Here is a 57,671-nt window from a genome sequence, read left to right as displayed (position 1 = left end):
GGTACGGAATGCCGGGTCGTCCTTCAACCCCCGACCAAGCACATATCGGCGGTTGGTGACGGTGACATCATCGCCCTGTGGGAGCGTGGAGAGGTAGAACGAATCCGCGAGCGCGGTGTCCTGGAACAGAAACCCGTGGTCGGCGGTGATGAGGATGTTGGTCGCGTTGGCGTTCGTGAGCCGCTTGACGAGATCGACCAGCTCGCGAAGCGCGTCGTCGGCAGCCTCGAAGACTTGGCGTTCGGTGCGGGCTTTGTCGCCGGTCGCATCGATGCGGTCGTGGTACACGTACAGTACCTGGTGCTGCGCATAGAGCTCACGCAGCTCATCCCGTGAGAGCGCGAGGACATCCTCCGCCTGAATCGCTTTGCCGTCGACAGCGCCGAGCACCTTGTTGCGATTTGCCGTGCCGTCGGAGCGCTGCCCATCAACGAGCACGGGGTCGCCACCCTTCGAATGACCGATCGTCTTGTGCGGCAGGAGAGCGGCCATGCCGAGTTGGGTGTAGCTGGGCAGCACGCCGAGCACGGCGTCGAGAGTCGCGTCGAACCGGTCTTCCTGCCGAATACGCGTGCCGAGTTCTTCAGCAACCTCGTAGCGCAGAGCGTCCGAGATGATGACGACGGCCTTCTTGCGGCCATCGCGGATGATCGGCGCGACATGCTCTGCGTAGAACGCGGTCTGCGGGCGTAGCGCCGACGAACGCCACCGGTCCGTCGCATCGACCTGTTGCTGCCATGCATTGCCCAGCTCGTAGAGGAACTTGTTCGCGTAGAACTTCTCCACCTCGGCACGCAAAGCCTCAAGCGGCCCAGAGTGCTCGGCCGTACGCGCGGAGAACACGAACTGCCGGTAGAGCTGGTCAATGCGAAACCACTCCCGCCGGTAGCGGTCGAGCCCGTCATCGAACGACGAGACGGTGAGCTTCAGCGTCGTCAACTCGCTCAGCAGTTCCGACGCACTCCCGATGGCCGCGTACAGCTTGCGGTAGCCGTCAATCCAAATGCTGCTCTGGCGACTCCGAATGACGTCGCTGACGTCGCGCGCGGTGACCGTGCGCTCGGCGACGGTACGCGCGAGGTCGCTAATGATCTTGCGTTCGACCTCCTCGAAGAGATCGTTGCCCGCGAGGTCACGGAACGTGGCGTCCTCGATGCTGCCCGCGTAGTCGAGATCCGATGCCGCGCGTCTGGCGATTTCTGCGAGTGAGTCCGTGCTGCGTCGGTCGTTGCGCAGGCTCGCGAAGTCAAGCTGGATATTGCGCAGCCCGCCCGGGCGATCCGACTTGAACCCGTCGATCGCCTGCCGGAACATCCACAGTGCGAAGTCGTCGATACTCGGGCTCGGCGACGTGTAACCGTAGATTGCGGCCGCACCCTTCCAGTGGAACTCGTCGAGCCCGTAGTCGACGAGCGCACGGTATTTCGCATCACCGCCGGCTGCGTTCTCGATCAGCAGCGTGCGCGTGAGTTCGAGCAGGCTGTGCTCGCGTTGTCCGAGAAGCACGGCCAACATCTTCGCCCGCAGCTTGTCGACGTCGTCGTCCGGCTCAAGCAGCGCCTTGAGGCTCTGCACGCGCTTCGCCGCCCGGAAGAACTTCTCGTGCACACGGACAACTTCGTCGATGCCGTCTGCGGTCAGGCCGAGTTCCTGCTGCACAAGTGAGGTGCGGTCGGCCGTAAATACTCCGTAGGCCAGTTCGAGGTCGAGCAGCCAGTTCGAGGCCCCAGTCGGGACAGATCCCACGCGATAGACGAGGAACTTGGACTTCGGCGCGGCGTGCAGCAGCCGGTTCTTCACCGCGTACTCATTGTTCTCTACGCGCACCGTCTCGATGCCATCCAGGCCAAGTGCGTCGAGGTCGCCCACATACTCACCGTCTGGGTCATGCCAGAAGACGACGCGTTGCGTATAGAACCGACGCGCCAAGTGCTCCTTCACTGCGGAGGTTTCACTCATCGATCGCATCCAAGCCAGGGATCTTCTTGAGCGCATCGGCGAACTTGGAGTAGTTGGCCTTCACACCGTCGTCAAGGTCGATGGCGAGTTGCTGGGTGGCAAGCGGGTAAAGCACGCCGTGTTCGTACTCGTCGAGTTCGAGCAACACCTTGCGCAGCCGATCCACTTCTTTCTCGGCCGCGGCCTTCTCGCGGGGCGTGCCGTCACCTGCCGCGAGTCTCACGTGGTGCTGGCGGCTGGCCTCCAACTTCGCCTTGAACTCCCGCAGGTACTCGTTCAACACCGTCGAGACGGTAGACGGCGTGTAGCGATGCATGTAGATGAGGGCGTTGAATGAGCCCTTTGGACTGGAGAACAGCCAGTAGATCGGACGCTTCTTGTACCGCTGTACGTGGTCCTTGTAGAAGGATTTGAGGAAGTAGTCGCGGAGGTCTTTCACGTCGAGCGAGTCGGTGACGAAACGCAGGTTCTCCTCGAAGTACTCCTCACCGAACGCGACGCGCAGAAATTGCCGGAACCGCGCCACGATATCGTCCTCGAACCAATCGCCGTCCACGATCGGGATGACGTTGTCCTTGTCTGGCATGAACGAAGGCTTCGGCACTTTGGCCAGGTATTCCTGCAGCGTGTCACCCTGATTTGCGAGGATCAGTCCGGGCTCGTCGAGGCTGTAGCGGCCGAGCATGCAACCGACGGCGTACGACATGAGATCCCTCATCCGCTCCGCCACTGGAATGACGGCAGTTTCAGAGTCATCGTCTAGAGATTCCCTCCCGACCTCTTGCCCTTGGCGCTCTGCCGAGAGTACGGCATCCACTTGGCTCCTCAACTCGCTCAGGGTGGCTGCAATGTCCGCCCGCTGACGCGCAACCTCGGTCACGCAGTCCTCGGCCCTGGCGGACCTCCGGATGATTGGCAAACGATCAAAGTCCGCTGAAGTCTCGGCCTCATCCCAGAGCGCCTTCGAGGCCAGAATGGCCTCTTCGGCGATCTGACTCAGTTCGTCCCGCACGGCCGCGGCCGCTGGGGCTGGCAGGTTCAGCACGTGACCGAGCTTGAAGTCTAGGTTTGGCGCCAGCATCCCAAGGTATCGGTCGGCAGCGCCGCTATTGAGAACCGCCATCGCGGCCAAGAGATTAGTGCGATTCCCCCCAAATCCCATCGGGCCCTTGGCATCGAACATGTGGCCGGCAGGAACGTATCTGGCCGAAAACCTGCTGCTAGAGACGCCCGACCAGGTCAGGCCTTCGAGAAAGCCGAATTCACCGTTGTAATTATGAGATCGCACCCGCCCGGTCTTCGTATCAACGTTGACTTTTACCCGTTCCCCACTGTTTTCCCAGTCGACTACGAAGTCAAGGTTCCCGTACCAGCGCCGGAACTCGCCACCCTTGACGTACATGTACCAGCGGTGCGAAGTGAAACCACTACTCGCGACCTGATCGGGAGGCGCGATACGACAACTGGACACTTCGAACCATCTGCGAAGAAACCGATCATTGTCACCCGTTGTCAGTCCCTCGCGCGTTGTTACGAGATCCGAAACCTTCGGACGGGCAGCCAAAGCCGCGAGATCCTCGGAAGATGCGGCATAGATAACTGGCATGCCCGGAATCTCGGTGAATTCATCCATGCGGACGAGCGAGAACCGCTCGTTACGAACAGGGAACTCTATCGGCACGCCGAAGTCGTCCAGTTCGTAGTGGCGAATGCACTGAAAAGCAGCTCGATCCGATCCTCCGACGGCTCTCCGAAGGACCATCGCGGAGATACCAAAATTGATCCCCATAGCTGTTCGCCCCTTGCCCAAGTAAGGCATATGAACCAGCGACCGAAGGTCCTGTTTGAAGACGACTTCACTCCGAAATTTTGCGTAGGCGGCCCCCGTCATCCAAGCTTCCATCGTCACTAGGGCGGCGACGCCTCGCGGGCAGACAAGGCTGAAGCTGCGCTCGATGAACATTGCGAACAGGTCATATTTGCTGGTCTTGAAGTTGCGACCCGCGAACTGAGCCAAGCGGTCACCCATATTGCCGCTGCCCATGTATGGAGGATTCGCGACGAGCACCGAATATTTTGGAGTGAGGAACTCCGCCTGTCGAATCACGCGCGTAACCTTCGCATGAACATCAGCAGCAAGTATGTCGCCGTCGCTCGCTGGGTGATCTTCGAAGTACCGCTTTAGCGGTACGACGAGTTTCTCGCTCGGCTGAATGAGCGAGCCGAGGGTGTCGGCGTGCTCGAATCTGTTCCAGAAAGTGTCGGCGTCGGCGCGCGCGATATTGACGCTCTTGCTCCGCGACCACAAGTAGTCGAGTTCAGCAGGGTCGAAATGGATCGGCTCCAGCACGCAGACGTTCGGCTGGACGCCCTTCGAGAAGAACGTGCGCTGCCTCGCCCGCGCTTTCATCGCTAGGGCGAACGCGGCCAGCACACCGGCTCGAGGGTCGATTTCGGCGCCAAAGAGATTGTGCTGGAGAATCAGGCCAGAGATATCGGCCGGCGCGTAGCCTTCTTCCTCATAGATCGAGTACAGGAGGTCGAAAGCATAGGTGAGCATGTGGCCCGAGCCGCAGGCAGGGTCGATAACCTTGAGCTCTTCAGGGGTTTCGATCTTGAGGAAGTCGATCTCCTCATCGACCGGCGCGAGATAGTACTCCATCTGCTCGGCCAGGCGCGAGGTCGGCCGGTTGAGGAGCCATAGGCGTCCGAGGGAGTTCTCGACTAGGTAGCGGACAATCCAGTGCGGAGTGAAGAGCTGGGTAGCGGCGGGAATCTCGGGGGCGCCGGCCTTCTTGTTCTTCTTGAACCCGGCGAAGACCTCGTCCTTCCGCTCCGAGATGTAGAACTGGTATAGCCAGCCGATCACCTCGACGTCCTGGCAGACGTCTTCGGTGAGCACCGTGGTAGCGCGGGCGATCACGGAGTCATCAGCGAGCATGTTGGAGGGGATGAGCAACTCGGTGTAGTCGCCTTCGCGCTCGAACATGAACGGCATCGAGCGGTTCCAGTGGCGGCAGTACTCGGCGAGCAGCAGGGCGTATGCCTCGCCCTGCGCGTCGTCGCTGCGGCGCGTGCCGTCGAGCAGTGCGGTGATCGCCTCGATGGTGCGCTTGTTCGTGACGACGGCGGGGTCGATGCTCCCGCGCTTGGCGTCGGCCAGCACTTCCGGCTGCCCGGTGGTCTGCCCGCGCGGAGGCGAGACGATACCGATGCCGGTGTAGCCGTTGGCATCCATGAAACGTAGAGCGATGATGCGGTTGAACCAGGTGTAGGCAACCTTGTCGGCTATAGCATCACGTCCGGTTTCGCCGCCGCCCCCGGCCGCGATATCGCGCTCGAGTGCAGCGACCACGCTGGCACTTTCAACTCGGTCTTTGGAGGCCGGAGCGAGCACCGCGACGATGCGCGCGTTGACTTCGCGGATCAGGGCGATGCGCGCCCAGGTGGCGAACGACTTGAGTGGTGCGGTTTCCATCAGTGTGTCTTTTCCATTACAGGGCGATCCGCTTTCCGTCATTGAGCGCGTCAATTAGCGACGCTCGGAGTGCCGCGACATACCGGTCGACGTCTTCGGGTGTCTCCAGAACGCCATGCACGCCGGTAGCTGTGATCGTCTTGACCGAGATAGTCTGCTTGACCGGAGCGGGTGCTGGATCGTCAGTCCCCTCGGCTGGCCGCGCTGTTGCGGCGAGCTGATCGAGCAGTGCGGGGAAGAGGGTCTCCTCGAAGCTGTTCCCCAGCTCGCGGATGAGTGCAATTTGAGGCTCGTCGCCGATGCGGGTGATCAGCTGGTCGACCGTCCTGACGACGCGCTGTTGTGCGTCTTCGGTCGCGTCGCGGTAGATCGTGCTGCCGAGCAGTGCAGTTCTGCGTGACTCGATCTCCGCAATAGCCGCTGCACGGTTCACCGCAAGGACTTCGTCGATGCGAGCCCGTAGGGCGTCGGCTGCCTGCTTAAGCTGGGCCATGCGGTTGCCGCGAAACGCCTGGGGGTCATCGAGCAGAGCTGTGACCTCCCCGTCGCTGCCTGCCGAGAGGTAGCCGAGGTTGCTGACGTTCGCCCGCAACAGTTCGGCCGCGTCGTCGAAAATCGCCCGCTGCTCGCCGCCGAGGAACGCCTGGATTGGATCGCTCACGCTCTCTTTGGCGTCGAGCAGCTCATCGCCGAGTGCGAACTCCGACAGGTACCACTCGTCGGGCTTACCAACCACCTGCTCAAGAAGCGAGATCGACGCGTCAAGCTGAGACACGAACGGGTACTTCGATCCGGTGACCCGCGCCTTCAGTTCGTCGAGCTTGCTACGCAACTTGTCGCTGCCGTGGCGGGCGAGTTCGAGCGAGTCTTTGGGTGCGGTGGCCTCGTCGAAAAAGTCGGTGCAGAAGGAGCGAAATGCAGCGACTTTGCGCTCGTCGAACGTCTTTTGGGGTGCAACGACGGCGTGCGAGTGCTTCTGCGTGTTACGAAGCACGCCAGCGACCTCGCTGCGCTTGAGAGCGTTGGCATCAACGGTGAGAATGATCTTCGATGCCCCGACGAGCCAAGCGATCACGACCTCGATCGAGGCGAGGTCCCAGCCATACGGCTTGGCCTGGAAAGTATCGACGATCGATTTGACGGTCACCTGCTCGCCGAGCCGGTCACGTCGCAGCACGTGCGAGAGCACCTCGTCACCGGGCGCGGCGAGCTTCGACAGCGACGGATCATCGATCAGCCCCGACTGGTCGGGGTTGGCGAACCCAGCGACCTGCTGCTCGGTGTAACTCGTACCCCCGAGCAAACTGAGCTGGGTGTAGGTGCGGGCGATGAGGTCCTGGAACCCGTCCGTGACCCGCGCGAGCGCATCCTGCGAGCCCGAGGTCACATTGGCAGCGTTGATCACGAGCTCGGCCTTGCCAGCCGCGCGACGGATGCGCTCGATGAGTTCTTTCTCGCGCTCTACGTTCAGCGCGGCCTTCGAGCGCAAGATCTGGTCTTCGACCGCCGACAGCGAGGTGGTCTGCTTGCGCTTGGTGTATTTCTCGGTCTTGATCAGCAACCGAAGATCCGAGAGCACCCGTTCATCGGGCTCAAGGACTACGCGGAGCTCGTCCTTTCCGGTGCTGTGTGCCCGGATCGTCTGGGCGTCGTACGGATACTCAGGGGTGATGAAGTGCATCGACAGCTCGCGCTGTTGCCCGTACACCTGGTCGTCGAGCTTGTATCCAAAGGCAAAATCCTGCCCGTTCTTGGCGTAGCGCAGCTTGCTTGTGCGAACGACATCCTGCGAGAGGATCTTGAACAAACGGCCAGCGACCTCGGAGGCGTCGATGTCGACGTTCTTGATTTCCTCCTCGATCACCTGCTCCTCGTTGGTCAGGTACTCGTAGACGTTGCCGCTGCGCTGCACGTACGTCTGCGTCTCCAGCAGCGTCAGCGCCTCCTGCACCTGCTTCGACAGTGCGGGCAGATCGAGGCCGAACCGGTCGTAGACCAGCACGGTGAGGTTGCGCGTGGTGGCCTGGAAGCTCTCGACGTACTTGATCAGGAACAACGCCTTGAGCAGACGAACAGCCAGCTCGTTGTCGAGGTTGCGCTCAGCAACGTCGATCGAGCGCTGCGCGGCGGACTTCAGGGAGGCGCGGATGCCCGCGAACATGTGGTCGAAGGTGGCGAGGGTGCCTACCTCGACGTCGCCGATGTCTTTGGCGACTTGTTGCACGACGCCAAGCATCGACCGCTCGCCTACTGAGCTGTTGCGCCCCTCAAACACGTTGTGGTCGGAGATGCCCTCGATCGCCGCCTGGAACAGCGGGAACTGGTAGCTCACGAATGGGTAGGTGCCGACGAAGTGTTCCTCGTCGGGGTAGTTGCGGTAGGTTTTCGCACCGTCGACGAAATCGAACAGGGTTTTGAAGTTCGCCGACTCCAACGAGTGGATAGCGCTCAGCGTCGCGGCGCCCTGCGAGTTCTTCTCCAGCAGTCGCTTGCGGATGACCTCCTCGACATCCGCGCTCGTCAGCTTCACCCGGGTGTTGAAGCGGGCTTGGATCTTCGAGAAGTCGTTGCCCTGCTGCTTTGTGCGGTCGCCGACGACCTTGTCCATGTCCTCTTGCGACGTCACGAACACCCACGCCCGCCCCTGGCATTTCGTGTTCAGAGACTCCGCAATCGTCTGCAAGTTCAGCATGAGGTGCGTGTTCGACCCGATGAACTGCCCCACCTCGTCGACGTAGAAGTTCAGCCGATAACCGGGCTCCTGCTTGTCGATCCACGCGCTCACCTCGTCGGCGAAGTCCTCGATCGAGACCGCATAGGTTGCCTGATAGGTCGTGAGGATGTCCGGCGCGCTCGAAGTGTCCACGCCGGTGACCTGCGCATAGGCCTCATTGACCTGCTTGCGGACCGTCGGGAGCCCGAAGCTTGGGCGACGTTCAACCCAGTCTCGGCCCGAGATGGATTTGAAGGCTTCTTTGAACGCCTCCAGCTGTCCTTCCTCGTCCATCTGGCACTCAAATCGAGCAATGTGCCCTTGTTCGCCGTAGTAACCGCGGGACTCGTCGAAAACCTTCACGAACACCTTCAGCAGGGCGTCGGACTGGTCCTTGCTGATTAGGGTCGCCTTTTGGTCGATATTGAACAGCAGGCTCTTCGCCGGGATGCGGTCGGCTTTCCCGAGCAGGGCGGGCAGGAACGCGCCTTGCGCTTTCACACCGAAGCTATGGGAGACGCGCTCGCGCGAGAACTCTTGTCCCTCCACATCACCGAGTAGGTGGGCGAGCATTTTGAGCAGGTGCGACTTGCCCGAGCCAAAGAATCCCGAGACCCACACGCCGTTGGCATTGGTGTAGTTGGTGTACGCCTCGAGGAGAAGTTCCAGGCCCTTGGCGGCCTCATTCGTCAAGACGTACTCGTCGACCTCTGTGCTGAGGTGAGCAGTGTCATCGGCCTTGATGACACCTTCGATCGGGCGCTGGACGTCCTTGGCAAAGATTGCGTTGAGTTTCATCGAGTCAAGCCTCCTGTTCCAAGATGTTCTTGGCTCGGTAGTACTGGTCGTCCATCAATTGTCCGAACAGGACGAGCGACGACCCGAGGGTGTTGGACTGCTCGTACCGCCCTGGAAAAAACATGAGCATCGGCTTGCCGCTGACCACGCTCTGCAAGTTGTTCAGCACGTTGTGCGACCGGATGTACGGAAACACCTCGCCGATGCCCGTGAGGAAGACGATGTCGAAGGCGCCGTCAGCGATCTTGTCTCGGATCGCCGGAGCCAGGTGCTGCTGTGGGTTTAGCATCGATTGCAGCATCTCTGTGAACTCGGACTTGTCGAGCTGCGGCTCGACGTCGAGCACTTCATCCCAGTCTCCGCGCGCCTTGAGGATCTCCACCGACAAGTCGTAGAGGTTTACCTCGCGAACCTCGATGCCTTTGTTGGCCAACCGCCTCTTGATCCGCTTCGTGGAGTCGGCGACCGCGAGCGCATCCTCGGAGTCATAGGGGTAGATGAAGAACGGAACCTCATTGCTGAGGCCCTCCATGCGCAGGAACCTGCTGCCACTGAGCACCGCGAAGAGGTGCTCCTCCTGGCGGGACAGTTCGTTTGGAGTCATCGCGTGCCACTCCGCTTGACCGTCGTCGGTAGGAATCGAACGTCGCTCGGTGTATGTGCGTCGAGGGCGTCGAGGACCCGCTCGGACGGCACCGCCGGGAGGATGTCGCCGCGCCCGGAGAGCAAGCTTGCTTCGGTCAGCATTTGGAATACCGTGGAGCGAATCTTTTGCATGGTGGAATCTTTGAGGTCCGCTAGTTCGGAATGCCACAGGGCTTTGCCTCGAATGAAGCTGTCGAAGTGGTCATAGCTGAGGTTCGGCGTTAATAGAATGAACCGCTCACGGACGACCTCCTCAGCGAAGTCGCCGATCAATGTATAGCGACGGCATGCAGCAACCCACATTAGGTGGGCACGTTCCGTCGCTGTCGCTTCGGTCAGCAGCTCAAGTTCGCTGTCCGTCAGGACGGCAAGACGTTGCGCGACCTCACGCGCAAGGCGAAAGCCCGACGAGGTCGTGCGCGACTGAAGAAGATTGTTCTCTCGTATCAGTTCACGCACACGCGCCCAGTCGCGCTCGCGCAGGTAGAGAGGAGCGGCGATGACGGCTTCCCGGGAAAGTAGAGCGCCGCTGGTGAACGACAGCGCATAGCGCTCGGCAGCAGAATCTTCGTTAACCAACCCGCACCTTCCTCCTGAACATGGCAAGTCGTACAGACTAAGCTCGCCAACCGACATCGATCGATTGGCAACGGGGCTGCTAGGAGTCTCTAGCAACAATGGAAGCCCCGCCCCCACGCACCCACTCGTCAACCTCGCTCGCCTGGAACTTCCAAAGACGCCCGATCTTATGGGCGGGCATCCCCTTATCGGCGATCCAGGCGTACACCGTGTCTTTCGTGACACCGAGATGGGCAGCGACCTGATCCGCCGACAGCCAAGGCTCAGCCATCAGAAAACCTCCACCTGGCGATCGTCGAAACGCGGGTACGCTCACCCTATCGGCCAGTGTGTCGCGTCTGACCGGGTTTGACCGGGTCTAGCCGTATTACGCCTGATGCTATCGCCCCCAGTGCAGGTGGCATTGATGTGGGCGGCGGTCACTCTCGGAGAAGGGCTGCGCGGGCAGCATTCGCCACGAGCCGAATGTCGTCATGACCAGAAGAGGCCACCACTCAGAGATCGAGTGACCTCGCACCTCGGGGTTCTTGGCCCCTGAGCCCGTCACCGTGCCCGAATGTGCGCCAGCGGCCTTTGGCTCGTGATGATGCTCGCCAGCCAGTCGCCGGGAGGACGCCATGTGAAATCTGCATGTGGCGCCCGCCCCAGCGCGAAGGCTCATATTACAAGGGACCCCTCACGGAGGAGGATGCGCAGTATCTTCATGGCTGGCCACATGCTCGGCTCGCGGGCGGCGTAGCGTGCGTGGATGAGGCGAAGGAAGCGATACGTCGTTGAATCGACCTCGTCATGTGAAAAGCGGCCTACTCCAATGAGTTGGGCTCCGACGGCTGCCAGGTAGATTTCAAAATCGCAATACGGCATCTCGATTCCTCGTTCTCGCAATTCGGCCCTCAGCTCTCCCTCATCGTCGAAAAACAGCACACGGAGGAGCTGGGCGTCATCCTCGCTGAGTGCGGCTGACGCAGCCTCCCAGTCGAGGACGAGTGAGCGGAGCTGCGCTGTGGTCAAGCATTCTGCACCGAAATTCGGGGAGTTGAATTCGAATAAGGCCCTGAACTCGCCTGGGTCGTCGGAGGTCGCAAACGCGCGGAAGACCTCGCGCACTTCCGCTGTCACGAACGGGGCCAGTTGAACCATCGCGGTTGCTCCGTTAGCGGGGTTCACCGCCTCGAATAAGGCGGTTCTCGCAAGGTCGCGCCCATAGGTCAAGGGGGGTTGTGTGGGCGAGCCTCCACTGTGGGAGGAGCTGATTTCAGATTTCATCGGTTTCACTTTCCTGCAACTGTCGAAAGCATCCCCGGGTCCGGGGTGCGTCGAAAGCTTCATGCGCGGCACCGCACGAAAAACGCAACTGCTCGACACATTCAGCGGGCGCAAGGATCACAGCCGAGCGTGATGAGTGCCGCAAGAAAAGGAGTCCCCAGCCTGAATCCCCTGCCCCCGCAGCCGCAATTACTTTGAGATTCTTGGGACACGCTCGCTTTCGACGTCTGACCGGACCACAATCGACACACAGGGAGGGACGATGACGACGCGCAATGGAGAACGCCCAGGCGACGGCCAGCCCCCGTCACAGAAACTGCGGATAGCAGCGGCGAAGCTACGAGTCGAGTCAGACGCCCAAACACGCCGGCCTACTCCCCAATGGATCAAGGACCTCGCGAACAGCCCTTCGACGATGGCCGGACGAGACGATTGGAGAGACCATGACACCTCGACCTGACAATGCCTGCCACCTTCCACACTTGCCAGCCTCGACCACGCGGTCCGGTGCATTTTCTTGCGTATCGAGAGGATTGTGAACGCTGCGTCCTCGGCGTCGACCTCGACGGGGAAGCTCAACGATTGAGTCGACCCGACAAGTTCAGCGTCGGCTTCTTGCGGCCAACGATCAGCCCGAGCGCCTTGCCTTGCGACTGCAGGTAGGCGAACGCAACGGCGTCGAGCCCGGCGCTGATCCGGCCGACCGCGGCGATGTCCGCGTTGAAATTGTTGAGCGGGTCGTGGAACGACGATCTCCTCGCCGGTGAGCAAGTAGCCGGTGATAACTCCGGCACCCTCGGAGATGAACTAGACATAGCCGAGCGAGACGAACCGGGTGCGGCAATACAGCTGCTGTGGGCCGTTGAGCTCGTCCGTTTCGGGGCGATCGCGCCAGTCGAGCTCGACGATTAGCGGTTTTCGGCCAGCCGAACGATCCACTAAGCGACGGAAGATGCACGCATTTAATATCGCCGGTGCGCGCGGCCGGCGAGAAGGGGCTGCGGCCCGTTGAACGAACCGGGGCTACGAGCTGCGTCGGTGCGGGCCGATGATGCAGTCATCCAACGCGACCCCGCTCAGCAACTCTTGGCAGGTGAGCCACCGCCAAGTACAGATCGCAGCCAGCGTTCGATCGAGTATCTGACGCCCCCGGGCGGGATCGAGTCGGCAGTGTTCCACGGTGCGTGCATGAGAAAGATCTCGGCGTCGCCGCCCTGACTTAGCACCCTCGGCCAGTCCGTCAGAGTCAGGGTCGTCCGACAACATCACCCGGCGCGACGCCGTCGTCGGGTCAGGCAGCGTCACGACGACCGTCTCGCTGGCCGGGGCGTTCAGGGTGAGTGGTTGCCCTCGGCGGGCTCACCATGGGCCAGCCCCCACCGCATCGGCACGATAGTAGGGTCTTGACGTATGGGATACCTGCCACCAACGACAATCGGTGCCGCGCTCCGGCGCATTCAGAAGGGGGACCTGATCTTGCCCGCGATCCAGCGGGAGTACGTCTGGAAGCCATCGCAGGTGATCGGCCTTTTCGATTCGATCATGCGCGGCTACCCAATCGGTAGCTTCCTGTCCTGGAAGGTCGAGCCTGACACCGTCACCAAGTTTCGCTTCTACGGATTCTTGAAGGACTACAACGAGTTCAACGGGAGACACAACCCGACTCTCGATGTTGCGCCCGGCCAGGCCGTCACCGCGATGCTCGACGGCCAGCAACGGCTCACCTCGCTGAATATCGGACTTCGCGGTACCTACGCCTACAGGCGGAAGCACGGGCGGAGCAACAACGCCGAAAGCTACCCCGTCCGCAAGCTCTACCTCAACGTGCTCGGCGAAGCAGAAGAAAACGAGGCTGGCCTGCGCTACGACTTCCGTTTGCTCACCGAGGGCCAACTCGCCGCGGCACAGCCAGAGGAATCGCGGTACTGGTTTCCTGTGCACCGCGTGTTCGAGGCCGAGCAGGCCTTTGACCTCTTCCCGGCAATCGCGGCCGCCGGCCTCGGGAACACCGAGAGCGCGGTCAGCCTGCTTGGTCAGCTTTGGCAGTCGATTCATGCGGTGTCCGGCGTCCACTTCTACGAGGAAACTGACCAAGACGTCGAGCGGGTTCTCGACATCTTCATCCGCGTGAACTCGGCGGGCACCGTGCTCTCGTACAGCGATCTGCTGTTGTCGATAGCAACCGCACAGTGGAAGGAGCGCGACGCCCGTAGCGCCATTCACGGACTGGTGGATGCGCTGAACTCCACGGGGCAGGGCTTCGCGTTCACGCAGGACGTCGTACTGAAGTCCGGGCTCGTACTTGCAGGGATCGGCGACATCGGCTTCAAGGTCAAGAACTTCACCTCCGAGAACATGGCGACCCTCGACCGTGACTGGGACTCGATCGGCGACTCCCTCAAGGTCGCTGCCGGGCTTCTAAGCGACTTCGGCCTGTCGAACGCGACGCTCACGGCGGGAAGCGTGCTCATCCCGATCGCTTGCTACGTCCATCGCCGCGGGCTAACACAGAAGTACCGTGATTCCGTCGCAGACGCCGCCGACCGGGAGCTAATGCGCTCATGGACCCTTCGGTCCCTGATCATGCCTGGCGTCTGGGGCTCCGGCCTCGACTCCCTGCTGCGCGACCTACGCCAGGCAATAGACGACTACGGCGCAACCGGGTTCCCGAGCGCTGAGATCGAGAAGCGAATGGCGGCGCGCGGGAAATCGCTCGCTGTCACGCCCGAGCAGATTGACGACATCCTGCGTCTTCCCTACGGCGGGGCACGCACGTTCGCCGTATTGGCCGTGCTGTTCCCGCATGTCAACACGCGCAACATTCACCACGTTGATCACGTGCTCCCACAAGCGCTGCTGGCTCGGCCGAAGCTCAAACAGGCCGGATTCGACCGAGATGCAGCCGACGATTTACAGACCAAGCGCGATCAACTTCCCAACCTCCAGTTGCTCGAAGGCAGCGAGAACATCTCGAAGTCCGATACGTCACCAACGGTGTGGGCGTCAGCGGCCTTCCCAACTCCCGACAGTTTCCGAGCGTACCTCGACCGAAACGCCCTCCCCCGACTGCCCGCGGACGTGACCGAGTTCGCCGAGTTCTTCACCGAACGCCGCGCAGCCCTCGCACGACGCATCGCCGCCACACTTGGCGGGATTGCCGAGCCGACGACGGACGTCGAGCGAGGCGACGCGGAGGCCGCGCTTGGAGCGACCATCGACGAGGAATTGGCCGAATCCGCCTACTCGGAGTAGGCAGGTTCTACTCCTAAGGGCGCTTGACCAGCATGGTGGGAGGGTTGCACACTCCGAGCACGAGAGGGTTGAGAGGGCGGCAGGTCGACCGCGGCACGCTGTCGTGCTCGCTTTCGGGAGCGACGTCAGGCTTGTTCTGGATAGCAACGTGTAGCGGACCACCGCCATCCAGGCGTAGCAGTGAGCCTTGCGGCGCGCTCCTCCGGCAGAGTTCCGCGGGATCGCGCGCGGCGCTGCCTCTCCCACCACGCTGCCAGGCGCCGCTCAAGGGGGTCGGGGCTTCGGCGTCGAGGCTCGCGGTGTGCTTCGACAAAGCCGACGTATTCGGCGTATTGCTGGTTCCACCGATCTTCGAGCGGCGTCCAAGTGAATCCCGGGATGCTTTCCAGCCGTCGCCGCTGGTAGTCGCAGTGACGCTCCCGGGTGGCGGCCCTGAGTTGATATTTGCGCCATTCCGCGAGGGTGCGTTCCTCGTCCGAGATGCTCCCGGGTGGCAATCTGTTGTTCTCCCGCGGGAGCCTGTTTTCCCGTGATTCGAAGCGCTCGAACGAACGGAGCAAGACCACCCACGAGACTATCCGTGCACTAGGTTCAAGAACTCTCTCGTCGGCTTCCAGTGCCGCGTTCACTGCGTGGTGACGCCGCGAGCGGGCATGGTCGTCGTCGTGCAGGCGGGGAGGCGTCCTTGCGAGGGCTTCGTACTTCGCGGCGAGTTCGTCGGCGGCGTTTGTGTAGGGCATGTGTGACCTTTCCGAACCGCACGGCTGTGCGGTGTCGGAGGGGGCATGCGCGGCACACCGCGCGGGACACGTACCTAGACCGTCGTCGGTACCAGGCGACGGCGCACCAGCCCGGATAGCGACAGGTTCTCTCGGAGAACGACCCGGGCGGCGAACCGTGACCGCCGCCCGTCCGACCCGCGGTCCAGGGCGGCTGCGACGTCACCGTCATTTCGGCACTGGGCACCACGAGACGGTCTCCCGTTGTGGCGGATGGCCCGCCCCACTTGGACGAACCTCGCACGGGTCAGTGGCCCGGCGCTGGTCAGCGGAGGCCGGCGAATCGTCGACGCGGGCGTGCAGCGCCGTGACGGAGCTCCTCATTCATCGCTGGGCGGGACACCGGGCCGGGATGGTTCTGGTCCAGTGCCGCGGCGCACCGTTTGTGGCTGTCGCGGTCGACTCCCCTACCGACCCGTCACGCGCCGACGATCGCGCAGCGGAGCTGATGCTTGCCGCGACGGCACAGATCATTCCAGAGGCGGCCGGTGCCTCGAACTAACGACGGTCAGGTCACGCCAGGATGCGATCCGGGCGTGACCTTGCGGTGGTCGGTGCGGGGTTTGAGTCCCGATTCGACGGCTAGATGGTTCATCCACTTACTAATCGCGTCCTCGGCCCTTGCCGACCACACGGTGGAGTGCCCACACGTGCAGAGGAGCCGGTGGGCGGTGTGCTCCACGCCATGCTTGCTTGACTTCTGGGCTTCCATTGTGGGCGCCGGGCTGACGTGGTCGGGTGCCGCCCGCTTCAAGCGCTCCCAGTCGGGCAGACGCTCGGTCACCGGCGGCAGCACCCGTCGCATCCGTGGACCGTCGTGTCCCGGCCAGCACGTGCGTGAAACGCTGTGTCGTCGGGGTCGGGATGGCCGATGCCATGCTCGCAGACCCTCTCGGCGGTGCCCTTGTCCTGGCGCCAGTGGACCGGCCAGCCGTTCATGCCGTGAGTCGACGGGGTGTGCACCCAACATGATGTGCCCGCGCAGAGGTCCGGACCGTGTACTCGTGTGAGCAATCCGTTCCCGATCGCGACGATGCCGCCGGCGGCGAGTTCGGCGGCGGCGGCGTCCAGCCCCGCCTGATCTGGGGTGTGATGGTGCAATTCGTCGCTCATGCGCCCGACCATATCCGCGGCCACCGACATTCACTGGCGGTGCGGCTCACCTCCCATTGCCTCGAACCCGCCTGAGCCCAGTCGTCGAGCAGCCCGATCGAAGTGTACTCGTGCACGGGAACATGAAATCTCGATGCTCCCTACGGTGGATCTCCTCGGGACCGCAAGGCATCAAATCCGACAGAGGACCACGCCGACGCGACCCCACCGAACAGAACACGCAGCCTCACGGAACAGGCCAGCCCGGCGCACCATCAGCCCGGTGGCCGACATCGCGTACCCCAGAAAGAAGTTGATTCATGTCCGCAATCCCGCTCACGCCCGACCCGCGCAGGCGCACCTGGCACAATCTCCCATCCCTCGCCGAGACCCATCCTGAAATCGCCGCGCAGTGGCACCAGCCCGGAAACGGCGGCGTCACTCCGTGGCACGTCACCGCAGGCAGCAGCACAGAGACGCGCGCGTGGATCTGCGCCAAAGGGCACATCTGGCGCGCGACCCCCAACAGCCGCACATCCGGGCGTGGAGCGAGGACCGCGAAAGCCGGCTGCGGCATCTGCGCGAACCGCGTCCTGCAGGCCGGGGAAAACGACCTCGCTACACTGAACCCGACCATCGCCCACGAGCTTGACCCTTCTAACGGCATCACGGCATCCATGCTTCTCGGGGGCGGGAGTGCGCGGCTCGTTTCCTGGAAGTGCGAACTTCAGCATCGCTGGCTCGCCAGAGTGAAAGACCGCACGCGGGGAAACGGGTGCCCCTACTGCACCAACAAAGTGGTTATGCGCGGCCACAATGACATCGCTAGCACGGCGAGGCATCTGCTTGCCCAATGGGATCCCGCCCTCAATGGCGGGATGGCTGCCGAGGAAACGCTTGGCGGGCAGAGCCAAGCGCGACACTACTTCAAATGCGCCGTGGGCCACGTGCAGCTCGTGAGGTTCAGTGACAGAGCCCGCACCGGCAATTGTGGTGTGTGTGCAAATCAGGAGCTCCTGGTCGGGTTCAACGACTTGGCGACGAAGAACCCGACCTTCGCCGGTCAACTGCGCGCGGAGAACAACGGTGGGCTGACGCCACAGATGGTCATCGGTGGATGGAGCAACAAGAGCTACAACTGGACGTGCGACCGGCAGCACACGTGGCGGGCTACGGTCTACGACCGCCAGTCCGGGAACGGATGCCGTAAGTGTTCACGCACAGGAACCTCTCGCGTCGAACGGGCGCTCTTTCGGGCACTGAGTCCCCACCTGGGCCAGCCCGCGGCAGGTGCAAGGCTGCCAATTCCCTGGCGAACGAACAAAACGATGGAAGTCGACATCTCGGGAACCTTCGGCTTGAACGGAGTGGTAGTCGAGTACGACAGCCGGTTCTACCACCGACAAGACGCCCAGCTCCTTCGCGACCATGACAAAACCGAGGCCCTTCTTGCGGCAGGCTACCGTGTCGTGCGGGTTAGAGATCTGGACTTGGCGCACGTCAGTATTCGCCATACCAATCTGCTTCAACTGGATCACCCCTACCAGCACAACACTGACGAGCGACTTCAAACGGCTCTCGAGCCCGTCGTCATGGCGATCCTCGCCTGGTTGAATGGCCCGGATGAGAGCACGAGCTGAGGTTGCACGAGGGCCTCTGTCAACAGATCGACACGGCGAACGGGCCGAGCGCGAGCATGGATTCGAACCGAGATGATGTCACCACAACGGTGATCCGGATCCGTCTGATCCCTCGCGCTCGAGCTCCTCGATGCGGGCGAAGGTTTCAAAAATACCTGCTCGGTCGTCGCCTAGGCGACCGTAAAGTCCCATCACTGCTCGAGCGTTCGGCTCTGCCGGTCGGCTACCTTGCAGGCGCTCCCATGGGATTGTGGTGGATCGCCGAATTGCTCGGTGTTCCACCGCAGCCGAGGAGCCCACTAAATCAGTCTCGGGAGAATTCTGTGTCTTGCTGCGGTAGCGACCGTCGCGGTTTCGCGATGGATCGTCGGAATGAATGGTCACGGTAACTACGTGTGCGGCCGGATTCGACACCAACCACCAGCCGGGCTGAAACAAAACGCATCCATCTGGCCGGGTCCGCTAACAGGGACATGCTGTGAGTCGGGCATGCCGAGCCTTCAATCACAGGGGCGCGGCCTCCGAGCAGGGTTACACCGCTGTCCGCACGATTCTGAGGATGCGTCGGCGATGTCTGTGGTTTCCGATGGCATCATCCCAATCCAGAGGAGTCCCCGTGTCCAAGAACCCGCTGTTAGCCCTGTGCCTGATCGCTCTGCTCGCCCTGACCGGATGCTCCGCCGACAGCGACGCGGCGCCGCCAGCTCCCGCCACGTCCGAGGAGGCCGTGGCGGAAATCGAACCGGAAGCCGAGGAAGGCCAGACCGAGATGACGATTGAGGAAGCGGGTGAGTAATCTCGACACGGTGTGCCCGCACAACGCAGCCCTCATTACCTTCGCCACTGCGGTCGACGGGTGGGCAGTGAGCGATGACATGACCGAGGTTAACGCCACCGCAGCCGCAGCCAGAGACAGCGCGCAGGCTACCGCTCAGCGATTCGATGACGCCGACGTGGTGTGGCCAGCAAACGTGGCGGATGACATCCCTGTCATGCGGGATGGGAACTTCGCCGACGCCAGCTCGTTCGGCGCAATCGCTCAGATGAACTCCGGTACGTTCATCGCATTCACCTACCCTGACGACACGGCCAGCAACGAGGCAGCTCAGCGGATCCGCTCGCGCCTCAACCTGTCGGCGGACACCGTCGCGTCTTGCGAAGGCCGCTGACCCGACACCTAAGGGCTGAGGCGTCCTAGGACGGTGCCTCAGCCCTGGTGCTCAGCTACCGGGTCCGACCTCCCCGACCGCCTTCGCCTTGATTTCTGCTTCCAGCTGAGCGAGCTCCTTCTCGATAGAGTCCGAGTGCTGCGTTATCTCGATCACGGCGCTTGCCGCGATCCCCTCCGCCTGGATACCGCCGAGTCGAATCCGCCAGCGAATCGGGTGCGCCGGGTCAGCTCCGGAGCTTTCGCGAGTCAATTGTTGCGCAGCAACGGTCTTCAGCTGCCGGCCTCCGCTGTCGGCTCCGGGTAGCCTGTGACGATGGCTGCATGGCAGGACCAAGTCGAGGTAATCCACGCCGATGCGTGGGATTTCGTGCAAACCCTCACTCCTGGCTCGGTCGATACCGTTTTGAGCGACGCGCCCTACGGGGTCGGAGTCACCAAACACGGTCGGAACACCTCGACGAATTGGGATTCCAGCAGCATCGCTTTTGACGCGGCGTTCTGGATGACAGTGAGAGCGACTCTCAAGAACGGGAGCCTCCTGCTGGCCATGGGACACCCCCGGACTGCGCATCGTCAGACAAGCGCACTTGAAGGCGCGGGGTTCGCCATTCAGGATTCCTTGGTCTTCGCAAAAAGCCACGGCTTTTCGGCGCATGCTCGAAATCTTGACGGAGCGTTGAGAAAGGTCGGGGCGCCGGCGGAGCTCGCCGACTCTTACACAGGCTGGGGCACTCACCTGGCGCCACGTCACGAGTTGATCGCCGTCTGCCAGAACCTCGCCTCAGGCGAGAGTCTGACAAACGCAATCGCGAATGGAGGCTCCGGCGGGCTGAATCTGGATGCTGCGCGGGTTGCCGGCCCACCTGAGGATCGTGCGCGAGTTCCCGGGCGGGTTTCTGACACAGCGAATTGGTCTATCCAGCGACCGGCGACAGCCAACATTCCGCACCCGGCCGGACGATACCCGGGCAACTTGATCCTCGAGCACGCCCAACTCTGCGACGCAAGCATGTGTGAGGAGTCCTGCGTCGTTCGAAGAATGAACGAAGACGACGGCCGCAGGAAGTACCGAGCGGGCCGGCGCGACGACCAACCGTCACGCTTTTTCACGGCGCTGAAGTATGCACCGCGGGCAGCGGCAATGCCGCATCCGACCGCGAAATCCGCTCAGCTCGCCGACTGGCTGTGCGCTCTGACGGTGCGGCCCGGGGCGGTCGTGCTCGATCTCTTCAGCGGCTCGGGAGCTCTCGGTCTGGCCGCGGCTCGCGCGGGGGGCGGGGCGAGTGATTTGCGTCGAACGCGAAGCCGAGTACGTGGACTTGATCAGGGGCCAGCTTCTCCTTCGAGACTGAAATCGACATCATTCAGAATGCGGTCCACGTGGACGGGGACGCCCTTAATTGCTCTCCTGTTGCGGAACAGCTGGACGGTTTTGCGGCCGTCCTCAGGGCCGCGCCAGTGCGGGTGCGTAAGCTCCTCGCTCCATAGCGCGCCGAATGCAGACTTTGACGAGGTGCCTGGCGGTAGCAACTCCGGATAGTACGACTGAGCTTTCTGGAACGCGTTCGTCTGATGCAGGAGCACCGCGTCGACCTCGCCGCCCGCGACGGCCGCGAGGAGCTCGCCGATGCTGTCACCCCTCGGTTCCCAGTGTCCGTCTGGATGCTTTTTCCACCCGAGAGCGTGATTCGCGTCGTCGTCCACCGACAACGGTGGAAGCGAGGGGTCGGTGCCGTTGAGGATGTGCGCGCGGCCGGCGCGAAGAAGCGCTTGGATGGCTTCAAGAATGGACAGGCCCGGCGAGACTTCCCCTTGACTGCGGAAATTTGCCGCAACGACCCTTGCCACGCGCTCGGGCAGGTTTTCCTCGTTCGCCGGGTCGAACAGCGCAAGGAATTCATGATCTCCGACCATCTCGGCCAGAAGTTGGAGCGGGGCGAGGCCGAGCATGAGATCCACGGCCATCTCGGTGTGACGCGTAGCTGCGCGGCGGACTTTCTTGGCCGCCAGTACCGGTTCCGCGATGGCTCGGTACTCGGCGGCCTTCTGAGTCAGGAAGAGTTGGAGGTCCGCCCACGAGGTTGTGGTCGCCAGATGAAGCAGGGCCTGAGTCGCCGATGCGGTGATCCGGCCTGCGGCTCGGTCGGTGTCTCGGAAAAGTGCGGCAGCGTCGACATGGTCGTCGTTGAGGGCGCCTGCCCCGAACCTCACGGCGGTAATCCTGTCGCGGACCGAGTGGATGGTCAGGTCGTTTTCGGCGGTGACAACGAGCAGCGCTTGCGGGGTGAAAGTCTCCCGAGCCCGAAGGGCGGGGCCGGAGCGTCTCTTGGCCGTTCCGTTGTAGATCGACCGGATGATGTCCCCGACTTTCACCGCCTCACCGTTGGCCTTTTCGGAATCTGGTGACGGCGCTAGATCGTCGAGGACCCAGATCGGCGCTTGCGAGACTGCCTGCTCGACTGATGTTGCGGTGTCCTTGACCGAACCCGGGAGGTGCTTGTTTGTCCATGTAGCCCGCGCTTGGTGGAAGGCCAAAATCATCGCAGCTGTGAAGGATTTGCCTGACCCGGACGAGCCCTCCATGTAAATGATGGTGCTGCATCGGACGGGGACGACGGGTCGAATGGCTGCTGCCACTACGACTCCGGCGGTGTCGACGTCGGTCCAGGGGCAGCGTGTGATGTAGTGCTCGTGGACCTTTGAGAGGTCCTGACGGACTTGCTCAACCCACGCCGTGGACATCACCGTGGGCTCGATGGGTGGCAGCGAGAATTTGGATGCGCCAGGAAGGTTCACGTCACTGAGCCCCGCGATTGTTGCGGCTGCATCGCCTGCGCTGGCTGCGATGACCGTGCGACCGCTGATGAAGGCACACACGGTCGAGCCCTCGACCGGAACCCATCCCATCGTCGACCATTCAGTGGGATAGGTCGCGGGAATCTGGTTGTTTGCCTTGATGGCCTGTAGCCACTCGAGGCCGTTCTTCACTGGTGGCCATTCGGAATGAAGCAGGAGATCGGAAGGGATGAACGCTTCCTGCTGCGCCCACCTCTGCGGCGCATACATGAGGATCTCCGCCCGTCCGGTCACTGCCGCCTGGTGGGGCGCCCCATCTGTTCCCGTCCACTGGAGCTCGATGCGGCAATGATTCACCCCCAAATAGTCGTCCGGGTCGATCCCGGCCCCGAACTCCCCCGTTTCGATCTCCCATGCGGTGGGCGCGCGGCGGGTGGTGACGGAAGCAACGCGCCCGCCGATCTTCACCTCGGTCGTCCAAGCCGGCGGACCAGGCTGACCATCCGCTTGATAGGTCGCCCCGTACCGCTGAACGGCGGAGCCGTCCTCGGATACGTGCCACGTCCCGAGCTGCACGTCGTCTCTCCCCCGAGCGGGCATCCCAGGCAGGCTCTCTCGGATCCGTCCCATCAGGTCAGCCCAAGACTGGGTAGCCAGGAAGTCGGAAATCGTCCCCGGGCGCCCGACCGCGCCGTCGTCGTCGGCATTCACGTCGAGCGTGAGGTTCACGTAGGCCGGACGGCCCGCGCGTCGCGTGATACTCGTCCACAGTGCCTGGGCGCGTGACCAGAGGGGCCAGTCTCGGTCCACGTTAGTCGAGAAGGCAAGGAGAAGCTCACGGTCCCGGACAGGTAACTGCTTCCACGCGTCGCTGCTGCCCCAATCGCCGATGTCCGAGTGGGAGACGATCAGCACACGGTCCGACGGCGGGATTCCGTCCATCAGGGCGTGTATCTTCTTGACTGCGTCAGCCTGCGTCATTTCATCGCTGACACCGAGGTCATCGCCGCCGATCCCGAGCGCGAGCAGCATTGCGGTCAACGTGCAGTCGCCGTTGAGCACACCGTCGATCATCAGGATGCGCGGTGCAGAACTGAACCACTCAGCAGGAGCTCCCGGGTGAACGTCGATTGTTGAAACTCCCGTGAAGGCCACGTAACTGGTCGCCACGCTTGCTCCGGGAACGATCTGGGGAACTGAACTACGAAATTCCATCTGAGTGGGCGCGGGGGTGAGGTGGACGTCGTGGGCTGAGGCGACGAAGTCGGCTCGGTACCACGGGAGGATCAGCAGGTCGCCGTCGTTCGCCGCAGAGGCCACCAGGGAATGACGCTTGGAGTTCCGGTAGCCAAGGGCGTTTCGCTCTGCGAAGGCGGGAACGTCGGACCTCTCGACGGTCTCGTAGCCTCGGGCGAGAGCGACGAGGGGCGCGATGTTCAGGGCGGCAAGGGTGTCCGCGCCGGAGAGAGTCACTTGCGGCGCGAAGTCGGTGGCAATCCAGGCGGGCCCGGCGATGGGGAGTGTGGTGTTGCTCATGCCAACTCCATGCGCGGCACATTGGCGAAATCACGCAAGGGTTGTGGAAGACGGTGCAATCCTCTCGGACCTCGCCTCGATGGAGGAGTTGCAACCAGAAAAACCAACATGAACCACTGACTGCGTATTGCCAAAATGCCCGAATTCATTGGGATCGAGCCGCCCCTCTATCTCTTAATACTCAGTTACCAATAAAAATAGAAATATATATATAGAGGGGTCATTAAAGGTTCCTCTACCGACCATATATACCATGCATTCCTACCTATATATGTCTATCTCTCAATAATCTGGTGCATGAGTATTGTTGCAGGTAAATTGCTTTTGATCGGGGGTTATGCTGTTACCAGCGTCGGGTGAATTGTGGTGAGTCTGGTTACACTTTAAAGCGTTCGGGCCGACGCCACTAGCGGCTGACATCTCCCTCCTCACGGTCCGTAAGCGCCGACACCTCGGTAGCGCGGCCAACCGCCGCGTGGCTGCTACCACCGCGCCAGAGTCGTCCGGGGCGTGCCACCGCGGTCCGGGCTGGGCGACCCGGGTCACCCGCTCCGACGTGGGACCGGCCCGAATTGACGCAGCGATCGGGCGCCCGTCGACGATTCGCGGCGCCAGGATACGGTGGGATCGTGGAGGCTGAGGTTTGAGGGATTGTCTCCGCCCACGGTGTCCGAGCTGACGATCCAACCAGGTCCCTCATCGATTCCACCTCCACCCAGCACGATGCGGCGCAGTTTCACAAAATCACGTCAGCGGGACGCCATCACGGCACCGAAAACTTCCCGGAGGATGTCGTCGACGATGAGGTGGTTCGTCTGGGCGACGGTGCTGCGGCGGAGCGGGCGCGGGTGGGTCACCTCTGTTCTACGCACTATCAACACGGAACTGCCTGCTCCCGGAGGGCGCTGTCCGCCCCGCTAACCGGTTACGGGGCCCGCACCCACAATCCGAGGTGCGAGAACTCTTAGGCGATCGTCGGCCGACCTGTGGACAGCTGAGCCGCATTCAGCGTCTGCGGGTGCCTGCGCCGCGCATGTACCCCGCATGTTTCTGATCGCAACCGACGGGTCGGGGGCGGCGCTCCAGCGGCCTTGCCGGCAAGGTCGCCGCCGAAGCCCTCAAACGCACCGTCGTCGTCCACTGGGTCCGCGGTCACGCCGACGACAGCTTGAACCGAGCCGTCGACCGTCTCGCCTCCCACACCGCCCGACGCGCAGCCGGACGGATGAGCGCGAGGTCTAAGACGCGAACGAAAGCGGAAGTCCGCCAGATCATCTAAGACGGGATCGACTCCGGCGGCCGCCCGCCCGTCTGCGAATGCGGGGTTGCCGAGCACATCGCGCGACCGCACGGCAGACTTCCCGTTGTCACACCGAAAGTGTCGCGGTGGGTGTTCCACCGACCGCGACTCGTCGTCCGGTTCGGGCTGTGGCTTGCGGGGAGCCAGTAACGCGTTTAGCCGCTAACGTCGACCGGAGTACTCCGGGTCGCACGGCCCGATGTGGAACCTGCCCGACATCAACTTCGCTAACGGCAGACCGCACGTCTCACATACTCTGCCGGGCCGGCGCACCTGCGGAGCCCGGTCAACGGCCGCCAGCAGGTCGCTCTCCGGCAGGTACCCGCGGCCCGACAGGCGCCGCGCCGGCGCCGCCCGCAACCCTCCCCCGTCCAAGACGATCGGGGTGATCCGAGCGACCCGCCGGTAGAAGAATTTCGTTCCCCCGTACCGCTGTTTCTTCACGACCTTCGTCAGGATCCCTGCCCGCACCAGCGCGGCGAAGAATTCGCTGAGGATATTGAGGACCTCTGCGTTCGCCAGCCCGAACTCCTCCCGCAGCGCATCCCCGGTGCCGACAAAACCGACCCTCTCGCCCGGCTCCGTTTCCTCCACCACATTCACCAGCACCCACGCCTGCCACATCTGCCGCGGGACTGGCAGGTCCGAGCTCGTGACCACGTTCAGATACTCCGGCCACACCGGGAACCTGTCCGACAACGCCTTCCCTTCCGCCGACCCGAACCACGCGCCGAGCATCGCCTCCCGCGTCTCCGCCTCGAGCGCCGCCTTCGCCGCGGCCGCCGCGAGCTTCTCCCGCTCCTTCTCCGCGTCCGCCGCACGCTGCGCCGCAAGCTCCGCCTCCCACCGCCGCTGCTTGAGTGCCCCGGCCAGAAAGTTGCGGGTGGAGCGGTTCGACAGGCCGTGGACCGGGTCGACAGTGAACTGGTCGAGGGGCTGGACGAGAAACGAGCCGGAGCCCTCGTAGGTGGCGTGGTTGAACGGATGCCCGAACGTGTACGCGGTGCCGACGAGCCGGGTCAGCGGGTTGAACCAGAGGACCGCTTTCTCCTGCTCGGCGACGGCCCGCTGTGTCTCTCCGATCCTCACCTCATCGCGGTCGATTCGCATCTGCGCGCCGACGTGGCCGAACAGCCACACGTCATGGATACCCTGCGCCTTGTACGACAGGTGGCGTTCCCGCCACTGGTCGGCGGGCAGCTTCGAATACTGGATCTCGATCGCGATCCGCTCCCCTCCCGCCAGCGTCACCATGACATCGGCGATCCGCTCCCGCTGCGCGTTCGACGGCTGCTCCTCCACCACTGTCGCGTCCGGGTACCGGGCCCGCACCCACGCACCGATCTGCGCTTTCGCCTCCACATGGAAGTACGACTCGGCGGCATGCCCGAAGTTCCCCTGCAGGTGCTTGAAATGATCGCGGTGCTCCCGCCGGCTGGAGGTGGTCAGCGGCGGCTGCGGGCAGTTCGGGACCGGGCAGCAGAGCTCCGCTTTTACGAACGCGCGGACGCCCCGAGCACTGCCGTCCTCGAGCCGGTACAGGCCGACCTCATCGGAGAGGTAGCGGGCGTAGACGAACCGTTGCTCCCCTTCTTGGAACTCCGCCAGTGTTGACCGCTCATGGATCATGGGCGGAGGCTAACGCGACCCACCGACAGTTTCCGTCGGCTCCTCGCCCAAGTGCAGCCCGCCGACACCGTTCGCCGACGCCATCAGATACTCAAGCCATCGACTGTTCATCGCACCTGACGTCGCGCGGCTGAACTGGAACGTGAGCGGGATGCTCGGGTCGAGCAACACCGCGGACCGGCCGCCGCCGACGTCCGCCGCCAACGGCCAAGTCAGGACGAACCGTTCGTCTCGGCGGAGCTTCGCGACGATCACCATCTGCAAGTGAGCGAGCGTCCGGTCGTCGAACGGGAAGCTGTGCCCGCCGCTCCCGTAAGTCAGAGAGCCCATCTTGGTCGCTTCCTACCGAGCATGAGGTTTACTCTAGTCGAGTGCGATTGGTTTTTGGGCAGAAGTCCGCGCATGTTCCGGTTGAAGGCGCATCCGGCGCCACCTGAGAGGACTCCCGAAAATGTCCGACACCTCCGGTAACGTGTTCGCCCGCGACGAGAAAGCGGTCGCCGACCCGAGAACCCCGCCTGCGCTTCTCACGAAGATCGCACGGAAGAAGGTGGTGAGCGGCGGACCGTCTCACCATGAACATCTTCGCCCGCGAGAACGCCGGCGAAAACCCGTCGACTCCGCCGGAGACTCTCGCGTGGCTGGCGACGATCGAGAACGATTTCGGCCTCCTCGGCCGAGTCTTGGCGAACCCGTCGACGCCGTCAGACACCCTCCCGTTGTTCATCGGCTCGACTGACAGTTTCCACAAGCAATGCGGCTCAGTTGGCGGATCGGGCCTCGTCGAACTTCATGATCGGGCCGCCGAGCGGACCGTCAGCCAAGTCCCTCTGGATCGACCGGTCTCGCTCCATAGGTGAAGCGGATTGATCCACAGCAGGAGGTCGGCAACAACTCGCGGGCCGCCGGGGCCGACGGCCCCTTCCGCGACCGCAACCATCAGAGCGCCACTATGACCGGCGGCCGCGACCCGCCAGAACCCTCCTGCCCTATGAACCGATCGTTCACGGCATGCACCACGCCTTGGCCGCGAGCTAGGGATCGGCCTCCGGCCACGCTGCCGGCGCTACACCCACACGCCGTCACCAAGGAATACCGCCGCCTTCTTGACACCAGCCTTTCTGTTCCCGAGGTCTGCGACCATGCCGTCCTTGACCGCGATGAATCCGCTCGTCGTGTACCGAGATGATGCAGCCCATCCGCGGTACTCGTAGATGCCATCACCGTCGATGTGCCATCGGATGCTCCCCGAACGGCCACTGCCCGAAAGACTGGCGTCCGTCTCGAGGAACTGCCGCTCGATGCCCCACTTCGGGTCCGGGCCGACGACCTTCGCCATCCACGCGTTAGCTCCAATGCCGCCACCGCGTACACGCATCTGCGCGGATACAGCGTTGATTGCGGCTGAGTCCTGGGAACCCAGGACGAGCTCGTGGATGAAGTCGCTGTCCGTGAGACCGAGGAGTGAGTACATCTCTTTGATCCTCTCGCTCGCGCTCGCGCTCGTGCTCGCGTTCGATTCTTGGATGGTGACAGACGCGACGCCCTCTTCTGAGCCGAAGACGCCGGCCGGATGTGGGTCGGCGGTCTCAGCTGACCCTGGGCTTGGCGCGCTGACGGCCGCGCCCGCGGGCGTGAAGCCCATCGGATGGGTCCCTGTCCCTGTAGTCCCTTCTTTGCTCATGTCGCGCTTGTCTGCGGTCATGCCGGTGTTCTCGATAGACATTGCGGTGGTGCCTTTCTCAGAGGTTCTGCTGAATCTGCGGCACGCTGCGGTGCCGTTTGGATAAGGACTCGGGAAATTCGTTGTCCTCCCCATCTCCTTGCGCGGCAAGGAAATTCGGCTGGATACTCCGTGTTCGCGGGACCGAGACAGAGCGGGCGGGCGCAGCGCGGGCGCCAACAACCGATAGCCACGAGAGGGGGCGCCGGGCTCGTGCGGCGTCCGAGCTGCAGTGAGCCCTACGATGTGCCGCCCGTGGACGGCTGCACGGCGGCAGTCGAATGCAAGAGGGCGGCGCCCTGGTCACGCGAACGCCGCCCTGCTGCCGGTTACCTCCGGGCGGCCTTGCGGATTGCAGCTTCCTCGTCGTGCTCACTGAGTCGTTTCAGCATCTCCGAGTCGTCAGTGGTGCGTGCGACATACATCCGGTACTCGCGCGATCCGTAGGCTACCTCGTCAGCCCACCCGCCCTTCATCGACTGTCCCTTGCGATCGGCCTCCTCGTGAGCCAGATACGCGGCCCAGTCCAGCGACCGCTGGGCAGCAGCCTGGATCTTGCCGCTGCGGTGGTTCAGCAGGGTTTTTGCCAGATCCGGACGGAGGTGCAGGAGCCCGGCAGAAAAGATCCGGCGCTTCAGCGGTAGATCGTCGAACGCCCGGCGGAAGTCCTCGTGCGAGACCTCGGGGTGGATCGTGATCCACACCCTCTTGCTGTTCTTCCCGTCCTCGCTTGGCTCCTTGGCCAGCTCCTCGAACTGGTCCTCGACGGTGGTCATCGGCTTACCGCCCCGAAACGTCCACCATGGTGTCGCGTCCTCGCTGAACTTCGATTCGTACAAGGCGGCGAACTCCTGGTTGCGGGCCCGCTGCCGGTCGACGACAGCAGCCATTTCGTCGCCGGCCACGTCGATCTCGGCATCGGAGAGAGCCTTGGCGGTCACCTCGCGCCGCTCGATGATCGTCGACCAGAAAGATGGCATCCACCCGTCTACGTTCAGCTCTTCGATGTACTCCGTGTGGAACGCGTCGGCCTTTTCCTGTGCTCGGAAAAGGGTGGCGAGCTCGCGGGCCTTCTTGTGGACCTGGATGCGGTACTCCTCGGTGTCCGGCTGCGCTGACGGCAGCGGGGTCTCCGGCGCCGACGCCTCCGTCTCACTGGTTTTGCCGCGGGTCCGCGGGTCGATGTGCATCATTCTGAATCCATTCTTCTTCGGTAGGGTTGGTCGCCCGTCACCTTTCGAACTGGCCGGCTTCCTGTTGCAAAGCCGCCCGGTTGACTGAGGCAGGCGGGCGCGCAGTGCTTGGACTGGCGCCGTACAGAGTCCATGCGCGGCACCTTCGCGATTTTGGCCAAAGACGCAAAGTTGCTTCGAATTCGAGTTCCTTTCGAACGCGGTTCAACCCCGCGACAGGCGTCTTCCGGGCGCTCTGTCGTGCCCTGAACGGTCGACTAACCGACCCCACACGGTGCCGGAACCAGTCGGCTTTCAAGTGAGAGGCGCCTCCAATTGCCGCGCGAATTCATCCGCAAATCTCGGAACACTCCCCGCTTCTTGGGGCTCTGCTCACGCCCGAGGAAAATCGCCCGGAACGTCGAGATTCCGTCGGTGCGCGTCTCCCTCTTGTCTCCCTACTACGTGCCGGCCTGCCGTTCAGTCGCCCTCGGTAGGTCCGTTCCACAGCACGTCGGACTTCCCCGTTCCAGTGAGCGACTTGTGTGTCTTCCCCGCGGCATCGAAGCGCAAATCGCCGGCGAACCCGTCCCTATGTCGGGCCCGAGGTGGGCGCCATCCTGCATCCGCTTTACCGCTCGATTCCCCTGCCCGGGGGCACCTCGCCGCAGCACTCGTGCACGCATAATCGGAACACGAAACTGACCGGTTCGTCACCCTCCCCGCCGTCCGCCCCGTCACCCGTGAAGCTGCCGGCAGGCGCACGACGGCGCCCGGTTTTCTGATGCCGGCAGGGTGATGCCTCTGCACCGTTGCGGGTAGCGGCACGGTGGACGGCTCGTCATTCGTACCGGACGCCTGAATATGACCTGACACACGCCTCCGACGCCACCACGATGTCGCCTCCGGCAGGGTCGAGGCGCAGCGAAGCTGTCACCCGAACCGATGAGACGCGCCAGCGAAATTAGCCGTGATCGTGCGGCAGAGCGCAGCGACCGGGCGTAGCTGCTCGGGCCAAGGACCTCAGCAGCCGACGACGGACAAAACCGTCCTCGGGGACGAACAGCCAGCCGTGCCGGACATCGAACGAAGCGTCCGAACTGGCTTACGCACGCACGCCGGACAAACCGTCAGGCGCCGGGTGTCCGTATCGGCGTGCGGGCAGGCAGGTGGGCTGAAAGTGGGAGTCACGGCAGGGACCTGTCGAGGTCGCGAAGCGATCGAACAGGGGTCGAGGTCGCGAAGCGACCAGAGGGTGTGCGGTCGGGAGCACGCCAGCGGCCGTGGAAGCGGGAGCGGGAGCGTACTGGCACGGCCAGTTGCGGACAGTTGGGTTCAGAGCAGAAAGAGGCTGGGTGGGGTGCGCACCGCGCGCCAGAAGGTCGTTGGGAGAGGTGGCGTTCTGAGCCCCGCCGCGCACCTCCGATGAGGTGGCCCGGTTCAGAGCGGTGAGTCGAGGGTGGAAATTCAGAGGTGTCCGTGAAGTTGGTTACGAAAAGGACCGTAGGAGGGTGCGCCCGCGCCCGACCTTCTCCTCCTCGCTCAGTCGGCGTCCGGCCTCTCCATTCATTTCGGAGCTCTCTTCGGCTTTCCTTTCCACGGCTCCTCGGTTCCGGCCGGCCTCCTTCGACCCGGTTCGGCGATCGCCGGTCTCGCACTTGGGGTGCTCGCCGACTTCGCGTTCTACGGGTTTACCCGGGCCGGGTGACGCTCAAACCTCGAACAGAAGGAGAAGGGATACCACCGCAATGAATTTCGGTCCGCGAAGAATCCAGGATCGCGGCGTGCCGCGGTCTTACGGGTTGGATTTGACGCCCCGCTGCCCCGGCGAGCAGCTCAGCAACCGCTCTCTCGCCATTCGTAGGCCACAACCCTCCCCACGACGGGATGAGCCTCCATCACCGGCCGGAACGTGATGGACGCCGAATGGCGAGCAGGGTCAGCAGCGAGGATGCGAGCAGTGCAACCCAGACGCCGCGCGGCTCAGTCACAGCGAGGCGTGGTCCACCTGCGCTCGTCAAGTTTTTGAGACAGTTTGATTGGTTTTCTTATGCGGCCACGGGTTCGCGGTCGCGGGTGTGATGTGCTGCTCGCGCAGCGGCGGGGCTGATGCCGCCGTTGTGGCGGTGAGGCCGGCGGCGGTTGTACCAAGTCTCGATGTATTCCATGACCGCGGTCCGGGCCGAGAGGTGGTTCGAGAAGCTCTGCTGGTGGAACATCTCGGTCTTCAGGTGGGAGAAGAACGACTCGGCCACGGCGTTGTCCCAGCACACGCCAACGGCGCCCATCGACTGGGTGATGCCGTTCGAGGCGCACCAGTCCTGGAACCGGGTCGAGGTGTATTGGCTACCTCGGTCGGAGTGGAAGATCACCCCGGACCCAGCGAGCCGGCCGTGGTCGCGGGCCATGACGATCGCCTCGACGATCAACTCGGTGCGCATATGCGAGGCCATCGCCCAGCCGATCACCTCGCGGGTGCACAAGTCGATTACTGTCGCCAAATACAGCCACCCCGAACCCGTCCGGAGGTAGGTGATGTCGCCGACGAGGCGGGTGCCCGGGGTGGCGGAAGAGAAATCGCGGACGCCGTGCACGTCGAGCATGTGATTGCGGATATGAGCCGTCCGGGCGTCACAGTCCTGGTCGGTGGTCTTCTTCCACGCCCTCATCCGCACCGCGCGCAGGCCCAGCTCCCGCATGATCGACCCGACGGTCCCGACCGCGATCTGGACGCCCTCGTTGCGCAGCAGAAAAGCGATCTGGTCACGCCCGGCCTTGCCCTTCTCCCGGTCGTAGACCCGCTTCACCTGCTCGGTCAGCATCACGTGGCGTTGCTGGGTCGGCGTCGGCTCCTCGGGGAGCAACCATCGGTAGAACGAGGCACGGGCAACACCAAGTTTGTGACACATCCAGGTCACCGGGAAATGAGCCTTCTCTGAGCGAATGAACGCGAACACGTCGCTCACTGTTGCTTCGCGGCAAAGAAGGCGCTGACTTTTCCCAGGAACTCGTTCTCCCTCTTCAGCTCGGCGAGCTCGAGCTGCAGGGCCTTGTACTTGGCCCACTCCACCGGACCCGGCTCATCCCTGCCCGCCTCGGGATGTTCCTCTTTCCACGCCCGCACCCAGTTCCCCAGAGTGCCCTCCACGACGCCGATCTCCGGCGCCACCTGAGCTATCGGCCGACCCGAGCTGAGCACCAGCGCCACCGCGTCAGCCTTGAACTGCGGCGTGAACTTCCTACGATCCGACATACCGGATCCTCCTTACCCCTGTCTCAACTCACCATACGGGCGCAACCGATGATGAACGTCGCGAGCATCACGCCGAACGGCTCCGGCGCGCAGTCGGCGCTGCATCCGGCGCATTAGCGGTAACTGGTCGGGTCACGTCCCGCTGAGTGGACGCTCCTAGGAGCTTCCGGTTCCTCGAAAAAGCACACGAAATGAATTCGTTCTTAGGATGCGGCGGTGGGGAGAGGGCAGGGTCGGACCCGTCAATACATCCTCATTACCCCGACGCCCTGCCGAAAGTTGAGACTGACCCGTGGCGATGGGTGCGGCGTCGCATCAGGTCCATCACCGCCGGGAGGTGAATTGGCGGCGACGTCGAAACTGATCAATGGCGACGGCCGAGACCAGAATGACACCCACGAATATATTCTGCGCCAGGGAGTTCACGTTGATCACGACAAGTCCGTTGTTTATGACCGCAAACAAGAGAGCACCGAGCGCACTGCCACCGATACTGCCGATACCACCGAATAAGCTAGTCCCGCCGATGATGACCGCCGTCACGACCTGGAACGTGAGGGCTGTCCCGCCAGCTGCAGGGTTGGCGGAGCTCAGCCGCGCAGCGCCCATGATCCCCGCGAGCGCTGCGATTCCGCCCATCATGGAGTAGATGATCAGGTCATGGCGGTTCACTCGAATCCCGTTGGCCGACGCCGCTGCGCGATTGCCGCCGACCGCCCGCGCATCGTAGCCGAGGCTTGTCTTCTCGAGGAGGATCCAGAACACGACCCCGATGATGACGGCATAAAGAACAAGGAAGGGCACCCCGAGGAGAAAGCCCTGTCCGAGGTCGGTGAAGGCTTTGGGAAATCCGTACACACTGCTTCCGCTGGTGATCAGAGTGATTGTTCCGCTTGCAACGAAGAACATGCCCAGCGTCGCAATGAGCGGGGGGACGCGGAGGTGCACCGAAAGCCACGCGTTTATTGCACCCAGTGCGCAACCGACGCCAACCCCAAGGATTACCGCTAGAGGCCAGGGGACCCCGGCGACCATCATCAGGCCTGCTGAGACACCGCCAGTCGCGAATAAGGCGCCAGCGGAGAAGTCAAGCCCTCCGCTCACCAGCACCAGCGTCATCGGGCATGCAACGATGAAGTAAAGGGTTGAGGCGCGCAGGATTTCAAGGATGTTGCCGGTGCTGAGAAATACCGGATTGCCGATTTGAAAGACAGCGAGCAACCCAATAAGGACTGCGACAAGACCCGCGAGCTGTGCTCGGTCCCGGAGGAACCGCGTCAGCCACGCGAGAGCACCCGGTCGTGGGGTCTGACCAAGAGATGCGCTTCGTGGGCCGGATGCCGTTGTCGTCGTTGCTCCGTTGGCGGTCATGCTGCTTCCTGTTTCGTTCCAGTAATCAAGGCGATGATCTCGTCGCGTGTCGTCTCGGCCACAGTGCGAATTCCCGCGACCTTGCCTAGTCGCATGACGACGATCCGGTCAGCGATCTTGAACACAAACTCGATGTCGTGACTTACGCAGATCACGGCGTTGTTTGCTTCTCTCAGCGTCGCGATGATGTTCCCTGCATGCATCGTTTCGCGAACGCCGAGCGCAGCCGTTGGTTCGTCGAGGAGGATAGTCGTTGCGCCGGCGCGGACTGCGCGCGCGATCGAGATGATCTGACGCTGGCCACCCGAAAGCATTCCGATCTGAGTGTGAACATCCGCGACAGTCACCTTCAGTTCATCGAGGAACCGCCTCGATTCCAGGTCCATTTTTTTGCGATCGACGAACCAACCACGGCGTGGAAACTGCCCGAGGAACATATTCGTCGAGACATCAAGACACTCAACGAGGGCGAGATCTTGAAACACAGTTGCGATGCCAGCCGAACGAGCATCCGCGGGGCTGGCGAGCGTCACCGGCTCACCTTCAACCAGAATTTCGCCCTCGTCGGGGCGGTGTACCCCGCTAATGGCCTTGATGAGAGTGGACTTACCCGCCCCATTGTCACCAACGATGGCGAGGATTTCCCCCCTGCTCACGGTGAGACTCACCTCTTCCAACGCAGTGACGCGGCCGAACCGTTTGGTCACCCCGCGAAGCTCGAGCGCGGGTTGGGTGCCCTTGGGTGCTGTCATCTACTCGCTCTCCTCGTCAACGTTGTCTTTGGTAACGAATGTGATCCCGGAGTCGATCGCCTTATCAACGCTCTCCCCATTCGCGAGGGCAACGAGGTTGTCTACGGCGAGAACTGCCATCTTGCAGAAGTTCTGCTTCGACGTGCCGAAGAGCACGCCTTCCTTGATGCCGTCGATGGTCTCGGGGGTCACATCGTTGGTGACGCCGACGATCGTTCCCACAGCGCCCTTTTCCTTGATCGCGGCGATGATTCCCGTCGATGAGACACCCTGCCAAGACAGAACGACGTTGATTTCAGGGTGTGCGGTCAGCATTTGGTTCACGACATCGACAGTCTTGCTCGGGTCACCCTCGTCGAACCCTTCGACGATGAATGAAACGTTCGAGAGATCCTGGGAGACGATTCCGTCTTTCACTCCCTCGACGAAGATGTTGTGGGTTCCCGTGGGCGCACCGCCGATGATTCCGATATTTTGCTGGCCATCCCGCTCGGAAATTGCCGCAGCAATGGCAGCACCCTGGGTTCCATAGTCAGTTCCCACCGTGAAGTCCTGGACATCTGTTGTGTCGCTCGTATTCATGGTGGCAAGGAGTATCCCCGCTGCCTTCGCCTGTTCCATCACCGGAGTGAACTGTGCCTTGTCGATCGGCTGCATGATGATCGCGTCGTAGCCGGTAGCGATCGCCTGGGAGACGAGGTCGATGCTCTTCTGGTTGTCCGTTGCGCCACTCGTCGGACCAGCTGTGGACGCTTCAATGCCCAACTTTTTCGCCTGCTCGAGGAAGCACTTATCAGCCTCAGCGAGCGGCGGGTACGAAGGAAGAATGTTTGAGAAGAAAATCTTCTTGACTCCGGTCGAGGCTTCGTCGCCGCCCGCGGCCGCGGTATCGCTGGGAACACTGCAGGCGGAGACGGCGAGGAGCAGCGCGGCGGTTGCTGCCATGGCTGCGATAGGGCGATGTTTCACTTGACTCTCCTTTGAGTGGACACCGGTAGCGTCCCGGCGGTGAGATCAGCCTCCCAGCGTCCCTCGCCCGGTGCATCCGCTCGCGGATGCAAGTACTTCCGACAGATGGCGGATGATGAACCCAACCATAGGTCTGTTGGACACTCCCAGCATTTCCCGCCACAGGTACAGCCCGATCTCCGATCGACAGCTATGCTTCATTTCCGCGACTGATCTTCGGTCAGTTCCCAACGGAGGGCACAGATGGAAGGGTTACTTCGGCGCCTATCCTCGGAAGGATCCGAGGCGGAGAACGCCCTGCGCGTGATCGCGTTCTTTGACCGTCTGGTCGAGACCAGGGGCGGTTTGGATGAACTGGTACGTTCTTCGGCCCGGCTAATCGGCGCGCCGGCAGGGTTCGCAAGTGAAGCCGGCGTGGGGGGCTGCGCCTTCGACGACCGCGGTCGCCGTGTTTCGACCGATCCGCCACAAGACGTGATCAGTTTGGCGGTGACAACCAGCTCGCGACGGTTCGGGAGAGTGTGGATCGCTAATTCCTCGGACAACGTATCGCTGGGCGAGCTAGTGATAGAACGGATGGCGCTCTCCGCGGCGACGATTCTCGAGCGATCTCCAAGCTCGTCCCGCGCTGACGAGACGAACGACCTAACCGTGGTGCTTTCCCGAGATGCACCCGCTGAACTAAGAACGGATGCCATTCGCGGATTGGGATTCCGTGCTGAGTGGGATGTGCGGGTGCTGGTCATCGCGCCGACGATGTCCGCGGCAGAAGCTGACACTTCAGTTCGCGAGTGGGCCCATTTTCATCACCTCCAGGCAAGCCAGATTCACCGCGATGACCAGTTTCTTGTCGCATTGGTCCGCGACGTCGCTCAAGGCACACCCCTCCCACCGCCACCGTGGTCAGCTCTCACGTCGATTGGCTGTCGCGCCGGAATCATTGACGCGCACGTCTCGCTCGCAACGGCTCGCCGGGCGATCCACTTGACATCTGCAGTCCTCGGCCCGACCTTTGTCGACTGCGAAACACTCGGTGCCCTCAGCCACCTCGCCGACATCCACCCGGCTGCCGCGGGGTCCACACACCTCGTAACCCGACTGACATTCTTGGCCCAGTCTGAATCGGGCCGCGCGGAGCTCATCGCGCTCGACGCTTTCTGTCGCCACCGAAGCCTTCGCTCAGCATCAATGGAACTGAACCTCCACCACAGCTCCCTTGCCCACCGCCTGAAAAACGCGGAACGGAAGCTGAATTTGGACCTCGCCGCGTCGGACGCGCTCTTCCAGCTGGCGCTCTCCCTACAGCTCTACCGAATCGCAGGGTGGTCCTGACGCTTCGCCAACTGTCGGACTATCTTCCACCGACGTGCGGAGGTGGCCGGATGACCTTGCTGAAAGACTGACATAACTCTGAGGCACGAAGTAGTGCCCCGATCAACTAACTCTGTGGGAACGGAATGATGGCCAATGATGGACCCCGAACTGGCTGCGGCGAGCGTGTTGATGGAACGACCAAACATCGAAGATCAACACTCCGCGCGAGCACTCGCCCTGTCGCTGCGGGAGACGTCCTCCTCTGCCGAGGAGGAGACCCTCGGCCGAGTCGAATTCGAAGACCGGGACATCCCCTGTTCGGACGGCAACGAGTCCATTGTGGTCAGGATCTACCGGCCGACAGACACCACTCAACTTCGCCCTGCAGTGGTGTTCTTTCACGGCGGCGCGTTCGTACTCGGAGACCTCGAGTCCGAGCATCCCCGCTGCCTCAGATACGCCGCCGAGGCGGGCTGCGTCGTCATATCGATCAACTACCGACTCGCTCCCGAGCACCCATTCCCGTCCGGGGTGGAGGACTGCTACTCAGGACTCTTGTGGGTAGTCGAGCACGCGAACGAACTCAACATCGATACTTCGCGTGTCGCCTTGGCCGGGTCGAGTGCTGGTGGAGCCCTCGCCGCCGCGACAGCGCTGATTGCACGCGACCGAAACGGACCGGTAGTCGCGCTCCAAATGCTGCTCTATCCGGTGCTCGACGACCGGATGCAATCGACCTCCATGTCGACCTTCGCTGACACGCCTGTCTGGGACAGTCGAAACAACCGGGCAATGTGGCGCCAATATCTTTCCGGGACCGCTAACGTGACCAGTTACGCAGCGCCCGCCAGAGAACTCACGCTCGAAGGCCTGCCAAGCACCTACATCATGACCGCCGAACTCGACCCGCTGAGGGACGAGGCCATCAGCTACGCTCTCCGCCTCCTTCAGGCAGGAGTTTCCGTGGAGTTACATCAAATAGCCGGCGCCTATCACGGCTTCGATCAACTCGTCGCCGATGCGGCAATCTCCCGCCGCGCCCTCGACGACCAGGTGCATCATCTCAAGCGGTTTCTGCGAACCTAGAAACTCTCGCGGACACGCAAAAATCATCACATCGGGATAAGCGGGCGCGCACCCGGATGAGCACCGCTGCCCGTCGTGCGAAAAATGCCCCGAATCATCCAGTCGATCGACGCATTCCGTCGCCCCTTAGACATCAGCCACGCGCACAGCAACGGAGTGTCGTTCCGTCAGGGCAACTTCGGCGTCAGTACAAACAACGTGCCGGAGTTGATCGGCGGGTTTTGTCTGCCTGGACGATTACTTTCATGCAATTCCAGTGCCACCGCGATACGGCTTTTAACCTCGAAGGAGCTTTTCACGATGAAAACCAGCTCGAGATGGCGGAAAGCATCCGCCCGCCGGGGAATCGGGTTCGCAATGATCTATATCTCGAATTCGCGTCGGCGCGCTCAACTACAGCCGTCCATCTCCGATTGTTTAAATTGCTTTTTGCGGGCCCGTCTTTTCTCTGTGACCTCCGCTGCGTCGACAATTGCGGTGACCTTCCCGCCTGCATGCGAGCGGTGCGCTGCAGTTCCGTGAGGACTTTGCATCTGGGGAACCCGCGAGACGCCGAGTTCGACGTAATGGGCAACATCGCATCCGCCCTGTAGCGCGGGCGACCAAGCGGGCTACCTTTGCGCATTCACCAGGCGTGCGTATCTCCCGTCGAGGGCCACCAGCTGCTCGTGCGTGCCGATCTCCACGATGCGCCCGCCGTCAAGCACGACGATTCGGTCTGCGGACCGAATCGTCGACAGCCGGTGCGCGACGACGAGTGTGGTCCTGCCCCCCATGAGCCGCCCGAGGGCCTGCTGGACGAGGCGCTCCGACTCGCCGTCGAGGGCGGATGTCGCCTCGTCGAGCAGGAGAACTCGCGGGTCGCGAACGAGGGCACGTGCGATCGCGAGTCGCTGGCGCTGCCCGCCCGACAGGCGCGACCCGCGCTCCCCGACGATGGTGTTCCACCCCAGCGGCATCCGCTCGACAATGTCGGTCGCGTTGGCATCGACGATCGCCCGGCGCACTTGCTCGTCGGACACCCCGTCGAGGCCGTACGCGATGTTGTCGCGCACCGAGCCCTCGAAGAGCACGGATTCCTGAGGCACCACCGAGACCGACGAGCGGAAGCTGCGCATGTCGAGAGTGGCCATGTCGGCGCCGTCGAGCAGGATCCGGCCCGATGTCGGCCGGAGGAATCCAAGCACGAGGTTGAGCAGGGTCGACTTGCCGGAGCCGGAGGGACCGACAAAGGCGACCGTCTCGCCCGGCCTGATGTGCAACGACATCCCGGCGAGCGCCGGGCGTTCCCCGGCACCATCCGGGTGAATGAATCCGACGTCGTCGAGCCGGATGTCGCCTCGCACCTCTCGGACGAGGGATCGGCCGTGATTGCGTTCGACATCCGGCTCCTGCAGCACCTCGCAGATGGACTTGATCGACTCGCGGCCCTTCGCGATGACGGGAGCGAGCGACAGCAGCCCGATGATGCTGCTCGTCAGGATGGTGAAGTAGGTGCTGAGAAGCACGACCTCTCCCGCGCTGATCGGCACAATCCCCGTGAGCGCGGCAGCGGCCGCGCCGACGAGGCAGAGCACCCCGAGCGCCTGGTAGGAGATCCAGCTCAACGACCCAAACGACCCGTTGAGGCGGTCCAGCGCCAGCCCGGCGCTCCGGACCCGGTCCGCGCTCGCGCCGACCCGGCCCGCGGCGGTCGACTCCAGCCCGTGCGCGCGCGTGATCGGCATGAGCGCCGCCATCTCGCCGACCCGTGCCGAGAGGTGCTCGACGCTGTGCCGGAAGACCTCGTTGCGGGCATTCGACCGGCTCCGGAGCCCGCGCACGAGAAGCACGGCAAGCGGAACGGCAAGCACGAACACCGGGACGAACGCGGGCGCCCTGACCGAGGTGACGACGATCGCACCGGACAACACGAACAGCGCCGATAATCCGGTCTGCGCGCTCTGCTGCAGCATCAGCTCGATGTTCTCCACATCTCGTACGAGCTTGCTCTGGATGATCGACGAGCTCATCCGCGAGTGGTACCCGATCGACAGCTCCTGCAGCCGGTGCGTGAGCCCATTGCGGACGTCGGCCGCGAGGTGCCGCACGCTGCCCATGTACAGGCGCACGAACAGCATATTGGTGGGAAAGTTCTGCACGAGGATCACGAGGGCGGCGATCAGCAGCCACAGCAGGTGCGTCACCTCCCCGCGGTCGACGACGACATCGATCACCGCCGCGGTGATGACTGGAAGCACCCACTGCGGGCAGTCCTTGATGCCGAACAGCAGTGCAGCGAGAAGGATGCGCCACCGATGCGGCTTGAGCCACCCGCCGAGAGCGCGAAACGGCTTCGTCGCGTCGACATCTGCCAGGGGGTGGCGGGAGGAGGTCACGTCATGGGCCGGATCGCCCAGCCAGACGCTCGGCGTAGTGGTCACGCACGACATCGGCGGCCGACTTGCCATAGACGCAGTAGTCGTCGTTCGCGGCGGCATCCTCGACGGCGTACAGCTCCGCCGGCCAGTCCCAGAGCATGAAGCCCTGCACCCAGTCGCGCCTCGCGCAGGTCTCGAACGCGTCCCGGTACCACTCCGCCTGGGCGTCCTCGGACGGGTCCCCCTGAAGCGTCCAGTCGTTCGGCCTCGCCTGCGATCCCTCGCGGCTAGGGCATCCGGATTCCATGAAGAAGAACGGCTTACCCTCCCGCTCGACGACGGGCTGGATGCGGTCGAGCTGGTTGTCCCAGTCGCCGAGCGGGTAGTACCCGCTCGAGGAGATGATGTCCACGGCATCCCACCAGGTGACTCGGTCTTCCTGGTACTTATCGCAGTTGTAGGTGACGAGGCCGTCGTACGTCAGGCGCACGTCGGAGACGAGCGCCCGCCACTGGGTCTCGCGCTTGTCGGCCTGCACCATCTCGCAACCAATGCAGAGCATCTCGACGCCCTCCTCCTGGGCGATGGCGGCGTAGTGCAGGATGAACCGGCCGTACGACGCGAACCACTGCGCCCAGCTCGGCTCGCCGGGCACCTCCTCGTCGAAGAAGCCAATGAACGCCCGCCAGGTGCCGTCCGCGACATTCACGACGGGCTTGAGGCACACCTTGTGCCCGAGCCTCTTCGCCTCGCGGATGGCCCAGCGCACCTCGTCATCCGTGACCGTCGGCTCAGCCCCGAAGGGGATGTCGGTGGAGTGCGCCGTGGCCTGCAGCGCCCCGAACGAGAGGCCGACCCAGTTGACGTTGAGGTCGTCGAGTTTGCCCAGGGAGTCGGCGGCCGCCGGGGTCGCCCAGGTTCCGCGAACGCCGGTCCAGCCCCAGGTCATCCCACAAAACTGCTCGTTACGCAGCTCCGAACCCCGCCCATCGAGGGCGCTCATCGCGCTGCCCGGACGATCATGAGCTGGTTCGAGCTTCTCAGCACGTCGCGCGACACGAGCGCCGCCTCGTCCAGATCGGATCCGGATGCCACGGAGAACGTGACGCTCTCCCCCGGGAGCAGCGTCACGAGCTGGTCGTCGACCCGCGCGTTCGCGTCGACCTTGTCGACGAGCAGCGCGATGTCGCGGACGAGATTCGTGGCGGTCACGGTGACGTCGTAGCCGGTGTCGGTGCGGTTGACGGCCGTTCGGAGCTGCTCGGCCTCCAGCGCGGAGTCGCGGTACTCGGCGAAGAACCACAGCGCGCGGCGCCCGCCCAGGGTCGCCACGAGCAGTTCCCGTGCCGGGTCATCCGGGGCCCCGAGTTCGAGGGGTACCTCGACCGTTCCGGTCTCTCGAGCGGACAGGTCGATCGGCGTCGACACTGTGCCCAACGGTCGTCCGTCATACGAGAGGCGCTCGATCACGAGATCGCCGGACCAGGCCTCGCCGCTGTCGTTCACGAGTGCCACGACCAGCCCGCCGTCACGCGGTTGCACGGTGATCAGGCGGTCGGCGTAGGCGTGCTTCACGGAGTAGAGGAGCGGCTTTGGGTGTCCGTCGCCGTCGACCATCGCCCATGACGTGACCGGCCAGCAGTCATTCAACTGCCACACGATCGCCCCCATGCAGACTGGGCTCAGCGAGCGGAAGTGCTCGATCCCGACCTGGACGGCGGTCGCCTGGTTGAGCGACATCGCCCAGTGCCAGTCGGCCATGTCATCGGGCAACGGAAGGTGCGCGATGAGTCCGTCGATGAGCTTGACGTTTCCGTCCATCGCCTTCTGGTGCACGAGCATCCCGGGCGATTCCGGGGTGAGGGGGCGGTCCGAGATCGACCGGGTCATCGTGGACCAGGTCGGCGGGCCCTGCCAGCCGAACTCCCCGACGAACCGGGGGTCGGAGTCCCGGTAGTGCGGGTAGTCCTGCCGGTTCCAGAGCTCCCACAGGTGCGTCGAGCCGTGCGCGGGGTCGTTGGGGTGGTGCTGGTCCGCGCCGTCATCGGAATTCTCCGGCGAGAAGGGGCTTCCGGGCGTGTAGGGCCGCTCCGGGTCGAGTTCGGCGACGATGGCGGGCAGCAGCTGGAGGTAGTAGCCCAGTCCCCAGCTCTTGTCGCCGAGCCTCTTCTCCCATCCCCACTCCTGGTAGCCCCAGATGTTCTCGTTGTTGCCGTTCCAGAGCACGAGGCTCGGGTGCTGCACGAGGCGAGTGACGTTGTCGCGCACCTCGGCCTCAACCTCCGAGCGCATGGGCTCATCCTCCGAGTACGCGGCGCAGGCGAACAGGAAATCCTGCCAGGTGAGGATGCCGCGCTCGTCGCACAGCTCGTAGAAGTCGTCGGCCTCATAGATGCCGCCACCCCACACCCGCAGCAGGTTGATGTTCGCCTGCTCCGCCTGCGCGATGCGTGCTGCATAGCGGGGGCGGTCCACCCGGTGCACGAACGCGTCGTCCGGGATCCAGTTCGCCCCCTTGATGAAGACGGGACGGTCGTTGACGATGAACGCGAACGGGGTGCCATGGGAGTCGGGGGTGTGGTCGATTCGCACGGTGCGGAAACCGATCCTTCCCTGCCACGCGTCGACGATGGTTCCGTCGAGCTCGAGTTCGACGTCGACCTGGTACAGCGGCTGCTCGCCGTGGCCGCGCGGCCACCAGCGCTCCACGTCGTCGAGGGCCACCTCGACTGTGGCGGTCGTCTGGCCCTGCTCGAGGTCCAGGCTGGCCTGGGCTTCGCCCACCGTCACGAGCAGCCGGCCGGCGCCGGGTGCCGAGCCGACGAGGTCGACATTCACTTCGACCGTTCCGCGGCTGTGGCCATCGGATCCCTCCACTGTGGCGATCGGCCGGACGGGGCCGAGCCGCGCCGAGGTCCAGCTGTGCAGCGTGACGGGACGCCAGAGTCCGACGGTGGGGACATCCGGCCCCCAGTCCCAGCCGAAGTTGCACGCCATCTTGCGGATGGAGTTGTAGGGGTGGTGGTTGACGTGCGGTCGATAGCCCTGCTCGACGCTTGCAAGGTCGGCGTACTTCACGGGGGACGCAAAGGTCACGGTGAGCTCGTTGGTTCCCTCCCGCATCATCGAGCGCACGTCGAACCGGTGGGTGCGGTGCATGTTCCTGGTCTCGGCGACGAGCTGGCTGTTCAGCTCGACGCGGGCGACGGTATCGATCCCCTCGAAGACGAGGTCGGTGTGCTCGCTGCCGGCGCCATCGTTCTCGCTCCACTCGAACGACGTGGAGTAGCGCCAGTCGCACGCGCCGACCCACGCCACCAGTCGCTCGTTGTCATCGAGATACGGATCGACGATGAGCCCGGCGGCCAGGAGGTCGGTGTGCACGCTGCCGGGCACGGACGCCGGGATCGTGCGCCCTTCGACATTCGCTGCGACGGGCCCCAACACCGCCTCGAACTGCCAACCGTCGTGTAGCTGTCGCTCGCCCCTGGCCTGGTGGACGGTACTCGTGGTGGTTGAACTCACTTTGTTGCTCCTTGGGTAAAGCCGTTGTAGATGTAGCGCTGGAGGATGATGAAGATGACGACCGTCGGAATGATGACGATGAGGGCCCCGGCGGAGATGACCTCCCACTGTGAGCCGAACGGTCCCTTGAACCGGAAGAGCGCCGTGGAGATCATCGCGAGTTTCTCCGACGGCATGTAGAGGAAGGGAATGTAGAACTCGTTGTAGATCGCGATTCCCTTGATGATCACCACTGTTGCGATGGCAGGCTTGAGCAGCGGCAGGATGACGCGCCAGTAGATCGTGAACCGGTTGGCCCCGTCGAGCATCGCGGCCTCGTCCACGTCTTTCGGGATCGACTGCATGAACTGCACGAAGATGTAGATCGAGATGATGTCGGTGCCGAGGAACAGGGCGATCGGCGCGGCGTAGGAGTTGTACAGCCCGAGGCCGATGACGATCTGGAACGTGGCCACCTGCGTGGTGACGCCCGGAACGAGGGTCGCAAGCAGGAAGAGGGCGATGACGACCTTCTTGAACCTGAAGTCGAACCGGTCGATCGCATACGCGGTCATCGAACCGATGAGGATCGTGCCCGCGAGCGAGACGATGAGCACGAACGCGGTGTTGCCAAACCCGAGGAGCATGTTGCCCCTGGTGAACGCGGTGACAAAGTTCTCGAAGTTGAACCAGTTGACCGGAGCGTCGAGAGGCCCGCTCGTCAGGTATTCCTGCCTCGTCTTGAACGAGGTCATGACGATGGCGGCGAGCGGGATCAGGGTGACAACGGCCGCGACGATGAGGCTCGCGTACTTGAGGACGACAGCGATTCGCCCGCGGACGACATGGGTTTCCCGCCTCTTCGGCGGCGCCATCCGCGTGCTCGGGGCATCTGGGCGTGCACCGGTGGTTGTCATGTGAGATTTACCTCGTCGTCGGGAACAAGTTTTCGTTGCACGAAGGTCACGGTGAGCACGATCAGCAGCAACACGACGGCCATTGCCGAAGCGAGGCCGACCTGGCGGAACAGGAACGCGCGGTTGATGGTCTCGATCACGAAGGTGGCACTTCCATTCGCGCCGCCCGTCATGATGAACGGGATCTCGAAAACCGCAAGGCTTCCGGAGATCGCGAGGATGAACGACAGGCTGATGATCCGCTTGATGCCCGGCGCGATGATGTACCGGAACTGCTGCCACTTGCTGGCTCCGTCCAGGTCGGCCGCCTCATAGAGCTGGGACGGGATTGACTGGATGGCGCCGAGGAAGAGCACGAAGTTCAGGCCGGTGTAGCGCCAAATGGATGTCGACGCGAGTGACAGGTTGACCGCGTCGGGATTGCCGAGCCAGGCCGTGGTCGCCTGCTCGAGGCCGACCGCCTTCAGCAGGCTGTCGAGCGTGCCATCCGGTTGGAACAGGTAGAGGAACACCAGCCCGATTGCGACGCCGTTGATCAGGTACGGGAAGAAGAGGATTCCCTTGAAGAGGTTCCTGAACCGGGTGCTGAAGCTGAGGATTGTCGCGAAGTACAGGGCGAGTGCCATCTGGATGAAGGATGCCCCGATGTAGTAGAGGCTCACGAAGAAGACCCGGAAGACCTCCGGCTCGGTGAAGATCTCTATGTAGTTCTCGAGCCCGACGAATTCCTTCTCAAGGTCGACGCCGTCCCAGTCGGTGACGCTGTACCAGATGAGGTTCGCCGCCGGAACGAAGGTGAAGGTGATGAGGAACGCGAGGGGGATGATGAGGAACAGGTAGGGCGTGATCCGTCTCCGCAGCCTGCTCGAGCCCAGGGATGCGGATTGTCGCTTCGCTTCGCTTCGGAGCGGCACTGCCGCTGTCGGGGGAACACCCCCGGTCGTACCGGTCAATTGGGACATGAGGCCAGTCCTTCCGGGGGTGTTCCCCTGCAACGGCGTTGTTGATCGTGCGAGTGCTGCGTAGAAGCTAAGAAGAGACCTCGGCCCGGGCTTCCGCCCAGCGGGTGTTGAGCTCCTCGAAGTACGACTTCTTGTCGCCGTCGGCGGCACCGCGGGCGATGTCGACGAGCTTCTGGCGGTAGATCTGGCCGAAGAGGTCGATCTCAGCCTCGTTGTAGATGTCGGAATTGAGGGTCGCCTCCTCCGCCGGGGCCGGCGTCAGCTCCACGAGCTCGACTCCGGCTTCCGTGAACCCCGCCAGGGTGTCCGGCAGCTCGCTGTCGACAGTGGGCGGAATGCTTCCCTGGCTTTCCGCGAAACCGGACTCCTCGGCGAACCAGTCGATCCAGGCGCGGGCGGCGACCTTGTTGTCGGAGTTCTTGTTGATCGCGTTCGAGAAGTCGCCCGCGGTCTGCGAGAAGAAGGTTCCGTCCTCCTGGTACGGGAACGGCATGTAGCCGATGTCGGCGGGATCGGCTCCGGCATCCTCAGCTGCCTGCTGGAACTGCACAATCGACCACGAACCCAATGCGGCGGTGGCGGCTTCGCCGGTGGCGATGAGCCCCTTCGAGCCTTCCCAGGCGGTGGTGAGCGGGTCGTCCTCGCTGAGGCCGCCAGCGACGATGTCGAAGAGGAGTCCGTCGATGACGTACTGTTCGTTGCCCTCGGACCACGGCGCATCCTCGAAGTTCATCTCGTTCACCGTCTCCGGGTTGCCGGTGATGGCGCGGTTGCCCTGCCACTGGCTCAGCGGCCATCCGTCCGCGTAGTTGGTGTAGTACGGGATGGCGTCGGTGTTGTCCTTGATCGCCTGCAGGTCCTCAAGGAACTGCTCCGGGCTCGTCGGCAGCTCGGTGACGCCCGCTTCCTCCCAGACCCGCTTGTTGTAGAGCAGCCCGTTTGCCCCACCGAATGTCGCCATTCCGTATCCGGTTCCGTCGAACGCCGCCTTGTCCACGTAGCGGTACTTCGCTTTCAACTCGTCGACGGTACCGAGTGGCTCGAAGAATTGCGGAAGCTGGTCGAGGCTGACGGAGTTGGGGATGCCGAGCACGTCGCCGTAGCTGCCGGTCGATAGGCGCGTGGTGACTTCGCCCTCGTAATCCGTGATCGCCTCGAACTCGACGTTGACGTCGGGGTATTCCTTCTCGAACGCCGCCTTGTAGTCCTTGAAGTCTGTCTCGAGGAGGTCGGTGCGGTTGGTGAGCACGGTGATGTCACCGGAGGGGTCTCCGCTGTCGGGCCCGCCTCCTCCCGTGGAACAGCCAGCTAGTAGGAGCGCTGCTGCCATTGCTCCCGCGATGTGCTTCTTTGCCATCTCTTGGTCTCCGATTCGGTGTTGGTCGTCATTGACGAAACAGCGTCATCGCTCTCCAGTCGAGGGGATGACCTCACACGCTGTCGAACGCGACGCTATGCCACATCGCGAGGCGGGTCAAGTGCAAATGTCAACGCTGTCATCATGCTCAAAAATCTCGGTGGCGGTGCCTATGGCGCGCTGTTACCCCGAGTTACCAAGCTTCTGGGCATATTCGGGCTGCTCGACGCGGATGATCCAGATGCCGCTAATGATTACGCTGACATTCCGTCGTCGGCGGTGCTACCGTGTCCCCATGACCGAGACGGAAACGGAAGCGAGCGCACTCGCCGCGCCCGGCACCCCTCAGGCGAGGGCGACGCTCGCGGACGTGGGGCGGCTCGCCGGGGTGAGCCCCAAGACCGTCTCCCGCGTGATCCTCGGGAGCGGCAACGTCGCCGAAGGGACGAGGGAACGCGTGCTTTCCGCCGCGCGCACGCTGAGATTCCGCCCGAATCACCTCGCTCGCAATCTCCGCCACGGAAGCGTCACCAACACCGTCGCGTTCGTCATCGGTGACCTGACGAACCCGTTCTACTTTCTCGTCGCCGCCGGCATCGAGCGTGAACTCGCAAAACACGGACTCATGATGATCCTGGCATCGACCGACGACGATCCGGCCAGCGAGGAGCGGGTCGTTGAGACACTCCTCAAGCAGCGCGTCCGCGCGCTGCTCATGGTTCCCATCGCCGCCGACCAGTCCTACCTCGAGGGAGAGCGCCAGCTCGGCACCCCCGTCGTCTGCATTGACCGGCCCGCACGCAACCTGATCGCCGACTCCGTCGTCCTCGAAAACTTCACGGGGATGCAGAAGGCCGTGCGATCACTCACTCGCGCCGGGCATCGCAAGATCGGCTTCGTCTGCTCCCCCGCCGAGCTGTACACGCACCAGCAGCGCCTCCTCGGTTACCGCCAAGCGCTCCTCGAGGTCGGAGTCACCGACACGTCGCGGTGGGAACGTCTCGAAGACGCCGACGGGCCGAGCGCGGAGGAGTCGGTACGCGACCTGCTCGCACTCGAAGACCCTCCCACCGCGATCATCGCCGGAAACAACCGGGCGAGCTCCGGCGTGATCCACGCCCTCGGCAACAGGTTCGACAAAGTCGCGTTCGTCGGATTCGACGACTTCGAGCTCGCCGATTCCGCCGGAATCAGCGTCGTCGCCTACGATCCGGCGGAGCTCGGCCGCCAGGCCGCCCGCCTGGTCCTGTCGAGACTCAACGATCCGATCGGCCCGCCTCGACAGATCGAGATACCGACCTCCCTCATCAGCCGCGGATCCGGAGAACTCACCGTGACTCTCCCACAGTGACGCGGCCTCGACCCCATCAGAAGGACAGCCCAGTGACTCCCAGCGCCACGCCCATCCGCGCCCTCGTCTGGGGCGAAAACCGGCACGAGAAGCGCGAGCCCGGCGTAGCCGAGCGATACCCGGAGGGGATGCACGAGGCGATCCGGGCCGGGATTGAACAGCACCTCGGTGCCGCGGCATCCGTCACGACCACCACCCTCGACGAGCCGGAACACGGGCTCACCGAACAGGTACTCGCCGAAACGGACGTGCTTCTCTGGTGGGGGCACACCGCCCACCACGAGGTGTCCGACGAGGTGGTGGAGCGTGTGCATCGCCACGTCCTCTCGGGCATGGGGCTCATCGTGCTGCACTCCGGTCACTTCTCGAAGATCTTCCAGAAGCTCATGGGAACGACCTGCTCATTACGCTGGCGGGGAGAAGTCGACCGCGAGCTGGTGTGGACGATCGACCCGACTCACCAAATTGCGAAGGGGGTTTCACACCCAATCATCATCGAGGAACAGGAAATGTACGGAGAGTTCTTCGACATACCCACTCCGGATGAGCTTGTGTTTGTGAGTTCGTTCAGCGGCGGGGAGGTGTTTCGCAGCGGATGCACCTGGCGACGCGGTCACGGGCGGATCTTTTTCTTCAGCCCGGGCGACCAGGAGTACCCGGTCTACCACCACGCCGACGTGCGCCGCGTAATCGCGAACGGCGTCGAGTGGGTGGCGACCGACCGCGCACGGCGCGCGCTTCCCGAGCTCCACAGGTATTACAGCGGCGAATACTTCGAGAACGCGGATGACCACGGGGGCCCCCAGGCCGGACCGTCCGAATGAGCGCCTTTGCGACCCTTCCCGACCCCTGCTCGACGGTGCGAGTCATTCAGGTGGGGGCCGGAGGGATGGGACGAGTCTGGCTCGAGCTTCTTGCCTCGACCGCGGATGTCACCGTCGTCGGACTTGTCGACCTCGACGTGGACCTAGCGCACGCTGCCCTGACGGAACTCGCCGTCAGCGGCGTGATCGTCGGCACGAGCGTCACCGAGGTCGCGGCGTTCGTCGACGCGCACGCGGTGATCAACGTGACCGTGCCGGTCGCCCATCATCCGGTCACGACCGAGGCGCTCTTCCTCGGCTTTCCAGTGCTGAGCGAGAAGCCGATCGCCCCGACCGTCGCCCAGACCCTGTCGCTCGCCGCCGCTGCCGAGGTGACGGGGCAGCTGCTGATGACGAGCCAGTCGCGCCGCTACTACCGGTCGCTAAAGGAGTTCCGCCGGCTGCTCCAGTCGATCGGGCGGGTAGGTATCCTCACCACAGACTTCTTCGTCGCACCGCGGTTCGGCGGATTCCGGGACGAGATGCCGTTCCCGCTCCTGGTGGACATGGCCATTCACCCCTTCGACGTCGCCAGGTACCTGCTCGGCGCGAACCCGACCTCGGTGTACTGCGAGAGCTTCAACCCGCCGTGGAGCTGGTACGCGGGCGACGCCGCGACGACGGCGATCTTTGAGTTCGCCGACGGCGCGCGCTACACCTACACTGGCAGCTGGTGCAGCGGTGGGCTCGAGACATCCTGGAACGGCTCCTGGCGAGCGAGCGGCTCCGGCGGAACCGCCACCTGGAACGGCGAGGACAGTCCGCTGGGAGCTGGATTCGACGGCAACGGACTGGCTCCGTTATCCGTCGGATCGGATGCCGAGGGGCTGGAGGTCATCGCGGGAGCCCTCGCAGAATTCATCGCATCCCTGCGCACGGGGAACGCGCCGTCCGGCGAGGTGCACTCGAACCTCTTCAGCCTCGCGATGGTGGAGGCCGCAGTACGGTCAGCCGAGACGGGGGCCCGGGTCGCCATCGCCGATGTGCTCGAAGCGGCGCTCGAATCGGCGATCGCGGGAGAACGGCGCGCGGACGTGCGTGCGGCGCTCAAGTCGTGGGGGTCAGCTGCCGACCACCTTGCGAACGGTTAGCACCGTTCGCCGTCGACAGCTGACCGTCGGCTATTTCGAGTAGCTCCCCTTGAGCGTCGATACCCACACGTAGTCGAACTCCGCCGTGAAGTCCTGGCCGGCAACCTGCAGTCCGAACGTTGAAGAAGCATCCGTCGTCCATGACCCCGGTCTGCCCGGTCTTGCTACGGGCCTCGAACGCGGCCACCTACCGGCCCAGCGTGGCCTCGTTGACGAGCTCGGAATCCGAGTGCGCGAGCGTTTGGTCGAAGTTAGTTGGCGCGGCCGCAAGGCGGGTATGAGCGCGCGTCGTGATCTGATGTTCCAGGACCGCTCGGGACCCGCCGTGCGCTACTGCTTTCTGGGCGTACATGGCGCGCTCCCCCGAGTTGTCGAGCCAGCGCCCAGAAGTGCAGCCGTCCATATGAGCGCCCGACTGACACTGATTGATCGGAGTAACCTCACTAGCCCGACGCGAGCAAGGATCGGTAAGGTCACTCTCACTGAGTGAGCAGCGAATACATGAACATGTCGCGGCGCATACCACCAACTCACTGCTAGGCACGAAAAGGACCTTCGCCTTGAAAACCTGCTTTTGTTGGCGCCGACCCGAAACGGGGCCGGCCGTTTCGGGTCGTCGTCAACAACCGTTCCATGGGTTGTCTACATGCCGTCCCACCGGACGTCCCTCTTCGATAACGACTCATATCAAGCAACTATTTTAGCTTTGGCGAAGAGGTCGTCCTGGCGGTAAGGCCACACGGATTGGCTCAAAAACGAGTTCAATAGGGTTCTGGAGTAGACACCGATGTGGCGCCACACATATTGGCTGTCATTGATCACCGAGCGGTCCGGACCCTGTCGCGCCGACCGTTCCCCTTGCGGTGTCGGCGGTCACCGTGACGGACTGAACAGTAATGCCGGGGTGATCCCGCCCAGCGCGACCCCGACAATGCCGAGCAACATCATTGGGCGGGCGGGCGGCGTCTTGGTGTCGTCGCACCGGCATACGGCTTGCCGCGGCTCAAAACCTAATCCAGTAGACACCGAGCGAACCCACTGCGAAGCGGGCGATTAGGAGCAAGACGATGACCGCTAGTGAGATGGTCAGCCAGAGCCACCATCGGCGGCCGGTATTCGCGATGGCCAACGCGATGAGGATGGGGACGGAGAGATACATCACGGACACGGCCAGTAGGACGGCGGCGAATCCAAGGGAAGATACGCTACTTACTGAGGCGATGACGGCCACCGCAGGGATCAAGGAAATGGCTGTGGTGATGGTTCCAATCACTCCGACCGCCCAAGCGAGCACCAATTGGAAAGTGCGTGCGGGTCGCGGTTTCTCGGCGGTCATGCGAGTTCGGATACGAGCAGTCGCGTGGTCTCGGCTATCACTTCGTTGTTACCTTCCGCATGCGGGTTGTTGGTCCGAGTAAGGATACAGAGAACGATGAAGTCAGTGTCGACTTGTCAGAGGATGCCAGCATCGTTGATGATGCCCTAACTTCCTGCACCGGTCTTATCCGCGAGCTCGTATGCGCCGGTCAGTCCCGCCCGTGCCCGGGTGGGCGCAAGGGTGCATCTCAGTCCATTTCGGCCTGTTGCTGCAACCAGTCGATGGGGACTGCTGCACGGATAGGTGACATCTGATCTGGCTTGCCCGGGAGGGCGGCCTGGAAGGATATTGCTATGCCCAAGCCTTACCCGAGCGAGTTCCGTGACGACGTGGTGCGCGCCGCGAGGAACCGCGAGCCCGGTGTGACGATCGAGCAGATCGCGAAAGACTTCGGCGTTCACCCGATGACGCTGCAGAAGTGGTTGCAGCGCGCCGCGGTCGACGACGGAGCCAAACCCGGCCAGTCCCGCACCGATTCGGCCGAGCTGCGCGAGGCGCGCAAGCGGATCCGGCTCCTCGAGCAGGAGAACGAGGTCCTCCGGCGGGCTGCGGCGTATCTGTCGCAGGCGAACCTGCCGGGAAAAGGTTCTACCCGCTCGTGAAGGAGCTCGCTGCTGACAGGATCCCTGTCGCGGTGACGTGCCGGGTTCTCAAGCTCTCCCGTCAGCCCTACTACCGATGGCTGGCTGACCCCATTACGCCCAGCGAGGTGGTGGAGGCCTATCGCGCGAACGCGTTGTTCGACACGCACAAGGATGACCCCGAGTTCGGGCACCGACTCCTGGCCGACGAGGCCCGAGACGCCGGGCAGGCGATGTCGGATCGAACCGCGTGGCGGATCGCATCGGACAACGGCTGGTGGAGCGCGTTCGGGAAGAAGCGAGGCAAGAGCGGCAAAAAACCTGGCCCGCCAGTCCACGCCGATCTGTGCACTGTCACAGACGAGGACGGGCGGATCCGGCACGAGTTCACCGCCGATGGCCCGAACCAGCTCTGGCTGACCGACATCACGGAACACAAGCGACGGAAGGCAAGCTCTACCTCTGCGCCGTCAAGGACGTGTTCGCCAACAAGATCGTCGGCTACTCCATCGACTCCAGGATGAAGTCGAGCCTGGCAGTCCGGGCGCTCGAGAACGCCGTCGCGATGCGTGGCGACGTCGCCGGTTGCGTGGTCCACAGCGACCGAGGCAGTCAAGCCAATTTCGAAGCCGGAAGTTCCTCCGCGCTCTGACCCGTCACCGCTTGGTCGGGTCGATGGGGCGGGTGGCCTCGCGCGGTGACAACGCGGCCATGGAGAGCTTCTTCGCACTGCTGCAGAAGAACGTCCTCGATCGCAGATCCTGGGCCACCCGCGAGCAGCTGCGTATCGCGATCGTGACCTGGATCGAACGGACCTACCACCGGCGGCGCCGGCAGGCAGCTCTGGGTCGTTTGACCCCGGTCGAATTCGAGGTCATCATGAACACGACCGCCGCACTGGCGGCGTGACTACAAACTGTCACCTACTCGTCCAACAGTCCCTGGCGCCTGTCCTGCTCATTCGCGGTAGGCGACATCAGCTGGTGGCCGTCTCGTGTGGCGGCTTCAGGCCGCAATGGTCACTTGCTCTCTTCGGCTATCAGACTTGGACGCCGTCAATCGTGAAGGCACCACCGATGAGTGGGCAGTCGGTGTTGACGGTGCGGAGCAACCCGTGCACGGGAATCCTTTCGAGGGAGCCATCTGGGTTTGTAGCATTCGCGTCAATGGGGACTGAGCGACGCGTGAGGGAGGGACCGCGCTCGCGAGCGCAGTCCCTCCCGCCCGCTCGTCCATGTGGATCAGCAGCGTCTCTGGTCCTATCCCACAGCCGAGGAACCCGCGACCGGATGCTGAACCACTTGTCTTAGGAGCGCCGCCGACTCCGCGGACGGGGATATTCGATCATCGAATACTCCACGAGCCCTCCGCCACCGATCACACTATGACCGATTCGCAACAGCCTCCGTGCTCCGCGCCTACGGAGTTATCCAAGAAGGTCTTCGCTCCCGCAAGGGGACGGCTCCACGGGTACGCTGACGCCTGAACCGCCGACACTCGGTCGGGCGATCCGTAACCGGACACCTCAGATGATTGCCCGGTTTGGCTCCCGAACGTAGTGTTGAATCATGGCTGAGCATGAAGAGTTGGCAGTTTTTCTGGGTGACTGGCATGCCGAGGGCACCTCGTATGGTGGTGACGAGCAGTCGCTGGATAACCCGCACGCGGGAGCAAGTCCGTGGAACAGCATCCACTGCGCCCGGTGGCATTCGGGCAACTACTTCATCGTGCAAGATGAGCGCGCGAACGGTCCGTTCGACACGCTTAGTCTGATGGGCTGGGACGCTGAAGCGGGCCGCTATTTCACCCGAACGATCGAGAATCACGGCTTCGCACGCGATTACACTCTGACAGTCGACGGTCATACTTGGACGCTGTCGGGCGAGCACGAGCGGGCCACCTATCGATTTGGCGAAGACGGTCGCCGCCAAGAGATCGCCTGGGAGTGGAAACCCGCCGAAGTATGGCTACCGCTTTGCGACCGCACCGCTAAGCGCGTCAACTGATCGAGCGCCAATGGCTTCCAACAGACGGTAAGTCTGCCTGACGCTGTGTCATAGGCCTCCGTCAGTTGCACAGCTGGCCGCAGCTCAAATAGGGCGAGAGACACATGCGGGTCAGCGCTGAGTCGCCGCACGACGTCGCGCAGGTAGGCGGCGAAGAGCTCCCGGTCGGGAGACCGAGCGCCACGCGAAAAAACGACCTCGGGATCGGGTGTGAGTCGCTCCCCGATGCGGTCAACCAGTGCGGAGACGAGATCGTGGCCGGGTCGGGAAGTAATTCGAGGCGGTGCCCCGCGGTGTACTGGCCGCGGCGTCGACCGCGCGGTGAGTGAGGCCGCGGGCTCCCTCCTCGGCGAGAGCGGAGCCCCGTTCGTCGTTACGAGTCCGATCGCTCGAGTGCGCGCACGAGGGCGGCCTGAACAGCATCCTCGGCCGACGCGAAATCCGCCCCGCGCCGGACGAGGATGCCGACCACCTCAGGGATCGCGCGGCGGATTACCGTCGCATCTACCTGCGTCAACCCAGGTCGGCCGGTGGCGCGCTCATGACCTCACGCACCTCCAGCCACTCGCCCAGAGGTGTGCCACCCGCCCATGGCGCAGCCGACAGCTCGGAGGCGAGCTCCACAGCCCGTTCGTAGGAGTCGACCTCGACCATCATCCAACCCGCGATGAGGTCTTTCGTCTCGGCGAAAGGACCGTCGACAACGGGCGGGCGCCCCTCGCCATCGAAGCGAACCCACGCGCCGTCTATCGAGAGGCCATCCGACGAGACCATCTCGCCCGACGTGATGAGCCGCTCCTCCATGTCACGCATGTACTGCACGTGCGCGGCCCACTCGTCCGGGGTGAGCTGATCCATCGCGACAGAGTTCACCGAGGGACGTCCGCCCCGGTAGTGCTTGAGCATCAGATATTTGGCCATGTGAGCCTCCCATTCGGTGCAGCCCATTCTGGCCGCTTCAGATAGAAGACGGAATCGAAAGGGTGATCTCGACATCCGTCGGCGAGGTTCTCAAGCGCTCTGCCGCGTCGCAGTCTCTCATAACCGAAGTGCCTCGAAACAGATGGGATACAAGACTTTCAGGCCACTGCGGAGTCTCGCGGACTTAGCTCAATTGGCCACCCAGGGATTGCGCCGTACCGAGTTCGGAAGATGACAGTGGTGGGCCTCCTGCATCCGTCGGCGGCGTTGAGGGAAGGATCCCTGTTGCTTCCACCATCTGAAACCACCATCCACGAAGGCAAGAACACACATATTCAAGAATGAGAAAGTCATGGCATAGCCCTGAGTATGGTGCTGACGATCCACGTAAAAGCATTAAAATTATGCCGGCCGGAGCAGCCGCTGTGCGTGGGCTGAGGTATGTCGAGCGGGGGCGGCGACTTACACTCCGAGATTGCCCCTTACGCGAAGCGCTCAGGTCTTCGAATACTCATGACCCGATTTCTCTCAGCGACCATCATTTCAGCGTTCTCCCAGCGAACCTCGGTTACCTGGAAGCCACAATCTCAGTTACCTCCAACGAACCATCCCGATTACGAGGAGAGAACATGCCCTTCATCACCGTCCCCGGCCAGAACGATAGTGACGTCGAACTGCACTTCGAAGACGTCGGCGCCGGCAAGCCCGTCGTCCTGATTCACGGCTGGCCTCTCAGTAGCAGGTCATGGGAGAGTCAGGTACCCGCGCTGGTCGATGCCGGCTACCGGGTGATCACGTACGATCGCCGCGGGTTCGGCCAGTCGTCGCAGCCGTGGAATGGGTACGACTACGACACGTTGGCCGCCGACCTGAAGGCTGTTCTAGACACCCTGAACCTCCAGGACGCTATCCTCATCGGATTCTCGATGGGAGGTGGCGAGCTCGCCCGGTACGTCAGCACCTACGGCACCGAACGCATCGCGAAGCTTGTCTTCGCCAGTGCAGTGCCGCCGTACCTTTGGAAATCGGATGACAACCCTGATGGAGGTGTCGACACCGAACTGGCCCAGTGGTTTCACGACGGGCTAACTGGAGACCGCCCGGCATTCCTGCACGAATTTCTTCAGATGTTCTTCACCGCTGGCAAGCCCTCGCTCGTGAATAAGCCGAAGGTCAGCCCGGAGCAGATTGCGTACAACCTCGATATTGCCGAGATGGCGTCGCCGAAGGGCACGCTCGACTGCACAACGGCGTTCGCGTCAACAGACTTCCGCGCCGATCTGACAAAAATCACTGTGCCTACGCTGGTGATACACGGCGACTCCGATACCATCGTGCCGTTCGAGGTCAGTGGAAGGCGCACTCACGAGGCCATTTCCGGCAGCGAACTCGTAATAATCGAAGGCGCCCCGCACGGACTCACCGTCTCACACAAGGACGAGTGGAACCGGCACGTTCTCGCCTTCCTGGCGAAGTAGCGCCATCGAAGAGTCCACCTTCGTCTTCGGCGCAACGTTAAACGTCTACGGAGGCATGTTCACCCGGTGGCCCACACAAACCCATCCACAATAAATCTCTAGAAAGAGGGTAAACACATGAGTCAAGAAGCAAATATCGCTGCGCAGCAAGATTTTGGTGACGCCGTAAACAGCGGAAAACTAGACCTTCTTGACGATCTCGTGGCCGAAGACGCAGTCGACAACGACCCTGCCCCCGGGCAAGGCCCGGGCCCCGCGGGCTACAAAGCGTTTTTCGGCGAGATGATTGTCGCCTTCCCCGACCTGCACATCGCAGTCGAGCGCCTTGTTGCAAACGACACCGACGTCGCATTCGCGTATACCCTCACCGGCACCCACCAAGGCCCACTCATGGGCCGCTCCGCTACCGGAAGAAAGATGTCTGTTCGTGGCATGCAAATCAGCCGGTTCAAGAACGGAAAACTTGCCGAGCGCTGGGGCAGCAGCGACCAACAGGGCATACTCGAACAACTCGGCCTGGCACCGTAACCTTCCACAGCTGATATGTAGTTGCTTTTGTCAAGTGGGCAGGGTGAAGCGGCGTCCGGGATGATCGTTCCCGGGCGCCGCTTCTGCTGGTCATCGAGTCG

At 63.2% G+C, this 57,671-nt stretch carries 42 protein-coding genes and 3 pseudogenes (1 of these 45 running past the window's edge); 17 read left to right on the top strand and 28 right to left on the bottom strand.

Translation table 11 applies throughout. The features are described 5' to 3' along the window. The 7 genes from pglZ to ABIB15_RS12590 form a co-directional block, all read right to left on the bottom strand. Positions 1 to 1,959, bottom strand: partial view of a BREX-1 system phosphatase PglZ type A gene (gene pglZ / locus ABIB15_RS12620; RefSeq protein ID WP_354479155.1) — the 5' portion only. The gene continues 537 nt to the left of window position 1, outside the view; the window shows 1,959 of its 2,496 coding nt (coding positions 1-1,959); it begins with the start codon at positions 1,957 to 1,959; the stop codon falls past the left edge of the window. Further along, the gene (gene pglX, locus ABIB15_RS12615; protein ID WP_354479152.1) at positions 1,952 to 5,437 is read right to left on the bottom strand and encodes a BREX-1 system adenine-specific DNA-methyltransferase PglX; all 3,486 of its coding nucleotides are present in this window, start codon (positions 5,435 to 5,437) and stop codon (positions 1,952 to 1,954) included. Before pglX ends, pglZ begins: the two co-directional genes overlap by 8 nt. A 16-nt stretch (positions 5,438 to 5,453) precedes the next feature. Beyond that, positions 5,454 to 8,948: a BREX system P-loop protein BrxC gene (brxC, locus tag ABIB15_RS12610; RefSeq protein WP_354479149.1), complete on the bottom strand. Its 3,495-nt coding sequence runs from the start codon at positions 8,946 to 8,948 to the stop codon at positions 5,454 to 5,456. A gap of 4 nt (positions 8,949 to 8,952) precedes the next feature. Next, positions 8,953 to 9,552 carry a DUF1788 domain-containing protein gene (locus ABIB15_RS12605; protein WP_354479146.1) on the bottom strand — a complete coding sequence of 200 codons (600 nt, stop codon included), beginning with the start codon at positions 9,550 to 9,552 and terminating at the stop codon, positions 8,953 to 8,955. Continuing rightward, a complete protein-coding gene (locus ABIB15_RS12600; protein WP_354479143.1) occupies positions 9,549 to 10,172 on the bottom strand; it encodes a DUF1819 family protein in 624 nt (207 codons plus the stop codon). The genes ABIB15_RS12605 and ABIB15_RS12600 overlap by 4 nt, the downstream gene beginning before the upstream one ends. 79 nt (positions 10,173 to 10,251) lie before the next feature. Next, on the bottom strand, positions 10,252 to 10,443 hold the full coding sequence (locus ABIB15_RS12595) for a helix-turn-helix domain-containing protein (protein ID WP_354479140.1): 192 nt from the start codon (positions 10,441 to 10,443) through the stop codon (positions 10,252 to 10,254). Positions 10,444 to 10,829: 386 nt separating this feature from the next. Continuing rightward, a complete protein-coding gene (locus ABIB15_RS12590) occupies positions 10,830 to 11,384 on the bottom strand; it encodes a hypothetical protein (RefSeq protein ID WP_354479137.1) in 555 nt (184 codons plus the stop codon). A gap of 10 nt (positions 11,385 to 11,394) precedes the next feature. On the opposite strand from ABIB15_RS12590, the gene ABIB15_RS12585 reads away from it, so the two are divergent. After that, entirely contained in the window at positions 11,395 to 11,571 is a 177-nt protein-coding gene (locus tag ABIB15_RS12585; RefSeq protein ID WP_354479134.1) for a hypothetical protein, read from the top strand. A gap of 442 nt (positions 11,572 to 12,013) precedes the next feature. Here ABIB15_RS12585 and ABIB15_RS12580 read toward each other — a convergent pair whose 3' ends face one another. Further along, positions 12,014 to 12,232: a hypothetical protein gene (locus ABIB15_RS12580; protein WP_354479131.1), complete on the bottom strand. Its 219-nt coding sequence runs from the start codon at positions 12,230 to 12,232 to the stop codon at positions 12,014 to 12,016. A 616-nt stretch (positions 12,233 to 12,848) separates the two neighbouring features. Between ABIB15_RS12580 and ABIB15_RS12575 the strand changes: the two genes are divergently transcribed. Beyond that, entirely contained in the window at positions 12,849 to 14,690 is a 1,842-nt protein-coding gene (locus tag ABIB15_RS12575; protein WP_354479128.1) for a GmrSD restriction endonuclease domain-containing protein, read from the top strand. Between the two features lie 125 nt (positions 14,691 to 14,815). Here ABIB15_RS12575 and ABIB15_RS12570 read toward each other — a convergent pair whose 3' ends face one another. Both ABIB15_RS12570 and ABIB15_RS12565 read right to left on the bottom strand, forming a co-directional pair. Then, a complete protein-coding gene (locus ABIB15_RS12570; protein ID WP_354479125.1) occupies positions 14,816 to 15,430 on the bottom strand; it encodes a helicase associated domain-containing protein in 615 nt (204 codons plus the stop codon). A gap of 819 nt (positions 15,431 to 16,249) precedes the next feature. Further along, on the bottom strand, positions 16,250 to 16,582 hold the full coding sequence (locus ABIB15_RS12565; protein ID WP_354479123.1) for a hypothetical protein: 333 nt from the start codon (positions 16,580 to 16,582) through the stop codon (positions 16,250 to 16,252). Between the two features lie 299 nt (positions 16,583 to 16,881). Here ABIB15_RS12565 and ABIB15_RS12560 point away from each other — a divergent pair, with 299 nt between their 5' ends. The 4 genes and pseudogenes from ABIB15_RS12560 to ABIB15_RS12545 form a co-directional block, all read left to right on the top strand. Continuing rightward, positions 16,882 to 18,201, top strand: coding sequence for a zinc-ribbon domain-containing protein (locus ABIB15_RS12560; RefSeq protein ID WP_354479120.1), 1,320 nt, complete (start codon positions 16,882 to 16,884; stop codon positions 18,199 to 18,201). 616 nt (positions 18,202 to 18,817) lie between these two features. Continuing rightward, positions 18,818 to 18,997, top strand: a complete 180-nt coding sequence (locus tag ABIB15_RS12555; RefSeq protein WP_354479117.1) for a hypothetical protein — start codon at positions 18,818 to 18,820, stop codon at positions 18,995 to 18,997. Beyond that, positions 18,990 to 19,370, top strand: coding sequence for a hypothetical protein (locus ABIB15_RS12550; RefSeq protein WP_354479114.1), 381 nt, complete (start codon positions 18,990 to 18,992; stop codon positions 19,368 to 19,370). The genes ABIB15_RS12555 and ABIB15_RS12550 overlap by 8 nt, the downstream gene beginning before the upstream one ends. 315 nt (positions 19,371 to 19,685) lie before the next feature. Continuing rightward, positions 19,686 to 20,585 (top strand): annotated as a pseudogene (locus ABIB15_RS12545) (hypothetical protein); the annotation flags it as partial. Positions 20,586 to 20,695: 110 nt separating this feature from the next. Here the strand turns inward: ABIB15_RS12545 and ABIB15_RS12540 are convergent. The 10 genes from ABIB15_RS12540 to ABIB15_RS12495 form a co-directional block, all read right to left on the bottom strand. Beyond that, entirely contained in the window at positions 20,696 to 23,704 is a 3,009-nt protein-coding gene (locus ABIB15_RS12540) for a hypothetical protein (RefSeq protein WP_354479111.1), read from the bottom strand. Between the two features lie 749 nt (positions 23,705 to 24,453). Continuing rightward, positions 24,454 to 24,576 carry a hypothetical protein gene (locus tag ABIB15_RS12535; RefSeq protein ID WP_354479109.1) on the bottom strand — a complete coding sequence of 41 codons (123 nt, stop codon included), beginning with the start codon at positions 24,574 to 24,576 and terminating at the stop codon, positions 24,454 to 24,456. A 590-nt stretch (positions 24,577 to 25,166) separates the two neighbouring features. Continuing rightward, complete coding sequence (locus ABIB15_RS12530; RefSeq protein WP_354479107.1) at positions 25,167 to 26,633, bottom strand: competence protein CoiA family protein; 1,467 nt, start codon at positions 26,631 to 26,633, stop codon at positions 25,167 to 25,169. A gap of 9 nt (positions 26,634 to 26,642) precedes the next feature. After that, the gene (locus tag ABIB15_RS12525; RefSeq protein ID WP_354479104.1) at positions 26,643 to 26,963 is read right to left on the bottom strand and encodes a DUF7882 family protein; all 321 of its coding nucleotides are present in this window, start codon (positions 26,961 to 26,963) and stop codon (positions 26,643 to 26,645) included. A 736-nt stretch (positions 26,964 to 27,699) separates the two neighbouring features. Then, positions 27,700 to 28,359 carry a hypothetical protein gene (locus ABIB15_RS12520; protein WP_354479101.1) on the bottom strand — a complete coding sequence of 220 codons (660 nt, stop codon included), beginning with the start codon at positions 28,357 to 28,359 and terminating at the stop codon, positions 27,700 to 27,702. A 326-nt stretch (positions 28,360 to 28,685) separates the two neighbouring features. Beyond that, complete coding sequence (locus tag ABIB15_RS12515) at positions 28,686 to 29,549, bottom strand: hypothetical protein (RefSeq protein WP_354479098.1); 864 nt, start codon at positions 29,547 to 29,549, stop codon at positions 28,686 to 28,688. A 2,027-nt stretch (positions 29,550 to 31,576) separates the two neighbouring features. Beyond that, positions 31,577 to 32,781 (bottom strand): IS3 family transposase gene (locus tag ABIB15_RS12510; RefSeq protein ID WP_354479095.1). Its coding sequence is split into 2 segments (ribosomal slippage): positions 31,577 to 32,529 and positions 32,529 to 32,781, totalling 1,206 coding nucleotides; the frame shifts between segments, so codons are not numbered across the junction. Between the two features lie 324 nt (positions 32,782 to 33,105). Next, positions 33,106 to 34,152 (bottom strand): ABC transporter permease, encoded by a 1,047-nt coding sequence (locus tag ABIB15_RS12505; RefSeq protein WP_354479092.1) that lies wholly within the window; start codon positions 34,150 to 34,152, stop codon positions 33,106 to 33,108. Then, positions 34,149 to 34,904 (bottom strand): ATP-binding cassette domain-containing protein, encoded by a 756-nt coding sequence (locus tag ABIB15_RS12500; protein ID WP_354479089.1) that lies wholly within the window; start codon positions 34,902 to 34,904, stop codon positions 34,149 to 34,151. Before ABIB15_RS12500 ends, ABIB15_RS12505 begins: the two co-directional genes overlap by 4 nt. Further along, the gene (locus tag ABIB15_RS12495) at positions 34,905 to 35,849 is read right to left on the bottom strand and encodes a sugar ABC transporter substrate-binding protein (protein WP_354479086.1); all 945 of its coding nucleotides are present in this window, start codon (positions 35,847 to 35,849) and stop codon (positions 34,905 to 34,907) included. A 327-nt stretch (positions 35,850 to 36,176) separates the two neighbouring features. Between ABIB15_RS12495 and ABIB15_RS12490 the strand changes: the two genes are divergently transcribed. The 3 genes from ABIB15_RS12490 (at position 36,177) to ABIB15_RS12480 (ending at position 38,795) form a co-directional block, all read left to right on the top strand. Then, a complete protein-coding gene (locus ABIB15_RS12490) occupies positions 36,177 to 37,205 on the top strand; it encodes a helix-turn-helix domain-containing protein (RefSeq protein WP_354479083.1) in 1,029 nt (342 codons plus the stop codon). 135 nt (positions 37,206 to 37,340) lie between these two features. Further along, a complete protein-coding gene (locus ABIB15_RS12485; RefSeq protein ID WP_354479080.1) occupies positions 37,341 to 38,273 on the top strand; it encodes an alpha/beta hydrolase in 933 nt (310 codons plus the stop codon). A gap of 75 nt (positions 38,274 to 38,348) precedes the next feature. Then, positions 38,349 to 38,795 carry a mannonate dehydratase gene (locus tag ABIB15_RS12480; RefSeq protein ID WP_354479078.1) on the top strand — a complete coding sequence of 149 codons (447 nt, stop codon included), beginning with the start codon at positions 38,349 to 38,351 and terminating at the stop codon, positions 38,793 to 38,795. A gap of 89 nt (positions 38,796 to 38,884) precedes the next feature. On the opposite strand, the gene ABIB15_RS12475 is transcribed toward ABIB15_RS12480, so the two are convergent. The 6 genes from ABIB15_RS12475 to ABIB15_RS12450 all read right to left on the bottom strand — a co-directional run bounded on the left by ABIB15_RS12475 (position 38,885) and on the right by ABIB15_RS12450 (position 47,373). Further along, positions 38,885 to 40,696, bottom strand: coding sequence for an ABC transporter ATP-binding protein (locus ABIB15_RS12475; RefSeq protein ID WP_354479075.1), 1,812 nt, complete (start codon positions 40,694 to 40,696; stop codon positions 38,885 to 38,887). Continuing rightward, complete coding sequence (locus tag ABIB15_RS12470) at positions 40,653 to 41,582, bottom strand: glycoside hydrolase family 113 (RefSeq protein ID WP_354479072.1); 930 nt, start codon at positions 41,580 to 41,582, stop codon at positions 40,653 to 40,655. The genes ABIB15_RS12475 and ABIB15_RS12470 overlap by 44 nt, the downstream gene beginning before the upstream one ends. Before the next feature lie 50 nt (positions 41,583 to 41,632). Then, positions 41,633 to 44,158, bottom strand: coding sequence for a glycoside hydrolase family 2 protein (locus ABIB15_RS12465; protein ID WP_354479069.1), 2,526 nt, complete (start codon positions 44,156 to 44,158; stop codon positions 41,633 to 41,635). Next, positions 44,155 to 45,054 carry a carbohydrate ABC transporter permease gene (locus ABIB15_RS12460; RefSeq protein ID WP_502908964.1) on the bottom strand — a complete coding sequence of 300 codons (900 nt, stop codon included), beginning with the start codon at positions 45,052 to 45,054 and terminating at the stop codon, positions 44,155 to 44,157. The genes ABIB15_RS12465 and ABIB15_RS12460 overlap by 4 nt, the downstream gene beginning before the upstream one ends. Then, positions 45,051 to 46,016, bottom strand: coding sequence for a carbohydrate ABC transporter permease (locus tag ABIB15_RS12455; RefSeq protein WP_354479066.1), 966 nt, complete (start codon positions 46,014 to 46,016; stop codon positions 45,051 to 45,053). The genes ABIB15_RS12460 and ABIB15_RS12455 overlap by 4 nt, the downstream gene beginning before the upstream one ends. 67 nt (positions 46,017 to 46,083) lie before the next feature. Next, positions 46,084 to 47,373 (bottom strand): ABC transporter substrate-binding protein, encoded by a 1,290-nt coding sequence (locus tag ABIB15_RS12450; protein WP_354479063.1) that lies wholly within the window; start codon positions 47,371 to 47,373, stop codon positions 46,084 to 46,086. Between the two features lie 295 nt (positions 47,374 to 47,668). On the opposite strand from ABIB15_RS12450, the gene ABIB15_RS12445 reads away from it, so the two are divergent. From ABIB15_RS12445 to ABIB15_RS12435, 4 genes and pseudogenes are all read left to right on the top strand, one after another. Next, on the top strand, positions 47,669 to 48,724 hold the full coding sequence (locus ABIB15_RS12445; protein WP_354479060.1) for a LacI family DNA-binding transcriptional regulator: 1,056 nt from the start codon (positions 47,669 to 47,671) through the stop codon (positions 48,722 to 48,724). Between the two features lie 32 nt (positions 48,725 to 48,756). Further along, positions 48,757 to 49,548, top strand: a complete 792-nt coding sequence (locus tag ABIB15_RS12440) for a ThuA domain-containing protein (protein WP_354479057.1) — start codon at positions 48,757 to 48,759, stop codon at positions 49,546 to 49,548. Then, positions 49,545 to 49,931 (top strand): annotated as a pseudogene (locus ABIB15_RS15300) (Gfo/Idh/MocA family protein); the annotation flags it as partial. The gene ABIB15_RS12440 and the pseudogene ABIB15_RS15300, both read left to right, overlap by 4 nt. 6 nt (positions 49,932 to 49,937) lie before the next feature. Continuing rightward, positions 49,938 to 50,678, top strand: coding sequence for a Gfo/Idh/MocA family protein (locus tag ABIB15_RS12435; protein ID WP_502908966.1), 741 nt, complete (start codon positions 49,938 to 49,940; stop codon positions 50,676 to 50,678). A gap of 1,003 nt (positions 50,679 to 51,681) precedes the next feature. On the opposite strand, the gene ABIB15_RS12430 is transcribed toward ABIB15_RS12435, so the two are convergent. Beyond that, positions 51,682 to 51,951: a hypothetical protein gene (locus ABIB15_RS12430; RefSeq protein ID WP_354479051.1), complete on the bottom strand. Its 270-nt coding sequence runs from the start codon at positions 51,949 to 51,951 to the stop codon at positions 51,682 to 51,684. A gap of 398 nt (positions 51,952 to 52,349) precedes the next feature. Between ABIB15_RS12430 and ABIB15_RS12425 the strand changes: the two are divergent. Both ABIB15_RS12425 and ABIB15_RS12420 read left to right on the top strand, forming a co-directional pair. Further along, a pseudogene (locus ABIB15_RS12425) lies at positions 52,350 to 53,546 on the top strand (IS3 family transposase). 659 nt (positions 53,547 to 54,205) lie between these two features. Further along, a complete protein-coding gene (locus ABIB15_RS12420; protein ID WP_354479048.1) occupies positions 54,206 to 54,643 on the top strand; it encodes a hypothetical protein in 438 nt (145 codons plus the stop codon). Between the two features lie 513 nt (positions 54,644 to 55,156). On the opposite strand, the gene ABIB15_RS12415 is transcribed toward ABIB15_RS12420, so the two are convergent. Continuing rightward, complete coding sequence (locus ABIB15_RS12415) at positions 55,157 to 55,564, bottom strand: YciI family protein (RefSeq protein WP_354479045.1); 408 nt, start codon at positions 55,562 to 55,564, stop codon at positions 55,157 to 55,159. Positions 55,565 to 56,193: 629 nt separating this feature from the next. On the opposite strand from ABIB15_RS12415, the gene ABIB15_RS12410 reads away from it, so the two are divergent. Beyond that, positions 56,194 to 57,042 (top strand): alpha/beta fold hydrolase, encoded by an 849-nt coding sequence (locus ABIB15_RS12410; protein WP_354479042.1) that lies wholly within the window; start codon positions 56,194 to 56,196, stop codon positions 57,040 to 57,042. Between the two features lie 117 nt (positions 57,043 to 57,159). Further along, the gene (locus tag ABIB15_RS12405) at positions 57,160 to 57,570 is read left to right on the top strand and encodes an ester cyclase (protein ID WP_354479039.1); all 411 of its coding nucleotides are present in this window, start codon (positions 57,160 to 57,162) and stop codon (positions 57,568 to 57,570) included. Positions 57,571 to 57,671 lie beyond the last annotated feature (101 nt).

The sequence above is a fragment of the Marisediminicola sp. UYEF4 genome (assembly GCF_040546025.1).
GTDB lineage: Bacteria > Actinomycetota > Actinomycetes > Actinomycetales > Microbacteriaceae > Marisediminicola.
This window is presented reverse-complemented; position numbering and strand designations above follow the sequence as displayed.

Bases quoted from the DNA above. Each gene is read 5' to 3' on its own strand.
- ABIB15_RS12575 (WP_354479128.1), top strand. From the start codon at position 12,849: ATGGGATACCTGCCACCAACGACAATCGGTGCCGCGCTCCGGCGCATT.
- ABIB15_RS12455 (WP_354479066.1), bottom strand. From the start codon at position 46,016: ATGTCCCAATTGACCGGTACGACCGGGGGTGTTCCCCCGACAGCGGCA.
- ABIB15_RS12560 (WP_354479120.1), top strand. From the start codon at position 16,882: ATGTCCGCAATCCCGCTCACGCCCGACCCGCGCAGGCGCACCTGGCAC.
- pglX (WP_354479152.1), bottom strand. From the start codon at position 5,437: ATGGAAACCGCACCACTCAAGTCGTTCGCCACCTGGGCGCGCATCGCC.
- ABIB15_RS12520 (WP_354479101.1), bottom strand. From the start codon at position 28,359: ATGTCTATCGAGAACACCGGCATGACCGCAGACAAGCGCGACATGAGC.
- ABIB15_RS12565 (WP_354479123.1), bottom strand. From the start codon at position 16,582: ATGAGCGACGAATTGCACCATCACACCCCAGATCAGGCGGGGCTGGAC.
- ABIB15_RS12415 (WP_354479045.1), bottom strand. From the start codon at position 55,564: ATGGCCAAATATCTGATGCTCAAGCACTACCGGGGCGGACGTCCCTCG.
- ABIB15_RS12540 (WP_354479111.1), bottom strand. From the start codon at position 23,704: ATGAGCAACACCACACTCCCCATCGCCGGGCCCGCCTGGATTGCCACC.
- ABIB15_RS12450 (WP_354479063.1), bottom strand. From the start codon at position 47,373: ATGGCAAAGAAGCACATCGCGGGAGCAATGGCAGCAGCGCTCCTACTA.
- ABIB15_RS12470 (WP_354479072.1), bottom strand. From the start codon at position 41,582: ATGACCTGGGGCTGGACCGGCGTTCGCGGAACCTGGGCGACCCCGGCG.
- ABIB15_RS12505 (WP_354479092.1), bottom strand. From the start codon at position 34,152: ATGACCGCCAACGGAGCAACGACGACAACGGCATCCGGCCCACGAAGC.
- ABIB15_RS12530 (WP_354479107.1), bottom strand. From the start codon at position 26,633: ATGATCCATGAGCGGTCAACACTGGCGGAGTTCCAAGAAGGGGAGCAA.
- ABIB15_RS12485 (WP_354479080.1), top strand. From the start codon at position 37,341: ATGATGGACCCCGAACTGGCTGCGGCGAGCGTGTTGATGGAACGACCA.
- ABIB15_RS12420 (WP_354479048.1), top strand. From the start codon at position 54,206: ATGGCTGAGCATGAAGAGTTGGCAGTTTTTCTGGGTGACTGGCATGCC.
- ABIB15_RS12500 (WP_354479089.1), bottom strand. From the start codon at position 34,904: ATGACAGCACCCAAGGGCACCCAACCCGCGCTCGAGCTTCGCGGGGTG.
- ABIB15_RS12595 (WP_354479140.1), bottom strand. From the start codon at position 10,443: ATGGCTGAGCCTTGGCTGTCGGCGGATCAGGTCGCTGCCCATCTCGGT.
- ABIB15_RS12495 (WP_354479086.1), bottom strand. From the start codon at position 35,849: ATGGCAGCAACCGCCGCGCTGCTCCTCGCCGTCTCCGCCTGCAGTGTT.
- ABIB15_RS12435 (WP_502908966.1), top strand. From the start codon at position 49,938: ATGACGAGCCAGTCGCGCCGCTACTACCGGTCGCTAAAGGAGTTCCGC.
- ABIB15_RS12570 (WP_354479125.1), bottom strand. From the start codon at position 15,430: ATGCCCTACACAAACGCCGCCGACGAACTCGCCGCGAAGTACGAAGCC.
- ABIB15_RS12515 (WP_354479098.1), bottom strand. From the start codon at position 29,549: ATGATGCACATCGACCCGCGGACCCGCGGCAAAACCAGTGAGACGGAG.
- brxC (WP_354479149.1), bottom strand. From the start codon at position 8,948: ATGAAACTCAACGCAATCTTTGCCAAGGACGTCCAGCGCCCGATCGAA.
- ABIB15_RS12605 (WP_354479146.1), bottom strand. From the start codon at position 9,552: ATGACTCCAAACGAACTGTCCCGCCAGGAGGAGCACCTCTTCGCGGTG.
- ABIB15_RS12410 (WP_354479042.1), top strand. From the start codon at position 56,194: ATGCCCTTCATCACCGTCCCCGGCCAGAACGATAGTGACGTCGAACTG.
- ABIB15_RS12445 (WP_354479060.1), top strand. From the start codon at position 47,669: ATGACCGAGACGGAAACGGAAGCGAGCGCACTCGCCGCGCCCGGCACC.
- ABIB15_RS12525 (WP_354479104.1), bottom strand. From the start codon at position 26,963: ATGGGCTCTCTGACTTACGGGAGCGGCGGGCACAGCTTCCCGTTCGAC.
- ABIB15_RS12405 (WP_354479039.1), top strand. From the start codon at position 57,160: ATGAGTCAAGAAGCAAATATCGCTGCGCAGCAAGATTTTGGTGACGCC.
- ABIB15_RS12460 (WP_502908964.1), bottom strand. From the start codon at position 45,054: ATGACAACCACCGGTGCACGCCCAGATGCCCCGAGCACGCGGATGGCG.